Origin of the sequence: Chelativorans sp. AA-79, from assembly GCF_029457495.1 — a bacterium.
Lineage (GTDB): Bacteria > Pseudomonadota > Alphaproteobacteria > Rhizobiales > Rhizobiaceae > Chelativorans.
Genome location: NZ_CP120361.1, coordinates 4850001 through 4907417, shown reverse-complemented (window position 1 = coordinate 4907417; position 57417 = coordinate 4850001). Strand labels below are relative to the sequence as shown.

At 64.0% G+C, this 57417-nt stretch carries 51 protein-coding genes and 1 pseudogene (2 of these 52 running past the window's edge); 29 read left to right on the top strand and 23 right to left on the bottom strand.

The genetic code is table 11. The annotated features are described in order from the left end of the window. The 6 genes from PVE73_RS23880 to PVE73_RS23855 form a co-directional block, all read right to left on the bottom strand. Positions 1-1045 carry the 5' portion of a class I SAM-dependent methyltransferase gene (locus PVE73_RS23880; protein WP_277364631.1) on the bottom strand. Its footprint begins 38 nt before the window's first position, so only the first 1045 of its 1083 coding nucleotides appear in the window; its start codon is at positions 1043-1045; the stop codon falls past the left edge of the window. A gap of 484 nt (positions 1046-1529) precedes the next feature. Then, positions 1530-2507, bottom strand: a complete 978-nt coding sequence (locus PVE73_RS23875; RefSeq protein ID WP_277364630.1) for a D-2-hydroxyacid dehydrogenase family protein — start codon at positions 2505-2507, stop codon at positions 1530-1532. A gap of 12 nt (positions 2508-2519) precedes the next feature. Beyond that, on the bottom strand, positions 2520-3734 hold the full coding sequence (locus PVE73_RS23870; RefSeq protein ID WP_277364629.1) for a CoA transferase: 1215 nt from the start codon (positions 3732-3734) through the stop codon (positions 2520-2522). 157 nt (positions 3735-3891) lie between these two features. Continuing rightward, positions 3892-4851, bottom strand: coding sequence for a LysR family transcriptional regulator (locus PVE73_RS23865; RefSeq protein ID WP_277364628.1), 960 nt, complete (start codon positions 4849-4851; stop codon positions 3892-3894). Positions 4852-4874: 23 nt separating this feature from the next. Further along, positions 4875-6386, bottom strand: a complete 1512-nt coding sequence (locus tag PVE73_RS23860; protein WP_277364627.1) for a tripartite tricarboxylate transporter permease — start codon at positions 6384-6386, stop codon at positions 4875-4877. Positions 6387-6404: 18 nt separating this feature from the next. Further along, complete coding sequence (locus tag PVE73_RS23855) at positions 6405-6851, bottom strand: tripartite tricarboxylate transporter TctB family protein (protein ID WP_277364626.1); 447 nt, start codon at positions 6849-6851, stop codon at positions 6405-6407. Positions 6852-7119: 268 nt separating this feature from the next. Here PVE73_RS23855 and PVE73_RS23850 point away from each other — a divergent pair, with 268 nt between their 5' ends. After that, positions 7120-9186, top strand: a complete 2067-nt coding sequence (locus PVE73_RS23850) for a 3-hydroxyacyl-CoA dehydrogenase NAD-binding domain-containing protein (protein ID WP_277364625.1) — start codon at positions 7120-7122, stop codon at positions 9184-9186. Between the two features lie 57 nt (positions 9187-9243). Here the strand turns inward: PVE73_RS23850 and PVE73_RS23845 are convergent, their stop codons facing one another. From PVE73_RS23845 to PVE73_RS23810, 8 genes are all read right to left on the bottom strand, one after another. After that, positions 9244-9711 (bottom strand): MaoC family dehydratase, encoded by a 468-nt coding sequence (locus tag PVE73_RS23845; RefSeq protein WP_277364624.1) that lies wholly within the window; start codon positions 9709-9711, stop codon positions 9244-9246. Between the two features lie 10 nt (positions 9712-9721). Continuing rightward, the gene (locus PVE73_RS23840) at positions 9722-10165 is read right to left on the bottom strand and encodes a hypothetical protein (RefSeq protein ID WP_277364623.1); all 444 of its coding nucleotides are present in this window, start codon (positions 10163-10165) and stop codon (positions 9722-9724) included. Between the two features lie 106 nt (positions 10166-10271). Then, entirely contained in the window at positions 10272-11213 is a 942-nt protein-coding gene (locus PVE73_RS23835) for an SDR family NAD(P)-dependent oxidoreductase (RefSeq protein ID WP_277364622.1), read from the bottom strand. Next, a complete protein-coding gene (locus tag PVE73_RS23830; RefSeq protein WP_277364621.1) occupies positions 11210-11914 on the bottom strand; it encodes a hypothetical protein in 705 nt (234 codons plus the stop codon). Before PVE73_RS23830 ends, PVE73_RS23835 begins: the two co-directional genes overlap by 4 nt. Positions 11915-11992: 78 nt before the next feature. Then, complete coding sequence (locus PVE73_RS23825) at positions 11993-12973, bottom strand: tripartite tricarboxylate transporter substrate binding protein (protein WP_277364620.1); 981 nt, start codon at positions 12971-12973, stop codon at positions 11993-11995. Positions 12974-13053: 80 nt separating this feature from the next. After that, the gene (locus PVE73_RS23820) at positions 13054-14700 is read right to left on the bottom strand and encodes a GMC family oxidoreductase N-terminal domain-containing protein (RefSeq protein ID WP_277364619.1); all 1647 of its coding nucleotides are present in this window, start codon (positions 14698-14700) and stop codon (positions 13054-13056) included. A 37-nt stretch (positions 14701-14737) separates the two neighbouring features. Beyond that, on the bottom strand, positions 14738-15520 hold the full coding sequence (locus PVE73_RS23815) for an enoyl-CoA hydratase/isomerase family protein (protein ID WP_277364618.1): 783 nt from the start codon (positions 15518-15520) through the stop codon (positions 14738-14740). 108 nt (positions 15521-15628) lie between these two features. Continuing rightward, positions 15629-16390 (bottom strand): carboxymuconolactone decarboxylase family protein, encoded by a 762-nt coding sequence (locus PVE73_RS23810; RefSeq protein ID WP_277364617.1) that lies wholly within the window; start codon positions 16388-16390, stop codon positions 15629-15631. 228 nt (positions 16391-16618) lie between these two features. Between PVE73_RS23810 and PVE73_RS23805 the strand changes: the two genes are divergently transcribed. The 3 genes from PVE73_RS23805 to PVE73_RS23795 are packed head-to-tail and all read left to right on the top strand — an operon-like array spanning position 16619 to position 19602. Further along, positions 16619-17068, top strand: a complete 450-nt coding sequence (locus PVE73_RS23805; protein ID WP_277364616.1) for a tripartite tricarboxylate transporter TctB family protein — start codon at positions 16619-16621, stop codon at positions 17066-17068. A gap of 18 nt (positions 17069-17086) precedes the next feature. Continuing rightward, complete coding sequence (locus PVE73_RS23800; protein WP_277364615.1) at positions 17087-18610, top strand: tripartite tricarboxylate transporter permease; 1524 nt, start codon at positions 17087-17089, stop codon at positions 18608-18610. A 26-nt stretch (positions 18611-18636) separates the two neighbouring features. Next, positions 18637-19602 (top strand): tripartite tricarboxylate transporter substrate-binding protein, encoded by a 966-nt coding sequence (locus PVE73_RS23795; protein ID WP_277364614.1) that lies wholly within the window; start codon positions 18637-18639, stop codon positions 19600-19602. A gap of 333 nt (positions 19603-19935) precedes the next feature. On the opposite strand, the gene PVE73_RS23790 is transcribed toward PVE73_RS23795, so the two are convergent. Beyond that, positions 19936-20655 (bottom strand): IclR family transcriptional regulator, encoded by a 720-nt coding sequence (locus PVE73_RS23790; protein ID WP_277364613.1) that lies wholly within the window; start codon positions 20653-20655, stop codon positions 19936-19938. A 272-nt stretch (positions 20656-20927) separates the two neighbouring features. Between PVE73_RS23790 and PVE73_RS23785 the strand changes: the two genes are divergently transcribed. From PVE73_RS23785 to PVE73_RS23755, 7 genes are all read left to right on the top strand, one after another. Beyond that, positions 20928-22514, top strand: a complete 1587-nt coding sequence (locus PVE73_RS23785; RefSeq protein WP_277364612.1) for an ABC transporter substrate-binding protein — start codon at positions 20928-20930, stop codon at positions 22512-22514. Between the two features lie 72 nt (positions 22515-22586). Further along, positions 22587-23438: an alpha/beta hydrolase gene (locus PVE73_RS23780; RefSeq protein WP_277364611.1), complete on the top strand. Its 852-nt coding sequence runs from the start codon at positions 22587-22589 to the stop codon at positions 23436-23438. Then, positions 23435-25045 carry a gamma-glutamyltransferase gene (ggt, locus tag PVE73_RS23775; protein ID WP_277364610.1) on the top strand — a complete coding sequence of 537 codons (1611 nt, stop codon included), beginning with the start codon at positions 23435-23437 and terminating at the stop codon, positions 25043-25045. The genes PVE73_RS23780 and ggt overlap by 4 nt, the downstream gene beginning before the upstream one ends. Positions 25046-25067: 22 nt before the next feature. Then, complete coding sequence (locus PVE73_RS23770; RefSeq protein ID WP_277364609.1) at positions 25068-26042, top strand: ABC transporter permease; 975 nt, start codon at positions 25068-25070, stop codon at positions 26040-26042. A gap of 4 nt (positions 26043-26046) precedes the next feature. Then, positions 26047-26970, top strand: coding sequence for an ABC transporter permease (locus PVE73_RS23765; RefSeq protein WP_277364608.1), 924 nt, complete (start codon positions 26047-26049; stop codon positions 26968-26970). A 1-nt stretch (position 26971) separates the two neighbouring features. Beyond that, positions 26972-27955: an ABC transporter ATP-binding protein gene (locus PVE73_RS23760; RefSeq protein WP_277364607.1), complete on the top strand. Its 984-nt coding sequence runs from the start codon at positions 26972-26974 to the stop codon at positions 27953-27955. After that, positions 27952-28959, top strand: a complete 1008-nt coding sequence (locus PVE73_RS23755) for an oligopeptide/dipeptide ABC transporter ATP-binding protein (protein ID WP_277364606.1) — start codon at positions 27952-27954, stop codon at positions 28957-28959. The genes PVE73_RS23760 and PVE73_RS23755 overlap by 4 nt, the downstream gene beginning before the upstream one ends. A 14-nt stretch (positions 28960-28973) precedes the next feature. Here the strand turns inward: PVE73_RS23755 and PVE73_RS23750 are convergent, their stop codons facing one another. The 5 genes from PVE73_RS23750 to secA form a co-directional block, all read right to left on the bottom strand. Next, positions 28974-29474 carry a DUF2165 domain-containing protein gene (locus PVE73_RS23750; protein WP_277364605.1) on the bottom strand — a complete coding sequence of 167 codons (501 nt, stop codon included), beginning with the start codon at positions 29472-29474 and terminating at the stop codon, positions 28974-28976. A 288-nt stretch (positions 29475-29762) separates the two neighbouring features. Then, positions 29763-29984, bottom strand: coding sequence for a hypothetical protein (locus tag PVE73_RS23745; protein WP_277364604.1), 222 nt, complete (start codon positions 29982-29984; stop codon positions 29763-29765). Between the two features lie 78 nt (positions 29985-30062). Next, a complete protein-coding gene (locus PVE73_RS23740; protein WP_277364603.1) occupies positions 30063-31343 on the bottom strand; it encodes a GNAT family N-acetyltransferase in 1281 nt (426 codons plus the stop codon). Next, positions 31343-32749, bottom strand: coding sequence for a lipopolysaccharide biosynthesis protein (locus PVE73_RS23735; protein WP_277364602.1), 1407 nt, complete (start codon positions 32747-32749; stop codon positions 31343-31345). Before PVE73_RS23735 ends, PVE73_RS23740 begins: the two co-directional genes overlap by 1 nt. Before the next feature lie 1100 nt (positions 32750-33849). Further along, entirely contained in the window at positions 33850-36582 is a 2733-nt protein-coding gene (secA, locus tag PVE73_RS23730) for a preprotein translocase subunit SecA (RefSeq protein ID WP_277364601.1), read from the bottom strand. A 264-nt stretch (positions 36583-36846) separates the two neighbouring features. On the opposite strand from secA, the gene PVE73_RS23725 reads away from it, so the two are divergent. From PVE73_RS23725 to PVE73_RS23700, 6 genes are all read left to right on the top strand, one after another. Continuing rightward, entirely contained in the window at positions 36847-37782 is a 936-nt protein-coding gene (locus PVE73_RS23725) for a peptidylprolyl isomerase (protein WP_277364600.1), read from the top strand. Between the two features lie 163 nt (positions 37783-37945). After that, positions 37946-39187 carry a bifunctional glutamate N-acetyltransferase/amino-acid acetyltransferase ArgJ gene (gene argJ / locus PVE73_RS23720; protein ID WP_277364599.1) on the top strand — a complete coding sequence of 414 codons (1242 nt, stop codon included), beginning with the start codon at positions 37946-37948 and terminating at the stop codon, positions 39185-39187. Further along, positions 39168-39968 (top strand): GNAT family N-acetyltransferase, encoded by an 801-nt coding sequence (locus PVE73_RS23715; RefSeq protein WP_277364598.1) that lies wholly within the window; start codon positions 39168-39170, stop codon positions 39966-39968. Before argJ ends, PVE73_RS23715 begins: the two co-directional genes overlap by 20 nt. Positions 39969-39971: 3 nt before the next feature. Then, on the top strand, positions 39972-40385 hold the full coding sequence (gene mutT / locus PVE73_RS23710) for an 8-oxo-dGTP diphosphatase MutT (protein WP_277364597.1): 414 nt from the start codon (positions 39972-39974) through the stop codon (positions 40383-40385). A gap of 72 nt (positions 40386-40457) precedes the next feature. Further along, entirely contained in the window at positions 40458-40748 is a 291-nt protein-coding gene (locus PVE73_RS23705; RefSeq protein WP_277364596.1) for a hypothetical protein, read from the top strand. Positions 40749-40816: 68 nt separating this feature from the next. After that, positions 40817-40984 (top strand): Flp family type IVb pilin, encoded by a 168-nt coding sequence (locus PVE73_RS23700; protein WP_277364595.1) that lies wholly within the window; start codon positions 40817-40819, stop codon positions 40982-40984. 48 nt (positions 40985-41032) lie between these two features. Here the strand turns inward: PVE73_RS23700 and PVE73_RS23695 are convergent, their stop codons facing one another. Continuing rightward, a complete protein-coding gene (locus PVE73_RS23695; protein WP_277364594.1) occupies positions 41033-41911 on the bottom strand; it encodes a methyltransferase domain-containing protein in 879 nt (292 codons plus the stop codon). An 82-nt stretch (positions 41912-41993) separates the two neighbouring features. Between PVE73_RS23695 and PVE73_RS23690 the strand changes: the two are divergent. The 4 genes and pseudogenes from PVE73_RS23690 (at position 41994) to PVE73_RS23675 (ending at position 44351) form a co-directional block, all read left to right on the top strand. Then, positions 41994-42768 (top strand): annotated as a pseudogene (locus PVE73_RS23690) (ComF family protein). Between the two features lie 25 nt (positions 42769-42793). Then, complete coding sequence (gene grxC, locus PVE73_RS23685) at positions 42794-43078, top strand: glutaredoxin 3 (RefSeq protein ID WP_277364593.1); 285 nt, start codon at positions 42794-42796, stop codon at positions 43076-43078. Continuing rightward, positions 43075-43929, top strand: a complete 855-nt coding sequence (locus PVE73_RS23680; protein ID WP_277364592.1) for a carbon-nitrogen hydrolase family protein — start codon at positions 43075-43077, stop codon at positions 43927-43929. Before grxC ends, PVE73_RS23680 begins: the two co-directional genes overlap by 4 nt. Then, positions 43926-44351, top strand: coding sequence for a DUF1178 family protein (locus PVE73_RS23675; RefSeq protein ID WP_277364591.1), 426 nt, complete (start codon positions 43926-43928; stop codon positions 44349-44351). Before PVE73_RS23680 ends, PVE73_RS23675 begins: the two co-directional genes overlap by 4 nt. Positions 44352-44387: 36 nt before the next feature. On the opposite strand, the gene ubiG is transcribed toward PVE73_RS23675, so the two are convergent. Beyond that, positions 44388-45149, bottom strand: a complete 762-nt coding sequence (gene ubiG, locus PVE73_RS23670) for a bifunctional 2-polyprenyl-6-hydroxyphenol methylase/3-demethylubiquinol 3-O-methyltransferase UbiG (RefSeq protein ID WP_277364590.1) — start codon at positions 45147-45149, stop codon at positions 44388-44390. 182 nt (positions 45150-45331) lie between these two features. On the opposite strand from ubiG, the gene PVE73_RS23665 reads away from it, so the two are divergent. The 8 genes from PVE73_RS23665 (at position 45332) to PVE73_RS23630 (ending at position 56817) form a co-directional block, all read left to right on the top strand. Then, entirely contained in the window at positions 45332-46606 is a 1275-nt protein-coding gene (locus PVE73_RS23665) for an aspartate kinase (protein ID WP_277364589.1), read from the top strand. 72 nt (positions 46607-46678) lie between these two features. After that, the gene (gene ptsP / locus PVE73_RS23660; protein ID WP_277364588.1) at positions 46679-48949 is read left to right on the top strand and encodes a phosphoenolpyruvate--protein phosphotransferase; all 2271 of its coding nucleotides are present in this window, start codon (positions 46679-46681) and stop codon (positions 48947-48949) included. Between the two features lie 15 nt (positions 48950-48964). Then, entirely contained in the window at positions 48965-50044 is a 1080-nt protein-coding gene (gene prfA / locus PVE73_RS23655; protein WP_277364587.1) for a peptide chain release factor 1, read from the top strand. A gap of 1 nt (position 50045) precedes the next feature. Then, on the top strand, positions 50046-50960 hold the full coding sequence (prmC, locus tag PVE73_RS23650) for a peptide chain release factor N(5)-glutamine methyltransferase (RefSeq protein ID WP_277364586.1): 915 nt from the start codon (positions 50046-50048) through the stop codon (positions 50958-50960). Between the two features lie 265 nt (positions 50961-51225). Next, positions 51226-51957, top strand: coding sequence for a DUF4167 domain-containing protein (locus PVE73_RS23645; protein ID WP_277364585.1), 732 nt, complete (start codon positions 51226-51228; stop codon positions 51955-51957). Between the two features lie 219 nt (positions 51958-52176). Next, positions 52177-54783 carry an ATP-dependent chaperone ClpB gene (gene clpB / locus PVE73_RS23640; RefSeq protein WP_277364584.1) on the top strand — a complete coding sequence of 869 codons (2607 nt, stop codon included), beginning with the start codon at positions 52177-52179 and terminating at the stop codon, positions 54781-54783. Positions 54784-54837: 54 nt separating this feature from the next. Then, positions 54838-55197 (top strand): MmcQ/YjbR family DNA-binding protein, encoded by a 360-nt coding sequence (locus tag PVE73_RS23635; RefSeq protein ID WP_277364583.1) that lies wholly within the window; start codon positions 54838-54840, stop codon positions 55195-55197. 144 nt (positions 55198-55341) lie between these two features. After that, positions 55342-56817: a L,D-transpeptidase gene (locus PVE73_RS23630; RefSeq protein ID WP_277364582.1), complete on the top strand. Its 1476-nt coding sequence runs from the start codon at positions 55342-55344 to the stop codon at positions 56815-56817. Between the two features lie 74 nt (positions 56818-56891). On the opposite strand, the gene PVE73_RS23625 is transcribed toward PVE73_RS23630, so the two are convergent. Beyond that, a protein-coding gene (locus PVE73_RS23625) for a M23 family metallopeptidase (RefSeq protein ID WP_277364581.1) crosses the window boundary here: on the bottom strand, positions 56892-57417 show its 3' portion. It continues 1406 nt past the right edge of the window; the window shows 526 of its 1932 coding nt (coding positions 1407-1932); its start codon lies off the right edge, out of view; its stop codon occupies positions 56892-56894.

Sequence of the window (57417 nt, the reverse complement as noted above, 5' to 3'; positions counted from 1 at the left end):
GCGGCAGCACAGTGCGTTCGACGGAACGGAAGCCCGCGCCCTCGAGCATCGCTTGCGCGGTCTCCCATCCCCACATGGTGCCGAGCCCTAGCCCGCCCTGGCCGAGCGACACCGGCGTGCAGTGGGCGCATGAAATGGCGTAGAGCAGGGGCGCAAAGGGGAAGTCCAGATTGTTTTCCAGCTTCGCCGAGCCGCCGATATCCTGCACCAGATAGACACCGCCGGGCTTGAGAGCGTCCTTCATGCTGCGGATCAGCGCTTGTGGATCCTTCTGGTCGTGAATGGCGTCGAACGAGGTGATGAGGTCGAACCGCGCTTTTTCGTCGTAGCCGGTGAGGTCCCGCACCTCGAAACTCACATTTGTAAGCCCCGCTTTCCGCGCGGCGTCCGTGGCGAATTCGATGGCGTCCGCGCCCAGGTCGAAGCCGGTGAAGCGGCTCTCGGGGAAGTGCCTGGCCATCTCCATCAGCGCCAGCCCACGTCCGCAACCCGCATCCAGAACCTCGATGCCGTCCGCAAGCCGCTGCTTGAGACCCTCGCCGAGCGGCAGGATCGTCTCGACAAGCTGGGCCACGACAGTCTGCTCACTGTCTTCCGCCATCACCTGGTGAAAGCAGGGATAGTCGCCATAGGCGAGCCCTTCGCCGGTCTCGAAGCAGGAAAGCAGCCGCCCCTGCATCTGACCGAGAAGCGCGACATGTTGCGCATAGACGGCGAGATTGCCGAGTTCGGCACCCCGAGTGAGGCAGGCCGCATGCTCCGCCGGCAGGCGGTAGGTTCTCGGGCCGGGATCGTAGGTGACGATGCCGCCCGTCACCATCACCGCCAGCCATTCGCGCACATAGCGCTCCGAAAGCTCGGCGCGCGCGGCGATCCCCTCGCTCGTTGAGGCCGGCAGACCGGCCATGACATCGAACAGGCCGAGGCGATGGCCGATCGACATCATTGCCGCCACCGCACCTGAATCCAGTATGCCTGCCACCTTCTCTGAAAAGGCTTCCGCCGCCGCCTTGTCGGTCGATTGACTTTCGATTGCCAGTGACATCGTTTGTCTCCTCATGTTGAACGGCGGTCGAGTAGACGTTTGGACGGACGGCAAGAAGTGCGAGAATGGACAAAAACAAGGCTTTTGCGCCAATTTGCCCGCATGAGAGGTAAAATCGGAGCAGACAGGGCGGCGCGCATCCAGTTGCTAAGGCCGGAGACGACGCCGGGCACCCTCTAGGGGCTCCACGAGCTTTTCGATGCGATCGACGTGGCGTGGAACGACATCACGGGCGAGGTGGCCAACACGCCCCGCCTCGACATCGCATCGTATCAGCCGGAGGCCCTACCTTTGCCTCGCTGGTCGGCATTGGAGCTTCCGAGCCGAGGCGCTTTCCCTGGGCGCCCATTTGGAAGCACGATGATCGGCTGATGACGGAAGGCAGAAGCTGAGGGCGGCTACGGTATAGTTCCGTCGAGCGTAGTCGCGATTATCTGTCCCGCGAGCAACGTGGCGCATCCATCACGCGAAAACCTCTTCGATCTTAGTCGCTAGCGACGATACGGCGGACGGATTTGCCGTTTATCCAAGCGGCGATATCGTCGATGGCATCGGCTGCGTGCCGGGCATAGTTTTCCCGGGTGACATATCCCAGGTGCGGGGTGGCGACCAGATTGTCGAGCCCGCGCAGAGCGTGGTTTTTGGGAAGCGGTTCGGTGTTGAACACGTCGAGGGCCGCGCCGGCGATCCTGCGCGCCTTCAGGGCCTCGATCAAGGCTTGCTCGTCCACGATCGGCCCGCGCGAAGAGTTGATCAGATAGGCCGTTGATTTCATGCGGGCGATTTCGGCCTTTCCGATCAGGCCGCGCGTGTCGTCATTGAGCGGCAGGTGGAGGGAGACGATATCCGCCTCCTGCAGGAGCATGTCGAGATGTGGTGCCGCGGTGACGCCCACCTCCTCGGCCCGTGCCGTCGTAAGCGTCGGTGTGTAAGCAAGCACGTTCATTCCGAATGCATGTCCCACACGGGCAACGCCCCGCCCCACGCGGCCCAGTCCCACCAGACCAAGCGTCTTTCCGAAGAGACCGGTTCCGACCGTTTGCTGCCATGGGCCGCCCCTGGCAAAGGCGGTGGCCTCCGCGGGAACGTTGCGGAGCAGCGAAAGAATGAGCGCCCACGTCATCTCCACCGTCGGCTCGCCGGCACCGGTGGTCCCGCACACGGTAATCCCGAGTTCTTCCGCCGCTTGCAGGTCGATGGCCGCATTCGACATGCCGAAGGTGACGAGCAGTTTCAGATCAGGCAGGCGCTCCAGAAGGTCGCGGCTCAGTGCCGTGCGTTCCCTGATGGCGATGAGGATGGCTGCGCCTTGCAGCCGCTCGGCGAGCCGCGCCGGCTCGGCGATATGCTCGCATATCGCCTCGACCTCGACGGCCGGCTCGAGTGACGACCAGTCGCCCGCCGCCAGCACTCCGCCCTGATAGTCGTCGAGGATCACACAGCGATAGACCTGACGCGCCATTGCAACAGCCTTCTACTCCGCTGGTTGGCTTATCCCGAATGCCCCGGCCGCGGTCAAGGATTCCAGCGCCTCAGCATCATACCCGAGTTCGCCCAGGATCTCGCGCGTGTGCTGCCCGAGTTGCGGTGGAGCCTTCGCTTTGTTGATATCGACTTCGCTGAACTGAAACGGGGAGGCGACGCTCGGAAACTGCCGGTGGCCCGCATCGAGCATGATCTTACCGCCGACAGCCTCGAGCTGCAGGCTATCCGCGGCCTCTCCGACCGAGTTCACCTTGGCCACCACCACCTTGGCTGCGCCCAATCGCTGGACGATCTCCGCGCAGGTGAGCTCGCGGGTGAGCGAGGAGAGCGTGTCGATAAGGTCGACCCGGTTTTGCCGGCGGTCGAAGACGCGGGCGAAACGCGGCACATCGAGCTTTTCCGGATCGATCGCATGGGCAAGGCGCGTCCACATCTCGTCCGTGCTCGCGATGATGACGACCTCCCCGTCCTTCGCGGGAAACGCCTGGTTCGGCACGCTGAGGTGGTTGGCGGTTCCCATCGGTTTGCGAACCGTGCCGTCCATCCAGTACTCGGTATAGAAATAGCTCATCAGGTGCGCCGAGCTTAACAGGAGGGAGGATTCGACGCGCTGGCCGCGGCCCGACTTGTGACGGTGCAACAGCGCGCCGAGAATGCCGGCCGCGATGGCGAGGCTGCCGTGCAGGTCGACGATGGCCGTTCCACAGCGCACCGGCGGGCGATCCGGCTCGCCCGTGATGCTGATCAGGCCGCTATGGGCCTGCAGCGCAAGATCGTTCGCGCCGATATGCGCCAGAGGACCCTTGCCGCCGTAAGCCGTGAACTCGGCGTAGATGAGACCTTTGTTGGTCTGAGCCAGGGTCTCGTAGCCGAGACCGAGACGCTCCATGACGCCTGGGCGGAAATTGTGGACGACGACATCGGCCCGGTCTGCCAGCTCCCGGGCGATACGATTGCCCTCCTCGTTGCGAAGGTCGAGCGTGATCGAGCGTTTGTTGCGGTTGAGCGCCAGAAAGGATGGGCTTACGCCGCCAAGCTCCGCCAGCTTCTCCTTGGTCACGCCATAGTAGCGAGCCTCATCTCCGGCAGGTGGTTCCACCTTGATGACGTCGGCACCCATGTCGCCCAGCACCTGCGTCGCCGCCGGGCCGGCGAACACCCGTGAGAAATCGAGCACCACAATGTCGTCGAGAATATTGTTCATGAGCGTTCGTCGAGACCGGTTCGCGTTTCACCTGAGCCAACGGGGTCATCCGTTGGCGTCATGTGCTAGCACCCGACTTCCTGCCCGATAACACGCATACGCCGAGCACGTTTTTTTCAGAAACTGAAAAGCCGGCCGTGGCGGATGCGCGGCGCCCTCATATGTTTTCCTGAAAGATCCTGGCCAGATAATCGATGAAGACACGGGCCTTGACCGGAAGATGCCGGGTCGGCGGATAGACTGCATAAACCGCATTCTCGAAGGCGGTGAAACTTATCCTGCAGTCCGGCAGAAGGCGCACCAGCGCGCCAGATTTCAATTCCTGGTTCACCGACCAGTCCGGCATCAGCGAAATGCCGAGACCGGCGAGCGTCGCGATCTTGAGGGCCGGTCCGCTGTTGGTCAGCATGTTGCCGGCAATCGCCACTTCGCTGAGGTTGCCGTTCTGATCGAGAAACCGCCAGGTGATGTCGCCCATATTGACCCGGTAGGCGAGACAGTTGTGGGCGAGCAGATCGTCCGGCTTTTCGATCGGAGGCCGGTTTTCCAGGTAGGCCGGCGCGGCACAAAGCACCCTTTCGCTGGTGACGAGGCGGCGGGCGATCAGGGAGGAGTCGGCCAGTTGACCGATGCGTATGTCGACGTCGATGTTCTGCTCGATCAGATCCACCACCTCGTTGGACAGGGTGAGGTCGACACGGATATCGGGATAGCGGCTCATGAAGCCGGGCAGGGCGGGGACGATATGCTGCTCGCCGACAAGGATGCGCGAATGGACACGCAGCGTGCCGCGTGGTGACAGGTGTTCCTGGCTGATCTCGACGCTCATTTCCCGCACGTCGCCGAGGATCCGTTCCGCACGCTGATGGAACAGGATGCCCGTTTCGGAAAGCGACAGCTTGCGGCTCGTGCGATTGAGAAGGCGCACGCCGAGCTTGTCTTCAAGTGCGTTGATATAGCGGGACACCGAGGCGGGCGACAGGCCGATCATACGGCCGGCAGCCGAGAAGCTGCCGTTCTGAACCACGGTGACGAACAGCTCCATGTCGCGCAGGCTCGGGTGGTGCTGGATCGAGCGTCCTTGGCTCTTTTGACGTTCGGTTTCCTCGGCGTCCATGGTCCCTCCCTCTCGATGCCGGCTTAGAGCGGCCGCGTTCGCAGCCGTCTGATCGCGCCCAGTGTAGGTCGCCCAAGCGCGAAAGCCAGCACCGCGACGGACAGGACCATGAAGGCCGCCGATACCGGACCATGGACGAAGATCGAAAAATCGCCGCGCGAGACGAGCAGCGCCCGTCGCATGTTATCCTCCAGCATCGGCCCGAGCAGAAAGCCGAGGAGCAAGGGAGCCGCCGGGTAGCGTCCCAGGATCATCGCCAGCCCGACGATCCCGAAGAAGACGGTGACGAGGACGTCGAACACATTGTTGCGGATGCTGTAGACGCCGAGGCAGATGAACACGAGCATTGCGATGTAGAGCGCGTCGTAGGGGATTTTCAGGATCCGCACGAAGAGACCGATCAGCGGCAGGTTGAGCAGAAGCAGCAGGGCGTTGCCGATCCAGAAGCTCATGATGAGCCCCCAGAAGAGCTCGGGATGTTGGGAAACCAGTGCCGGGCCCGGCGCAATGCCATGGATCATCAGTGCGCCGAGCATTACCGCCATGACAGCATCGCCCGGGATGCCGAGGCTGAGCGTCGGGATGAAGGCCGACTGCACGGAGGCGTTGTTGGCCGCTTCAGGGCCGGCTATACCCTCGACGATGCCGGTGCCGAACTTTTCCGGATGCTTCGATACGCGGCGCTCCGCGGCATAGGACAAGAAGGAGGCGATCGTTGCGCCGGTGCCCGGCAGAATGCCGCAAGCCGCTCCGATCAGCGTTCCGCGCACCGTGGGTGCCGTCGCATCCCTGATATCCTGGCGGGTTGGCAGCAGCGAACGAAGACGCACGCTCTGGACCTTGAAAGGCACACCATCCGTGTTGATCAGGTTGGAGAGGATTTCAGCCACGCCGAACAGGCCCATGGCGAGCGCGACGATGTTGAGCCCGTCGGATAGTTCCACCAGGCCTAGCTGAAAGCGCGGAACGCCGGTGTTGAGGTCCAATCCCACGAGGCCGAGCACGACGCCGACCGCCACCATGGCGAGGCCTTTGACCACCGATCCTGACGCCATGGTGGATGCCGCAATCAAGCCGAAAAGGATCACGGCAAAATATTCGGGCGCGCCGAAGGAGATGGCGACGTCGGCGATCATGGGCGCAAGGAACATCAGGAGAATGATGGAGAACGAACCACCGATGAAGGAAACGATGGTGGTGATGCCGAGCGCCACCCCGGCTCGGCCTTTCTTGGCCATCGGATGCCCATCGAGGCAGGTAACCGCGTTGGTCGCGGTACCGGGGATGTTCATCAGGATGGAGGCCGTCGATCCGCCATACTGGGCACCGTAGAAAATCCCCGCGAGCATGATGATCGCGCCCGTCGGTTCTATGTAGAAGGTGATCGGCAGCAGCATCGAGATCGTCGAAAGGGCACCGATGCCGGGCAGCAGGCCGATGACCGTGCCGAGCGCCACGCCCGCGAAGCAGTACATCAGATTGTCGAATTGCAGGGCCACAGCGAGGCCCGCTTGAAAGTTGCTGAGAAAATCCATGCGCGAAGGCTCCCGCCCTTAGAAGAAGATCACGGGTTTAATGGGCAAGCGCAGCCCGTAGATAAACAGGGCGGTGGAGGCGAGAGGCAGAACGACGAGCGTGATGAGGACGCGGCGTGGATTCGGTTTGGGATGTGCGAAGGCGGCCAGGCCGATCAGCACCATTGTCGCGATGATAAGCCCCACGCGCTCCAGGAGCAGCCCCCAGGCGATCAGGCCGGCAAAAACGAACGCCGGCGCGCGCATGTTCTTCGGTGCCTGCGCCGCGCCGCCGTCGCCGGCGAAGATGATCGCAACGCCCAGCATCGCAAGGACCACACCCATGACGATCGGCAGAAAGCCCGGCCCCATCCGGTTCAGCGTACCGATGGGATAGCGGGCACCTTCGACGATAACGCCAAGGGCAAAAAGCATGATCAGCCCGCCGCCGATCGTGTCGGCCGGACTCCTGCTGAACGACGGCATGTTTTTCCTCCCTGTCTTGTTCTCCAGGCCGGGCGAGTACCCTCAGCCGCGAAACTGCGTTTCCAATCACACTGAAACGATGACTTTCACCCAAAAAGTGCAAAAACCTAACAACATTCTTTTCAAAAACTGCAAAGCTGCCTGAGCGGAAGATTATCGCAGATCGCGATGAGCGGTTTAGGAACGGTCGAAAGCACCTGTGCAGGATGCGAAAATTCAAAGCGCTTTCCTCCCCTTATTGTAGCCGCACCAACAAAGGAGGCTTCTAATGACAGACTTCCCGGCAGCCGCCAGCGAGACCGTGTTTCTGACGCGGCAAGGGGACGTTGCGGTGATCACGATCGACAATCCGCCGGTCAACGCGGGCTCCCGTTCGGTCAGGGCGGGTGTTCTTTCCGCAGTCCAGGCGATCGGCCGTGACAAAGATGTGCGTGCGGCGGTGTTGGCCGCAGCCGGCCGAACCTTCGTCGCCGGCTCCGATTTGAAGGAGTTCGGCCGCCCGCTGGAGGATCCTCAGTGGCCCGTCGTCCTCACCGCCATCGAGAGCTGTCCGGTCCCGGTGGTGGCGGCAATCCATGGCGCGGCTCTTGGCGGCGGATATGAACTGGCGCTTGCCTGCGATTGGCGGGTGGCGGACCGCGCAGCCGTTGTCGGCCTGCCGGAAATCGGGCTCGGCATGATCCCCGGAGCGGGCGGTACGCAACGGCTTCCCAGGCTGGCCGGCATTGCCAGCGCTATCGAGGTCATCACCTCCGGACGTCGCGTTCCCGCCGTCGAGGCTCTTGAAGCCGGGATGATCGATGCCACCGCCGAGGGCGATCTCCTGGAATTTGCCATAGCCTTCGCCCGTTCGAAAACCGGCTCAAAGCGGCTTGCCTCGCGCCAACCCCTTCCGCCCGAGCCCGAAGATGCCATCGAAAAGGCGATCGTGAAGGCCGAGAAAGGCGGCCGGGCGCGCCCGAATGTCCGCAGCGCGATAGAGACCGTCCTGCTGGCCCGGACGGTGCCGATCGAAACCGCTCTCGAACGCGAACGCGAGACGTTCCAGACCCTGCGCCAAAGCGAGGAAGCAGCCGCGCTGCGCTACAATTTCTTCGCGGAGCGCAAGGCTGCCAAAGTCGATGAAATCGGTGGGTCGCCGGCGAAGATCGGTCGTCTCGCGGTGATCGGTGCCGGAACGATGGGCGCCGGCATCGCCAGTGTATTTGCGGCGGCAGGACATGCGGTCACGGTCGTCGACACGAATTCCGATGCGCTCGCGCGCGCCGGAGGACAGATCGAGTCCGCGCTCGCGGAGCTGGAAAGGTTCGGGAAGCTGAAAATCCCGCTTGCTTCTGCGCAGGCCAGCCTGTCTTTCATGAACGATCTGGCTGCGGCGGCCAATGCGGATCTCATCATCGAGGCTGTGTTCGAGGACATGGCAATCAAGATGGACGTGATGCAGGCCCTCGGCGGCATCGCCCGGGCGGATGCCATTATCGCCACCAACACGTCCTATCTCGACGTCGAGCAGCTTGCAGACGCATCCGGGCGGCCGGAGCGCTTCTTCGGGCTGCATTTCTTCGCGCCGGTTCCACGCATGCGGCTTGTCGAGGTCGTGCGCTGCCGCCGCACTTCGCCCGACACCCTGTGCACGGGCATTGCTCTCAGCAAGGAGATCGGAAAGCTGCCGATCCTGTCGGGGCCGTGCGAAGGGTTCATCGGCAATCGCATCTACGCCAAATACCGCGCACAATGCGAATACATGCTGGAGGAGGGCGGACTGCCCGAAACCATAGATGCAGCCATGCAGGCGCTCGGCTTTGCCATGGGCCCCTTTGCCGTGAGCGATCTTTCGGGACTCGACATCGCCTGGCGCAATCGCCGGCGCAAGGCGACGGATCGGGATCCGCGAGAGCGCTACGTCGTCATCCCCGACAAGATTTGCGAGATGGGGCGGCTCGGCCGCAAGACGGGCGCCGGCTGGTATCTCTATCCGGAAGGCGCGAAGGCCGGTGTGCCGGACCCGATCGTCGCAGAGATGGTGAGAGCAGAATCTCAAAGACGCGGAATTGTCACCCCTCCAAGCGAAAAGGATATGCAGCACCGCGTGCTGGGAGCCATCGTCAACGAGGCTGCACTGATTTTGGAAGAAGGCATCGCCCGTTCTGCGGCGGAGATCGACCTGGTGCTGGTCAATGGTTACGGCTTTTCCAAATATAGAGGCGGGCCGATTTACCTGGCGGCCCGAATGCCGCGCCAGGATGTCTGGCAGATGGTCGAGAAGGCGGAAGCCGCGACCGGGTTCGGCTTCCGGCGCGGCGATGTCGACGCGCTCCTCGACAGTCTCCGTTGAGACGGTGACCGCTTTGCCGGGCGGAAACGGTTCCGCTCGGCAAAGATATGTCCTGTCTCAGGCAGGAAGCTGAACCATCGCAGAACCGACAGTCAGCTTCTTCTCTGAGTCGTCCTCGCACCAGACCTCTAGCGTATAGACGGTATCACCATTCTCGTTTTGCGTTACCGTCTGCACCCGGGCACAGGCGGTCACCACCTGGTTCTCGTAAATCGGCGCTATGTACTTGGTCTTGAGCCGGCTGCGGCAGGCGAATTGCGGGCCGAAAACATCGACGAGCAGACCCTGTATCCAGTTCGTCGAGATCATGCCGTCGGCGATGATGCCCGGCAGGCCCTGCGCGCGCGCGTAGTCGTCGTCATCGTGGATCGTCGGCGGCTGCGTGTGGATACGCCCATCGTCCGCCGCAATCGTAGGCTGTGCGTCCACATACCAGCGCATGCGTTCACGGGTCATGGCGCGCGGGCGGGTGCGCAGTTCGGTTCCCGGCTGCAGCGTGATCGGTGTCATCGGTTCTTTCGCCATCGGTTTGTCCTCACGCGGCCTTTTCTTCCTTCGCCTTGTAGGCAAGGATCACTTGATCGAGATAGCGGACCAGCAGCTCGCCGGTCTCGATGCGCTTGAGCTGCATCTCCATAAGCACGTATTCGCGCCCCTTCTTGGTGTAGCGCTCCTTTACCTCGCCGGAGACGGAGAGCCGGTCTCCGACACGCACCGGTGCGAACACTTCCGCGTCGTATTCGTAGTGGATTCGCGCGGTCGGGCCGGTGCCGCCGGGGCAGGCATGGTTGTAGAGGCGCAGCTTGTCGAGATGAATGAGCGTCGGTGGCATGATGAGATCGTCGGCGCTTTGGAAGCAGTCCTGATGCATCTCCACGGCATGGCAATATTCGCGCACCACGAACGGGCTCAGCGTGTATTCCACCGGGCCGAGGATGTCTCCGACATCCAGATCCGTTACCACTCCTCCGATAGCCATCGCAGTTCCTTTCTGCCTTCGTTGGACTTTCAGGTGCTCCTAGCACCGGGGAGGCGGTGGCTTAACGGCAGGAAACGGCAGACGATCTTTGCAGTTTTGACAAAGCTCAGGCCGGTGGCCAGGTGAACACGTCGGTGATCACCTCCTCCGGTGTCAGGAACGGCGAAAGAGCTTCGGCCAGGCGCTCCTGCATCAATTCCGGCGTCCAGCCTCCGGCGGCGTGCACCATCCGCACGGGACGATGCTGACTGTAAAGATAGACCTCGTTGCCCCGCGCGCCGAACACCTGGCCGTTGACAGCGGTAGCCGCATCGCTGACGAGGAAGGCGACCAGGGGCACGATGCGCTCCGGCGCGGACGCCGCGCGCATGCGCTTCAGCGCGGCATATTTCTCCGGGCTCATCATGTGCTTGCGCGCGCTGTCGGTAAGCTCGGTCATCCGGCTGGTGCTTGAAGGTGCAAGACAGTTGGACCGCACGCCGAAGGGGCCGAGATCAAGCGCGATCGCTCTCGATAAGCCAACCAGCGCCAGCTTGGAGGCTGCATAATTGGCTTGGCTGGTGCTGCCGATCAGGCCGCTTGCCGAGGTCAGATGCAAGTAGGCACCGCTGCGTTGCGCCTTGAAATGACGCGCTGCGGCCCGGCTGAGATAGAAGCTTCCGTATAGATTGACGCGCAGCACCGATTGCCAGTCGGCTTCGCTCATTTCAGCGAACGCGCCCATGCGGATGATGCCGGCATTGTTGATGACGATATCGACCGATCCGAAGCGGTCGATCGCCTGTTTGACCATAGCCTGCGCGGCATCGCGATCGGCGACGCTGTTGTGATTGGCGGCCGCTTCTCCGCCCTCGGCAAGGATCTCCTCGACGACCGTGTCGGCCGGGTTCTTCTCTTCTCGATCACCGGATACCGACACGCCCAGATCATTGACGAGAATGCGGGCGCCGGCTCGCGAAAGCCCGAGCGCGATGGCCCGGCCTATGCCTCCGCCTCCGCCGGTGACGATTGCCGTCTTGCCCGCAAGGAACCTGGACTCGCTGCTCATAGGGAAAAGACCTTGGCGGCTGTTTCCTTGGTCGATACGAGGGCGCTTTCCCATGCCTGGTCCATAAGCGCGGAGAGGTCGGCTTGCGACCAGCCCCCGTCGCGGTGCGCGACGCGCAACGGCCGTGGTTGCCCGCAAATGTAAACCGTGGCGTCGCCGAGCGCGAAGACCTGGCCGGTGAAAGTGCAGCCCCCTTCGAACATCAGGAAGCGAAGGAAGGCGGCAAGTTCCGCGGGCCGCTCCGCGCCGGTCAACGCGACGACGTTCGAACGCATCGGCTTGCCGCGATTGTCAAGCGCGATGGAGCGTGAAAGCCCGACCGCGGCCATGGTCCCGATCCCGCAGAGGCCTTTTTCCTGTCCGCCGATCAGGCCATCCGCCTCGACCAGATGGACAATCGAGCAACCATCCTGCCCGCTGGCGCGAACACATGCCTGTGCGGTCGCAAACCGCCCGTGAAGATCGGCATGCAATCCTGCCTCGAAGTCCGCCGGCTCCAGTGAATCGAAAGGAGTGCCGGCGGTAGATGCAGGCAGTGTGATCAGCCCGGCCGCCACTTTGGCGCCCTCGAAGAGAGCAGGGGCCTCGTCATAGGAAGCGAAGTGGCATTTCATTCCGACTTCGCGCATGGCGAACTCATATGCATGCTGCCTCGCATCCGCGATCGGACCGGCCACGACGATGGTTCTGCTATCCGCCATTCTTGGGCTCGTTGCATGAGAAAGCCAAAGGCGTGGGGCGCGCGCGCTGCCGCCCCACCACCCGTGCGTACGAGACGCTTATTCGAGCGTGACGCCGGAGTCCGCCAGTGCCTGCCAGCGGTCGATGTCCTGATCGAGACGTTCCTTTGCTTCCGCCGGCGTGCTGCCGACCGGCACAAGCCCGACATTGAACAATTGCTCGATCACGGTCTCCGACTTGACCGCTTCCGCAATGGCATCGGAGACCTTCTGCACGATCTCGTCCGGGGTGCCCGCCGGGGCGAACGCCCCAATCCAGATCGCCGCCGCGGCATCTCCATAACCCTGCTCCTCCATCGTCGGCACGTCGGGCAGGCCCGCCCAGCGCTCATCGGACGTCACCGCAAGTGCCTTGAGGCGGCCTTCCTCGATGAAGGGGACGGATGTGAGGGTATCGAAGACGATCTGCACCTCGTTGCCCATCAGGCCGACCTGCGAGGGACCCCCGCCGGCGTAGGGAATATGGACCATCTCGGTGCCGGTCGATTCCATGAACAACTCGGTGATGAGATGACCGGACGACCCCGCGCCCGCGGAACCGAAATTGAGCTCGCCGGGATGCTCCTTGGCATAGGCGACCAGTTCATCGACATTGTCGACCGGCAGTTGGGGATTGGCATTCAGCACGAACGGTCCCGTCGCCACGATGCTTACCGGTGCAAGGTCGGCCTTGGTGTCATAAGTCAGATTCGATTTGAACGCCGGATGGATGCCGATGACGGATGTGTGCACCAGAAGCGTGTAGCCGTCGGGATCGGCCTTGGCCACGAGGTCCGTGCCGATCGTTCCGGCGGCGCCCGGCTTGTTTTCCACCGTGAAGGGTTGGCCAAGCTTTTCAGACAGGATCGGCACGATGAAACGCGCCACCGCGTCGGTCGATCCGCCGGGGCTGTAGGGCACGACGATGGTGACCGGCCGTTCAGGATAGGATTGCGCATCCTGCGCTAGCGCACCGCCGGGGCCCATCGGCGCCGCCGCCATGGCAGCAAGCGCGACGGAAATGAGTGTTCGCCTGTTCATTGGTTTCCTCCGCTTTTGGTGAGGCGAACTTAGATCAGGCGTGAAATCCAACTCAATTTGAAAAAACCGCCAATCATCTTTTACATTTCTGCAAACTCGCGTGCGGGGACAAGTCGGCGGGCGTCCTCCAGTATCATTGCCGCCCCCTTCTCCGCGATCATCAGCGTTGGCGAATTGGTATTGCCGGAGGTAATCATGGGCATTGCCGAGGCATCGACCACCCGTAGTCCTTCGACGCCACGCACGCGAAGCCGCCCATCGAGCACCGCCATCGCGTCGCCGTCGCGTCCCATCTTCGCCGTGCCGACGGGATGAAAGATCGTGGTGCCGAGATCGCCCGCTGCCTTGGCCAGATCGGCATCGCTCTCGACCTGCGGGCCGGGGCGGAACTCGACCGGGCGAAAGGGCGCAAGCGCCGGTTGGGCGACGATCCTGCGGGCATATCTCAACGCTTCGACCGTCACCTGCCGGTCCATCTCGGTCGAGAGATAGCGGGGGCGAATATCCGGCATGACGCTGCCGTCCGGTTTGCGGGCGAGATGGATGCTGCCACGGCTCGTCGGGCGCAGATTGCACACGCTGGCCGTAAACGCGTCGAACGGGTGCAGCCCCTTGCCCCAGTCATCGAGGGAGAGCGGCTGGAAATGGAACTCGAGATTTGCCGTTTCGAAGGCGCTCGACGAGCGGGCGAAGGCACCGAGTTGCGAGGGCGCCATCGTCAATGGACCGGAACGGCGGATGATATACTCAAGGCCCATCATCGCTCGCCGGAACAGGTTGGCGTAAAGGGTGTTGAGGGTCGGCACACCGGTCACCTTGTAGATCGGCCGGATCTGCAGGTGATCCTGCAGATTTTCGCCGACGCCGGGTAGATGCTTCACCACGGCGATGCCCTCGTTCTTCAATCTTTCAGCATTGCCGATGCCAGAAGCTTCCAGGACCATCGGAGAGCCGACTGCACCCGTGGAGAGGATGATTTCTGCGCGCGCCTGCGCACGCATTGCCTTGCCGCCGCGATTGAAGACGATGGCCGCCGCGCGCTTTCCGTCGAATTCGACGCGCTCGACATGCACATCCGTCAGAACCTGAAGATTGGGGCGGCCGAGCACCGGCTTGAGAAATCCCCTTGCCGCGCTCCAGCGGCGTCCCGCCTTCTGGTTGACCTGGAAGTAGGACGAACCCTCGTTGTCGCCGCAATTGAAATCGTCGATCTTGGAAATGCCCGCGGTCTCGGCGGCGTCGCGGATCGCATCGAGGATCTTCCACCGCACGCGGGGATGTTCCACGCGCCATTCCCCGCCTTCGGCGTGGAACGCGCCGGCACCGTCCACATGGTCTTCGTGCTTGAGAAAGTAGGGAAGCACGTCGTCCCAGCCCCAGCCGGGCAGGCCCTGCTGGCGCCATGCGTCATAGTCGGCGGCCTGCCCGCGCATATAGATCATCGCGTTGATGGCCGAGGAGCCGCCGAGCACCTTGCCGCGCGGATAGGCAAGCGTGCGTCCGTTCAGCCCGTCCTCGGGCTGGGTCTTGAACATCCAGTCCGCCCGAGGATTGCCGATGGCAAAAAGGTAGCCGACGGGAATATGGAACCAGATCCAGTTGTCCTTGCCCCCGCGCTCAAGCAGGAGAACACGGTTCCTGGGGTCGGCCGACAGCCGATTGGCGAGCACACAGCCCGCCGAACCGCCGCCAGCGACGATATAGTCGAACTCGCCGTAAACCTGCATGAAATCTCCCGTCGCGCTTCTTGGTCCGCCTGGCGCCTTATCGGCCCTTGAATTGCGGCTGGCGCTTCTCCACGAAGGCCCTTTGTGCCTCCCGCGCGTCCTCGGTATGCGAGAGGTCGACCGTCACCGTCTGCTCGTACCGATAGGCCTCGCGCGTCGGCATCTCCTCGATCACCTGCATTGCGCGCTTGATCTTCCGGACGGCGACGGGGCTCTTCGAGGCGATCTCACGCGCCATCTTCATCACCTCCCGCCACATCTCTTCGGCCGGAAGCGCCGCTTCGATGATGCCAAGCCGGTAGAGCTCGGCAGCAGGATAGCGGCGGCCCGTCAGATACATGGCGTTGGTTCGCGACTTGCCGAAATGATCGGCAACGAACTTGAGCCCTCCTGCGAGCCCGACATCGATTTCAGGCATGACGAAATAGGCATCCTCCACCGCGAACATGATGTCACAGGCGAGCATCAGCGCGAAGCCGGCGCCGAAGGCGGGCCCGTTGACCGCCGCAATGACCGGCTTGGAGCAGTCGGAGACCGCATAGAAGAATTCACGGGTAAGGCGATTGTGGCCGATATAGTATCCAGGTGTTTCCTCGAAATCGGCCCGTTCCTTGATGTCCGCCCCGGCGGAGAAATATTTTCCGGCAGCAGTCAGGACGACCACCCGGACCTCGTCGAGATCGCTCAGCGCGTCGAACAGCGCAATGAACTCCTCACGCATCCGTCGGTTCTGCGCGTTGACCGGAGGCCGGTCGCAGGTCACCACGGCGATGCCGTCCTCGATCGTGGCTTTGACGGTTTCCAGCCGTGGCAACGTCATCTCTTTTCCTCCCGATATATCCGCATGCCCGGCAGACCGTTTACCGCCGGGGCCTCGTGTTTGTGGAGCGGCGGTCGCGACAAGCAGCTTTTCATCGAACGTAAAAACTCAGGCGCCGGCGCGGATCGCATCCATCAGCGCCGGCACCGCGGCTGTGCACGTGTGGATGGAAATCGCGCTCGTCAGTTGCAGGATCTCGGCGATTTCCTCGCCGGTCGCCCCATTACCGAGTGCCGCGCGGATATGACGGCGCGTGGCCGTGGCATCGAGCATGGTCGGCGCGGCGCTGACGGCGATCAGGATCATGTCCTTGACCTTGGGCGCCAGCGTGCCCTTGGCATAGGGGATGGCTTCATAGGCCAGAAACGCGTCGACGAAGTCCGGCGCGAGGCGGAACAAGATGTCCCCGCAGGCTGGCCAGCGCCCGGTCGCCTCGATGTGGCGCTTCTTGCGGCGTTCCTCGTCCGCGCTGAGCGGGCGGGTCATCTCGTCCTGCTGGCTGCCCGCCGCCGCCATTTCCTCCGCCAGAATGCGCAGGCCCATCTCGTGTGGAGCGTGCGCGGTCAGCATGGTGAGTTCGATGACTTCCAGCACTTCCCGCGGTGTCGCGCCCTTTTCCAGTGCCATGCCGATGTGGCGCTGCAGACCGGACGAATAGAGATGGCTCACCGCGCCGTCGGCAGCGATGTAGATGAACTCGCGTATCTTGGGCTCCAGACGGCCGGAGCGCGCCGGCGCATCTTGGAAGGCGAGATAGGCGGCGAGATAGTCCGGCGCCAACTCCAGAAGCCCTTCATGGAATGGATGCCAGTACCCTCGCGCCTCGATCACCTGCGCCTTCAATTTTGCCGGATCCGGACTGTCCTGCATGAGCGTCTCCTCCGCCCCTGTCTAGCAGAGCCGCAAGTTGTCCGAAGAGAGGGCCAAAACGGAAAGCGGCGTTTCACGCCATGCAAAGATCGTTGTCGGGTTTTGTCCGTTTATCGCATCGGATCAAGCTGCGAATAATCCCCCACGCGCAGCGCGGAGGGGTGGCTTTTTAGGCATCAGGCGGCTTTCGGCCTAACGGAAGGCGCAGCGCCGGGGTGAGGAGATTTCATGGCGATTTTCAGATCGAGAAGTCCTTACGACATCGTCGGCGGGCTTTTGCTGGCCGGCGTCGGCCTGCTGGTGGTGGTCCAATCCATGGCGTATCCGATCGGCGGGATTACACGGATGGGGCCGGGCTACTTTCCGCTGATCGCCGGACTGCTGCTCACTGTCCTCGGCATCCTCATCTTCCTGTTTACCGATGACGTGGAAGGCGAAGCGACGCGGCTTCGGCTTCGTGTGTTCGGCTCCGTCTTCGGCAGCATCCTGGCCTGGGGCGCACTCGTCGAGCCGTTCGGGCTCGTGCCGGCCACGGTCGCACTCGTCGCCATCGCGGCATTCGCCCATCCCAGCCCCAATCTTCAGCGGGTGGCGATCACCGCGCTCGCCCTGCCGATCCTGGGCTGGGCGTTGTTCATCGAAGGCCTCGGCCTGCCCGTCGAAGCGTTTGCCTGGTAGCAGCGAGGCCGCCCCGCGATGGATATTCTCCTCAACATGCAGTCCGGCTTCGCGGTGGCCTTTGCGCCGGAGAATCTTCTGTTCTGCTTCATCGGCGTCACGCTGGGCACCGTCATCGGGCTGCTGCCCGGCATCGGGGCGCTCTCCACCATCTCGATGCTGCTGCCGATCACCTTCTATATGGATCCCACGACCGCGATCATCATGCTGGCGGGCGTCTTCTACGGGGCGCAGTATGGCGGATCGACGGCGTCCATCCTGCTCAACATCCCCGGTACCTCCACGAATGCAGTGACCTGTCTCGACGGCCATCCCATGGCCAAGAACGGCCGCGCGGGCGTGGCGCTGGCCGTCACCACGTTGACCTCCTTCATTGGCGGTTCGTTCTCCATCCTGGTGCTGATCTTCCTGGCGCCCTTCATAGCCCGCTTCGCCCTGCAATTCGGCGCGGCGGAATATTTCACCATCGCCGTCTTTGGCCTCATCGCTGCTTCCACCCTCTCGCGTGGCTCCGCCCTCAAGGGTCTTGCGATGGTGGTGCTGGGCGTGCTGCTCGGGCTGGTGGGAATGGACGTCAATTCCGGCGTCCAACGGCTCAATTTCCATATTCTGGAACTGTCGGACGGACTCGGCATCGTAGCGCTGGCGATGGGCCTGTTCGGCGTCGCGGAAATCCTCAGCAATCTGCTGCGCCACTCCGGCGAGCCGTTCACCATCGACAAGGTGACCTATCGCAGTCTCATGCCGACGCGGCAAGACGTCAAGGACGCCACGCCGTCCACGATCCGCGGGATGCTGATCGGCTGTCTCTGCGGAATCCTGCCGGGCGCAGGGCCCACGATCGCATCCTTCATGGCCTATGCTGCCGAAAAACGCGCCTCGCGGCATCCGGAGCGTTTCGGAACGGGTGTGGTGCAGGGCATCGCCGCGCCGGAGGCGGCGAACAACGCTTCCGTCCAATCGGCCTTCATTCCGACGCTCAGTCTCGGCATTCCCGGCGATTCGGTCATGGCGGTTCTGCTTGGGGCCCTGATCCTTCACGGCATCGTGCCGGGGCCGACGCTGGTGCTCGAACAGCCACAGCTTTTCTGGGGCCTGATCGCCAGCTTCTGGGTTGGGAACCTGATCCTGTTGGCGCTCAACCTGCCGCTGATCGGACTCTTCGTTCAGATCCTGCGCATTCCTTACGATGCGCTCTACATCGCCATGCTGTTCTTCATCTGCATCGGCGTCTTCACCATCCGCAACAGCGTCTTCGACATCTTCATCATGCTGATCTTCGGGGTGATCGGCACCTTCATGCTGCTGGCGCGCTTTCCCGCAGCACCGCTGCTCCTGGGTTTCATCCTGGGCCCGATGATCGAGGAAAACATGCGCCGTGCCCTGCTCCTGTCGCGGGGCGATCCGACGACCTTTATCGACAGTCCCATCACCGCCGCCTGCATGATCCTGTCTCTGGCTTCGCTCGCCTGGTCGTGCTGGCCGACTGTGTCCGGCGCGCTTCGGCGCGAGAGAGAGAAGCGTCCGAAGGCGGCGCGCTGATGCCATCCATCAAGGGAGGAAAACTCATGAATAGACGCGATTTCATCACAACGGCCGTGACCGCCGGGGTCTTGGCGATGTTCGCCGGGGCAGGGTCTGCCCAGGACTTTCCCTCGCGACCGGTGACCGTGGTCGTGCCCTATACGGCGGGCGGGGCGACGGACACGCTGGCACGCGTGATCGCCGCGCCGCTGAGCGAGGCGTTGGGTCAGCCGGTGGTCATCGAGAACCGACCGGGCGCCGGCGGCGCGGTCGGTGCGGAGTTTGTCGCGCGGTCGGGCCCTGACGGCTACACGCTGCTGTTTCACACCGCCACCGTCTCTGTCTATCCAACCACGCAGCCAGACCTTGATTTCGACTATCGCACGGATTTTGCTCCGATCACCCTTGCCGCCCGTGCGCCCTATGTGATCGCCATCAGCAACAATCTTCCCGCCAACGATCTCAAAGGTTTTATCGAATACGCCAAGGCGCATCCCGGTGAGCTCAACCATGGCTCTCCCGGCACCGGCACCTCGACCCATCTCGCGGCCGAACTCTTCAAGCAGCAAGTCGGTATCGATCTCCTGCATGTACCCTATGGCGGCAGTTCGGCGGTTCTTACCGCCACCCGCGCCGGCGAGATCGACTTCATGATGGACACCTATCTCGGGCTGAAGGGTGCGGTTGATGGCGGCGACGTCAAACCGCTCGCCGTGGGCACGGCCAACAGGCAGGCCTTCAACAAGGACATTCCCACCTTCAAGGAACAGGACGTCGAGGATCTGGAACTGGCGGCCTGGTTCGCGTTCGCCGCACCCGCAGGCACGCCGGAGGACATCATCGGCACGCTCAACGCGGCGATCCTGGAGGCACTGAAGAATCCACGCGTCGTCGCGACGGTCGAGGCTCAGGGCGAGATCGTCGGCAGTACGCCGCAGGAACTCGGTGCGCAGGTTGCCAAGGAAGTCGACATGTGGGCCCAGGTGGCTGCAAAGGCGGGGGTTGAATAGTCCCCGCCTGCAGACCATCGAGCGTCCGCCGAACGTATGGTGTCCACATTACTTAAGCGAGACGGTCACCGCAATCTGATCTCCCGGTTCGCCACGCCAAGGGGGAAGGTTGAGTTCATCTCCAGGAGCCAGAGCAGTTCCCGCACAGCTTGGCGGCCGTTGCCATCGGCCGGGGCACGGTCGGCGGCGACGGGTTTTGCCCTGCTCGCCCTGGCGGCCGGCAACCGCTGCCGAGCCGGCCTGGTGCAAGCTGCGCATCTCGCGGAACTGCCCGAAGCCGTGCGCTGACATCGCGTATCCAGGTGCCGCCGGTCCGCTCATCCGGAATTTTCCCTAGCGGATCCGCGTCCTGGGCTCCCAGCCGAGGCGCTCGGAGATGCGGCCTGCAGCGGCGGCCAGAAGCTTGGTGAACCGTACGATCTCCGTGTCCTGCGTGCGGAAGGCGGGAGCCGCGATGTTGATGGCGGCGACCACCGAGCCGTCGACCGCGAAGACCGGGACGGACACGGAAACGAGCTGCTCGCTCACCTCGCCGCGGCTGATGCAATAACCCTGTTCCTTGATTCTTTGCAGCATCAGGCGCAGCCGTCCGGCGTCCGTGATCGTTCTGGGCGTGAGGGCAGGGCGCTTGCTGGCGATGATCTCGTCCTGGTCCTCTGCCGGCATATAGGCCAGAAGCACCTTGCTGGAGCCGGCATAGAGCGGCCGCCGGCGGCCGACCACCGCGTGCACGCGGAGATCCCGCGAGGGTTCGAATTTGGCAATGCACAAGGCTTCCATCTTGTCGCGCACGCGCATCTGAACGGTTTCGTTCACCTTGAGCGTCAACTCCTCGAGAATGGGGCTGGCGAACTTCACCAGGTCGATCTGCGAGGAAGCGGCCGTGCTGAGCACCAGCATGGCGTTTCCCAGCCAATAAGTGCCGTCCTTGGCCTGCCGCACCATCTGATGATGTTCCAGTGTGCGTAACATTCGGAAGATCGTTGTCTTGCTGCTGGCCGTGTTACGTGCCAGTTCAGAGACCCCGGTGCCGGGATATTTCGCAACCAGCATCAGAACTTGGAATGCCTTGTCAACAGATTCTATTATATACCTTTTTTGGCTTTTTGGCATCGCCGCTCCCTCGTTCGAGAGGTCCTTTGCCGCACTCCTCCGGCAGTGTTGCCGGCGCGCGGAGAATCTCGTTTCTCTGAAAGAAACACTAGCTTAAATCCGTTGACAAGCTTTGTCCGCATGTGACGTCATTATGACGCGCTGGACACGCAGTCTGACATAAGGACAAGGATAGCCAGGGGGTTGGTCCGGCCCAAATAGGAGGTATTCAGATGACGTTTTCCCTGAGCCGGCGGCAGGCTTTCTCCGCCCTTTTTGCCTTTGCGGCATTCTCGCTGGCGCCCGCGGCGGTCGCAGCCCAGGAGAAGAGCCTGGCGGTGGGCATGGCGTCGGTCTTCACCACGCTGGACCCTCACGAAGACTCCAACTCGCCAAACAACGCTGCCAGCCGGCACATCTTCGACAGTCTGATCAATCGCGGCCCCAACGCGGAGAACCTGCCGCAGCTCGCCACCGAATGGCGCGCGATCGACGACACCCATTGGGAATTCAAGCTGCGCGAGGACGTCAAGTTCCACGACGGGACCGATTTCGACGCCGAGGACGTCATCGCGTCGCTCCTGCGCGCCCGTGACAAGCCGACCCAGTCCTTCGCTGCCTACACCCGCAACATCGCCGATGTGACCACCCCCGACCCGCACACGGTCGTGGTTGAGACAACCGTGCCCGATCCGTTGATCCTCAATTCGCTGAGCCGGATCCGCATCATCAGCGCCGATCACGCCGAAGACGATGTCGCGGCATTCGACAGCGGGGCGGCGGCGGTCGGCACCGGCCCCTTCAAATTCGTCTCCTACACGCCGGGCGACCGCCTGGTGCTCGCCCGCAACGACGATTATTTCGCCGGCCCCGCCGCCTGGAGCGAGGTGACGCTGCGCATGATCCCGGATGCCGGGGCGCGGCTCGCTTCCCTGCTTTCGGGCGAGCTCGACGTGATCGAGAAGCTGCCGGCGGAAGGGCGCGAGCGCGTCGAGAGCTCAGACAGTCTGCAGGTCATTCGCGGCCAGTCCACGCGCATCGTCTATCTCGGCATGGATCTCTCGCGGGACAATTCGCCTTTCATTTCCGGCAAGGACGGGGCGCCCCTCGACGGGAACCCGTTGAAGGACGCGCGCGTGCGCAAGGCCATCCTGATGTCCATCAACCGCCCGGCCATCGTCGAGCGGATCATGCAGGGCAGCGGAACGGTCGCCCACCAGTTCGTCGCGGAAGACTATTTCGGGCATTCCGAGAACGTCGAGAAGGTGGAGTACGATCCCGAAGGCGCCAGGAAGCTTCTGGAGGAAGCCGGCTATCCGGACGGTTTTCGCATGACCATCCATGGGCCGTCCGGGCGCTACACCAATGACAGCGACGTTCTGCAGGCCGTCGGCCAGATGCTCTCCCGCATCGGCATCGAGACTGCGGTCGAGGTCATGCCCTGGTCCATGTATTCCGGCCGCTATTCGGAAGGCGAGTTCAGCCTGTTCCTCGGGTCCTGGGGCGTGAACACGGGCGAGGTCTCCAACCCGGCGATCGCCCTCGTGGCGGCCCGCGAAGAGGAGAAGGGCACCGGCCGCTACAATGGCGGCGGGATCGACGATCCCGAGATCAACAGCCTTCTCGACAAGGCTTCCGCCACCCTTGATGAGGGGACCCGCGAGGAGCTGCTGCGCAAGGTCTCCGAGCTCACTTTCAACCAGACCCTGCTCATTCCGATGCACTATGAGAGCGTGGTGCTCGGTGCGAGCAAGGAGATCCAGATGAAGCCGCGCGGCGATCAGTATACGCTTGTCTACGAGATAAAGCCGGCCGACTGACCGGTCTTTTCCCGGGAGTGCGGCCGGTCTGTGATCGGCCGCACCCTTTCATTGCCTCTCCAGGAGAACAAAATGCACGAACTTGGTTCGGGCGCCATCGCCCGTGCGCAGGCGGTCTATGACTATGGCGAGACGGCGATCTTCGCCGCCACTGCCGATCCTCGTTTCCATATGCTGCTCTATGTGCCGCCGGCGGTGATGGAAGGCAGGAAGGTGGACCTCCTCGTCGCCGTGCACGGCACCAGCCGCACCTCCGCGATCGAGTTCCGTGACGGTTTCGCCGAGTTCGGGCTCTACAATGATTGCGCGGTCCTGTGCCCCATCTTCCCGGTCAATGTGCGCGGGGACGGGCAGCGCTCGGGCTACAAATACATGGTCGAAGGCGACATCCGCTACGATCATGTCGTGCTCTCGATGGTCGAGGAGATGGCGCGGAAATACGGGCAGGACTGGTCGAAATTCGCCATTTTCGGCTTTTCCGGCGGCGGGCACTTCGCCCATCGCTTCGCCATCCTCCACCCGGAGCGGCTGTGGGCCGCGAGCATCGGCGCACCGGGCTCGGTCACCCTGCTCGATCCCGCCCGCGACTGGTGGGTGGGCATTCGAGACGTGGCGGAGAAGTTCGGCCGGCCCTTCGATCCCGCCGCCCTTGCCCGTGTGCCCGTGCACATGGTCGTCGGCGCACTCGACCTGGAGACCTGGGAGATCACGCACGAGCCGGGCTCGCGATACTGGATGGAGGGGGCCAACGATGCCGGTCGCACGCGGCCCGAAAGGCTCGCCAGCCTCGCAGGCTCCTTCGAGCAAGCGGGCGTGAACGTCACCTTTGACGAGGTGCCCGGCGTGTCGCACGACCGCATGAAGGTCCTGCACAAGGTCAAAGCCTTCCTGACGAAAACCCTTGCCGAGATGCGCGCCCGATGAAGAACGCCACCATTGTCGCTCCCCAGCCCGAAGCCGTCGAAGCGGGCGCCCAGGTTCTCGAACGCGGCGGCAACGCCGTCGATGCGGCGATCACCTGCGCCTTCGTGCAGGGCGTCGTCGATCCTCAGATGGCCGGCATCGGAGGCTTCGGCTCCATGCAGGTCTACATGCCGAAACGCGGCAATCATGAGATCCTCGAATTCTACGCGCTTGCGCCGCTTGCGGCCACGCCGGACATGTGGGTGGACAAGCTTCTCGGCCAGAGCCGGGACGGTTTCGGCTACATCCTCAAGGACAATATATCGGAGATCGGCTATCTCGCCTGCTGCACGCCAGGTTCTCTGAAGGGCTACGAGGCGGCGCTGAAGAGCTTCGGCACGTTCGACTGGGCGGATGTCATCGCTCCGGCAATCGCCTATGCCAGGAACGGTTTCATGGTCCGCTCCCACATGCACTGGTACTGGACGAAGGACCAGAGCGGGGATGGACAGGTCAACACGGTCGACAAGCTGCGTTACTCGCGCACGGGCCGGAGCGTCTACTTCCATCCGGACGGGCAGGTGAAGGGGGTGGGCGATATCCTGCGCAATCCCGAACTTGGCGATACGCTGGAGCGGATCGCCCGCAGCGGCGGTTCTGACATCTTCTACAAGGGCGAGATCGGCAGTCGGATCGCCGCCGACTTCCAGGCGAATGGCGGCCTTATCGGCGAAGAGGACCTTGCGGCCTACAGCATCACGCGGACCGAGCCGGTGTGGGGGGAATATCGCGGCCACCGCATCGCCGTCAGCCCGCCCCCGGCATCGGGCGTCTTCATGCTGGAGCTGCTGCAGATCCTCCAGCATTTCGATATCGGCCAAATGAAGCATGGCAGCGTGGAGCATGTCCGCACGCTTTTCGAGGCCATGAAGCGCATGACCGTGGACAAAGACCTCCATATGGGGGATCCCGCCTATGTCGAGGTGCCGGTCGAACGCCTGCTGTCGAAGGAGAACACGCTCGTCCATGCCGAAAGCATCCGCCGCGGCGAGCGCGCTCATGTGGAACGGCTCGATCTCTCCCAGCGCGACACCACGCATATCTCGGTGATCGACAAGGAAGGCAACGCCGTGGCGCTCACCCATACCCTCGGCAGTCCGTCCGGCGCCATCACGGACGGCCTCGGATTCATGTATAACGGCACCATGAGCCGTTTCGATCCCCGGCCTGGCCACGCCGGATCGATCGCGCCGGGCAAGCGGCGGGCGAGTTCGGCGGCGCCCACGGTCGTGTTCCGCGGCGATGATCCCTACATCGTCATCGGCGCGCCCGGCGGCAGCTATATCGCACCGACGGTGGCGCAGGGCATCATGAACATGATCGATTTCGACATGCCGGTTCTCGACGCGATCGCCGCACCGCGCATCGTGGGTGTCTCCGACACGATCGACATCTGCAACCGCGTCCGGCGTTCCGTCGAGGCGGACCTGCTTGCGGAAGGCTACGAGGTCGCACGATCGCCGCAGACCTATGCCTTCGCCGCGCTTCATGCCATTCGCATAGAGGATGGCGTGTCCAAGGGCGCGGCGGATCCGCAGCGCGACGGCATGGCCATCTCGGTGCCCTGATGATTTCGCGGAGGAACACGCGATGACAACTGCATTGATCCGCCGGACAATTCAGGCCCTTTTCGTCATCTTCGCGATGACGCTGATCGTGTTCCTGGGCGTGAACGTCATCGGCAACCCGGTGGATATCCTCATCAATCCGGATGCGAACCAGGCGGAGCGGGCCCGCGTCATAGCCCAGTTCGGTCTCGACCAGCCCCTGTGGAAGCAGTATCTCGACTTCCTCGGCGGGCTCCTGCACGGGGATCTGGGCAACAGCTTCGTCTACAATCGCCCCGCCTTGGACGTCATCTTCGAGCGGCTGCCGGCGACGCTGGAGCTCGCCGTCGCCGCGCTCGTGATCGCGATCGTCGTCGGGCTTCCGCTCGGCCTCTATGCCGGCCTTTACGCCAATTCCATCGCCGCGCGGGTCATCATGACCGGCTCCATCCTCGGCTTCTCCCTTCCTACCTTCTGGGTCGGCCTGATGCTGATTCTGGTCTTTTCGGTGCAGATGGGCTGGCTGCCGACCAATGGGCGGGGCGAAACGGTCGAGGTGCTGGGCATCCAGTGGTCGTTTCTCACGAGCGACGGCCTGAAGCACCTGTTCCTGCCTGCCCTCAACCTCGCCCTGTTCAAGACCTCGCTCGTCCTGCGGCTGACGCGGGCGGGCGTGCAGGAGGTGCTGCCGCAGGACTACGTCAAGTTCGCCCGCGCCAAGGGGCTGCCGGAGAGCCGCATCGTCCTCGTGCATGTGCTGAAGAACCTGATGATCCCCGTCGTCACGATCATCGGACTGGAGTTCGGCTCCCTCATCGCCTTCTCCGTCGTCACGGAGAGCATCTTCGCCTGGCCCGGTGTCGGCAAGCTCATCATCGACAGTATCAATCTGCTCGATCGGCCTGTCGTCGTCGCGTACCTGATGATGATGGTGCTCCTTTTCGTGACGCTGAACTTCATCATCGATGTCTGTTACACGCTGCTGGACCCGCGCGTCCGGCTGGATGCGAAGGGGTAGGCCCATGTCCGGCATGGTCGAAGCGGAAGAGGTGCCGGTCTCCGAAAACGAGGCGGCCAAGGGCGAGGCGGAACGGCACCGCCTCTTCAGGCTCCTGGAGAAGCCGGGAGCGATGATTGCGCTTGCCGCGCTCGTCATCATCATCCTGCTTGCGGTGTTCGCCCCCTGGATATCGCCGCAGAACCCTTATGATCTCAACCAGATCGACATCCTCGACAGCCGGCTGCCGCCGGGCTCGGAATCCTTCGACGGCGTGCCCTATCTCCTGGGAACCGATGCGCAGGGCCGGGACATCCTCTCCGGAATCCTTTACGGGCTGCGCACATCGCTCCTGGTGGGAGTCGTTTCCGCATTCGCCGCCGCCATCATCGGAACCATGCTCGGCCTATTCGCGGCCTATGCGGGCGGGCGGACCGAAAGCCTGATCATGCGGCTCGTCGACCTCCAGCTTTCCTTCCCGACCATCCTGATGGCCCTGATGATGCTGGCCGTGCTCGGCAAGGGCGTGGTCAATGTGGTGCTCGCGCTCATCGTCGCCGAGTGGGCCACCTATGCCCGCACGACGCGCGGCGCAGCGCTCGTGGAGCGGGAGAAGGAATATATCGAAGCCGCCCGCAGCCTGTGCCTTCCCGGCTGGCGCGTCCTGCTCCATCATCTTCTGCCGAACTGCCTTGCCCCGGTCATCGTCATCGCCACCATGCAGGTGGCCCGCGCGATCAGCCTGGAGGCGACGCTGTCCTTCCTCGGGCTCGGCGCCTCGGTGACGGAGCCTTCGCTGGGGATGCTCATCTCGAACGGATACCAGTACCTGCTTTCCGGCCTCTACTGGATCAGCTTCTTTCCCGGAATCGCTTTGTTCGTGACCATCGTGGCGATCAACCTCGTCGGCGACGGTCTTCGCGATGTCCTCAATCCCAGGAGCACCTGACATGGCACCGCTCCTCGATGTCCGCAATCTCGTGACCGAGTTCCCGCACGGGCGCGGCGGGCACCCCCTGCGCGCCGTCAACGACGTCTCGTTCTCGCTTTCCCGCGGCCGGGTGCTCGGCCTCGTCGGCGAGAGCGGCTCCGGCAAGTCCGTCACCGGCTTTACCATCATGGGCCTCGTCGAGCGCCCCGGCCGCGTGGCCTCGGGGCAGATCCTCTTCGACGGCACGGACCTTGCGCGGCTGTCACCGGAGGAGATGCGCCGCTGGCGCGGCTCGCGTATCGCCATGGTGTTCCAGGACCCGATGATGACGCTGAACCCGGTCCTGCGCATCGAGACGCAGATGGTCGAAACCGTGCTCGCGCATCGCAGCATGTCCCACGCGGAGGCGCGCGCGCATGCCCGTGATGCGCTCGGCAAGGTCGGCATACCCAGCCCGGAGGAGAGGCTCTCGGCTTATCCGCACCAGTTCTCCGGCGGCATGCGGCAGCGCGTCGTCATCGCCATCGCGCTCCTGAACAGCCCGGACCTCATCATTGCGGACGAGCCGACCACCGCCCTCGACGTCACCATCCAGGCGCAGATCATCTCCGAGTTCCAGCGCCTCGCCGAGGAGAACAACACGGCCGTCATCTGGATCACGCATGACCTCGCCATCGTTTCGCGGCTGGCCGACGATATCGCCGTGATGTATGCCGGACGCATCGTCGAGAAGGGGAGCGTGTCGGCGGTCCTCGGCACGCCGCGCCACCCCTATACGCGCGGGCTCATGAACTCGGTGCCGAGCCAGAACGAACGCCGCAAACGGCTGCTCCAGATCCCCGGCATGACGCCCAGCCTGGCAAACCTGCCCGAGGGCTGCAGCTTCCGCAGCCGCTGCACGCATGCGGACGGCATGTGCCTGCAGATGCCGAAGTTGGGGGAGGGCCCTGAGGGGCACGGCTTCCGCTGCTTTCACCCGCTGGAGGAAGGGTCTGTACGATGAACCCGGTGCAGAACGAAGAGACCCCGGTCCTGGAGGTGCGCGACGTCTCGCGCGTCTTCGGGCCGGAGCCGGACCTGGCGGCGCGGATCTCCATCCGCCTGGGCGCGGCAAAGCCGCCGCCCACCGTCCGCGCGCTCGATGGCGTCAGCCTCTCCGTACGCAAGGGAGAGGTGCTGGGCGTCGTGGGCGAAAGCGGGTGCGGCAAGTCCACGCTCGGGCGCATCATGGCCGCCATATCGCCGGCCTCGTCGGGCGACCTCGTCTGGAAAGGGCGCAGGAGCACGGAGATGAGCGGCCCGGAGCGGAAGCGGATGGGCCTCGCCGTGCAGATGATCTTCCAGAACCCCATGGCTGCGCTCAACCCGCGCACGACCGTCGACAGGATCATCTCGGAGGCGCCGCGCGTCCACCGTCTCATCTCCGGCAAGACCGGGGCCTATGTGGACGAATATCTACGGATGGTCGGCTTCGATCCTTCGATGAAGAAGCGCTTCCCGCACCAGTTCTCCGGCGGCCAGCGTCAGCGGATCAACATCGCGCGCGCCCTTGCGGTGCAGCCGGAATTCCTCGTCTGCGACGAAAGCGTTGCCGCCCTGGACGTCTCGATCCAGGCGCAGATCCTGAACCTCTTCATGGATCTGCGCGAAGAGCTCGACCTGACTTATGTCTTCATCAGCCACGATCTCGGCGTGGTCGAGCACATTTCCGACCGGGTGGCCATCATGTATCTCGGGCGGATCGTGGAGGAGGCGCCGGTCGAGGAGATCTTCCGCCGGCCGAACCATCCCTATACCCAGGCGCTTCTATCGGGCATTCCGAGGATCGAACCGAAGAAACAGCGTTTCGAGGCCATAAAGGGGGAACTGCCGAGCCCGCTCGCGCCGCCCGGCGGCTGCCATTTCCATCCCCGGTGTCCGCTCGCGCAGCCGAGATGCAGCCGGGAGGCGCCCGCCATGCGCGCCGTGGCCCCCGGCCATCGTTCCGCCTGCCATCTCAACGGCTGAGCCTCGGCTGTCCGTCAGTCGGTCAGTTCCTGGTCGGGCAGCACGACGAAGATCAGCACCGCGATGATGGTGATGAAGAACCGGAACGCGGATTCGATTCCGTTCCAGGTCTGCGACATCCACATGCCGAACCACTCGCCGCCGATCGACATGAAGCCGACCTGCCAGACGAGAAAGCCCAGCGCGAGGCCAGCGATCGCCCATTTCTTGGCGTGGTTGAAGGCCGATGCGCCGCTCCTCAGCCGGCCCAGCATGCTGAAGGCGCCGATCCAGCACAGGATTGCCGTCAGCGTCTCCATGGCGATGATGAAGTTGTAGGCCGCGTGATGCAGCGTCGGACTGGTGATCGCGCGATATTTGATCGTCGCGTCGGGGAAGATCGTGTCCATCATGAGCACATGCTGAACGAATGCGTAATTGGTGCCGTAATCCGTGATGTTTCCAAACGAGACCAGCGAGGCAAAGAAGGCGATGGCCGCTACAAAGGCCGTCTTCGTCAATCGTGTGATGAACATGAAAGTATTCCCCTGAAGAAATAGAGATGCCTGAACGCGGCAATTCTCCACGGAACGGGTTAATGAGGCCTTATTCCGGTGGCCGTTGCTTTGGCCGTTGTGGACCGTTCAGGCATGGATCCTCGGGGCAAGCCCGAGGATGCTTCCTCCGATCGAAATGTTTGGAGGTGCCGGAGTCCTCTGCTTCGTCATCCTCGGGCTTGCCCCGAGGATCCAAGCCTGAACATCACCATCACCAGCGGGTCGGACATTCGGCGTGAACCCTTCCACCCGCCGGGCGGTACGCTCTCAAGGATGATTGTGCCTGTAATGCGGATGGCCGGGGCTGCGGCCATAGACATCGGTGTAGCCGCTGGTGCCGGCGGATGCCTGGAGGCCGACGAAATAGCCCGAGGCGGCGCCGAAGACGAGGCCGGCGATCAGGGCCACCCACACCCAGTGAATGTGTATCCCGCCGCCGGCCTTCGCCTTTTCTGTCTGCGGCTTCCGTTCCGTCTTCTTGCGCGGCATTGTGGCCCCCTTGATTCCCGCTCGCGGGAAGATCGCCCCTGGCGGGCTTCCTGTAAAGAGCGCGCGTCCCGCCAAGGGTCAGCGGTGCCGCACCAGCCTGCGGATGCGGTTGCGCAGCAGGCGCAGCGCATTGCGCGTCTCGCGGTGGAAATGGATCTGGCCGGCCGCCTGGTGGGCGAGCCGCTCCGTGCCGGGGACGAGGCCGACCACGAAGGTGCCGATGGCGCGCCGCTCCGACCATAGCCGGCTCATCACCGGATGGTCCGGCACCGCGCAAGAATCGGTCGCTGTGATGTTGGGGTCCTCGAGATGGGCTTTCGTCACCTCGATCATCAGCAGCGTGCCGGGGGAGAAGGCGGCGTAGTTCTCGTCATAGGCCGTCTTCCACGTATAGGCCATGCCCGCTTCCACGAAGACCACGAGGCTCGCCAGCGCATGGTTGTTGAGCACCAGTGTATGGATGCGGCAGAGGTCCCGCTCGGCGAGCCTGTACACGGCCTCCCGCGCAAACGCCGCGCGGTAGCGGTCGATCACCATCGCCGTCCGCTCGCGCCCCTTCCAGCCGGAAGCTTCCAGCGTGAGGAAGGTCTCGATCGCCGCGCGGATCTCGTCGGGCTGGCGGGCGATGCGGTGTTCCAGCCGGCCGAGATCAGCAAGGCGCCGCTTGAGGCGCCGGAACTCGCGGTAATGGTGCGAACGCAGGCTCTGCTTCAGATAGGCCTCGCCGTCGAGGCTGCTGTCGAGGAAAGGGCGTTCCGCCTCGCCCGCCGCGATCAGCGGCAGGTTGCGCGCCTCCGCCACCGCGCGCAGCGCCGCAGCGAACGGGCCGTCAAATCTCGTTTCCGGGAAGACGAAGATCTTCGGCAGTTTCAGATGCGGCCGTGCCAGCATGGCGAAGAAATCCTCGATCACGCCGACGGGGTCGTCGCCGTCGACCAGCGGCGTGCCGAGCGGGCCGAAGGGGTGCGCCCAGGCCCGCAGCACAGTGGCGCCCAGGGGAAGCGGCGGCTTCTCGACCGAGAAGGGCACGAGCAGGCGCAGCCTGTTCTTCTCCTCCGTGCCGTCGCGTATGACGGCGAGGCGCACCTCGCGGTCCTCCAGCCGCGGCATGGCCGGCGCCAGGAAACGGGGATTGAAGAAGACGTTGGGCTCGATGGCGCGGGCGGCCAGATAGTCGAGCTCCTCGACCAGATCGAACCCGGCCGATGCGGCGTAGATCGCCATGCGTCGCAACGGGCGCCTGGCGGAAATGAGCTCCATGTCGGCGCGTTCGGGTCCCTCGGAGAGGCCGGCGATATCACTGATCAGTGCGCCGGCGGCGCTGCCGCCGGTCTCTTCCAGAAGAGGCGTGGCCACCATCAGACTGTCTCCTTGGGCGACGGAAGAAACGCCACCATGACGATGCCGAGCTTGCGCCGGACCGTGAAGGCGAGCAGCACAGCCTCGACGACGAGAGCCGTCGACATGCCGATCGCGACGCCCCAGAGCCCGAGCCTCGGGATGAGAAAGACGCTGAGCCCGATATTGACGGCCAGCGTGATGGCGTAGACCACGACACTGCTGTTCTCGTGGCCGCTCATGGTCAGCAGGCTTTCCGCCGGACCCACCGTGGCGCGGAAGATCACCGCCGCCACGAGCAGGAAGAGAAGCGGGTAACCTGCGTCGAAGCCGGGGCCGAACAGCATCAGGATCGGCTTGCCGAGCGCAAGGACGGCAAGCCCCATGATCGTGGCGGGAATGAAGGTCCAGTAGGTCGTCTCGCGCGCGAAGCGCGCAAGCGCTGCCCTGTCGCCGCTGTGCAGATAGGCGGAATAGCGCTGAATGACCCCGGTCCGCACCGCGTAGTAGACAAAATGGACGAGCGCCAGCGCCTTCGTCGTGGCGAAATAGACGGCCACGTCCGTCGGCTGCATGAAGCGGCCGACCAGCAGCACGTCGGCATTGGTGAGCAGGTAGTAGAAGCCGTTGGAAAGGAAGATGGGAAGCGACACGATGAGCCATTCGCGCAGACGGAAGGCCGGCTTGACCGGCCGATGGGGGCTTTCCGTGCCTCTGGCCACATAGGCGATTTGCAGGAGCGTGGTGAGGTAGGTGGCGAAGATGGCCGCCAGCACCGCGGCTGCCGCGTCAGGCTGGCTTCCAGCCATGTGCAGGGTCCAAAGGAAGACGAGGATGAGCATGGGCCGGATGAAGAAGCTCGGCGTCATGGACCAGAGCGGCCAGCCATGCGCGCGCGCCGTCCCCTGCAGCAGGTCGCCGAGCGCGATCATGGGCAGGCAGATGAGCCCGAGATAGAAGGGGAGGACGTAGTAGCTCTGGATCTCCTCCTCGAAGAGCCAGATGCCGAGGGCGCCGGCAAGGGCGAGAGCCGTCGCGGAAAGGAACACGATGCGCTGGCTCGCCACGAGGATGCCGCGCAGCTCGGCCGGTCGGTCCTTGGCCTCGTATTCGGGCACGAAGCGGATCACGCTCGTTTGGAAGCCCAGGCAGGCCGTGTTGCCCAGGATGATCATGGTCACCCAGACCAGCACGAAAATGCCGTATTCGAACCCGCCCATATAGCGGGCGAGCAGCACCTGGCTCACAAAGGCGATGACGGCGTTGACGATGCGCATGCCGAAGGCGATGAGCGACATGCGCCCCGCCTGCCCCCGCGCGTCCGGCGCGGAGACGAGCGCGTCGAACCGGCTGGCCCACGGGCGCGCAAGCGCGGCGAACCTGCCCGGCAGAAGACGTTCAGCTGCTTCCGCCGCCGAAAAGCGCACTCGGAATACCCCCGCTTCTTGAAAACTGGCCTTTTTGTTAGGCCAAAGTCTTTAAAAGCTCGTTGCAAAGGAAGAAAGGCACTTGTTGTGAGGCGTGGCCGTTGTGAAGAGGCAAACCTTGCCCCGCAATGGGGCTTGTCTTCAAGACTCGACTATTTAGCTGCGTCCGTCACCGGCTGTGTCTACATGACCGTCGCCCATCTCCCCACAAGCGGAGATCGACACCTTCACCGCAGCTTTTGCCAATCGCAACGATGGAGTTTTGCCGAGAACCTCTCCTCCCCGTCATCCTCGGACTTGACCCGGAGGATTCATGCCTGACCAATCTCCCACGTCGCAGGCATTGAGGATGAGGAGCACCGGCATTGAGCCTGCATCCCGCTCAAAACGGGGATAGAATCCGCACCTCCAGAATCTTTTTGCGACGCCAACCCTCTGTTCCCACTCGCTATTCGCTGTTTCATCACTCGCTCATTGCACTCTTTTTCTCTCCACCTCGCCGGCCTCCCTTATTCTTTCCCCATCGCTCTCGCGGGAACCGGATGCGCACCGGGTGTTCGGGAGGGCGGCGGAAACCTCCCTCCCCAGGATCGGAACCTGGGGATCCGAGGGCCCGCGACAGGCCGGCGGTGCCGGGGCGGTGGGTGACAGACGCCGTTTCCGGAAAAACGGATGCTGGGTGAGAGACGGCATCGCGGAAACCGCGGAGAAGCCGCCAGGGCTCTCCTTCGGCCCGGCAGAGACCACCCCCTTCATTGGGTGCAGCCGGGAAGGAGAAGGGTCCGAGTGATCGGCCGAGGTCGGGACAGACTCCGGCGGGGGTGAGGAGCGGTCCGCGCAGCGGACGAAAAGCCAACGATTTGGCTTTTCGAGCGAACGAACGCCCGGAGCGAAAGCGGAGGGCCAAAGGGAGCGCCTTTTTAATTTTGTGGCGTGAACGGTGCGCCCCGCTTCCCAAATTCTCTGCAATGGCCAGACGCGAAAGCGGGCGTGGCAATGGTGAGGCACGGCTTGAAACCCGGATCACGGAAACGACGACCCTTCGCACCCCCTCTGGGCTGCCGGGCATCTCCCCCCGCTTGGCGAGCCCGGGCCGGCGGCTACGCGAAAGCCCCGTGACAGTGCTTGTATTTCTTGCCGGAGCCGCAGGGGCAGGGCTCGTTGCGGCCGACCTTGCCCCAGGTCGCGGGGTCGTTCGGGTCGCGCTCCTCGGAAGGCACCGCGCGGGAGTCGGCGCGCGTGAGCGTCATCGTGTCGCCGTTCGCGAACTCGTCCTCGCCCGTGGTCGCATCGACGTGGTGGGTCTGCATGGCGGCAGGCGGGGGCGGCGGCGGGGCCTCGGCCGCTTCGCGCACCAGCTCCACGCGCATGAGCTGCGAGGTGACGACCTGGCGCAGATTGCCGAGCATGGCCTGGAAGAGCTCGAAGGCCTCGGTCTTGTACTCGTTGAGCGGATCGCGTTGGGCATAGCCGCGGAACCCGACGACGGAGCGCAGATGGTCGAGATTGACCAGATGTTCGCGCCACAGATGATCGAGCGTCTGGAGCAGGATCGACTTCTCCACATAGGTCATGATGTCCGGGCCGAACCGCTCGGCGCGGTCGGCCGCCGCCTTGTTCGCCGCCTCGGTGATGCGGGTGCGGATGTCGTCCTCGGCGATGCCCTCTTCCTTCACCCAGTCCTCGATGGGCAGGTCCAGGTTGAGATAGTTGCGCACGCCTTCCCTGAGGCCCGCCGCGTCCCACTGCTCCGCATAGACATTCTCGGGGATATGGCTGTCCACCAGCTCGTCGATGACGTCCTGGCGCATCTCGGCCACGGTTTCGGAGAGGTTTTCTCCGTCCATCAGCTCGATGCGCTGCTCGAAGACCACCTTGCGCTGGTCGTTCATGACGTCGTCATATTTGAGCAGGTTCTTGCGGATGTCGAAGTTGCGCGCCTCGACCTTCTTCTGCGCCTTCTCCAGCGCCTTGTTGATCCAGGGGTGGACGATCGCCTCGTCCTCCTTCAACCCCAGCTTCTGCAGCATGCCGTCCATGCGGTCGGAGCCGAAGATGCGCATCAGGTCGTCCTGGAGCGACAGGTAGAACTTCGAGCGGCCGGGATCGCCCTGGCGGCCGGAACGGCCGCGCAACTGGTTGTCGATGCGGCGGCTTTCATGGCGTTCCGTGGCGAGCACATAGAGGCCCCCGGCGGCGAGCGCCTTTTCCTTCAGCCGCTGCACATCCTCGCGGATGGCCTTCTCCTTCGTCTCGCGCTCCGGGCCTTCCGGCATGTCCTCGAGTTCCTGGGCGATGCGCATATCCGCGTTGCCGCCGAGCTGGATGTCCGTTCCGCGGCCGGCCATGTTGGTGGCGATGGTGATGGCGCCCGGCTTGCCGGCCTGGGAGACGATATAGGCCTCGCGCTCGTGATGGCGGGCGTTCAGGATCTCGAAATCCTTGACCCCTTCCTTGCGCAGCCGGTCCGCCAGATATTCGGATTTCTCGATCGAGGTGGTGCCGACAAGGATCGGCTGGCCCTTGTCGCGGGCCGCCTTGATCTCGCGAACGATGGCCCGGAACTTCTCCTCGACCGAGCGATAGACCTCGTCGTCCTCGTCGATGCGGCTCACCGGAAGGTTGGTGGGGATCTCGACCACGTCGAGGCCGTAGATATTGCCGAACTCCTCCGCCTCGGTCGAGGCCGTGCCCGTCATGCCGGCGAGCTTGTCATACATGCGGAAATAGTTCTGGAAGGTGATCGAGGCGAGCGTCTGGTTCTCCGGCTGGATCTTGACGTGCTCTTTGGCCTCGAGCGCCTGGTGCAGCCCGTCCGAGTAGCGCCGGCCCGGCATCATGCGGCCGGTGAACTCGTCGATGATGATCACCTCGTCGTTGCGGACGATGTAATCCTTGTCGCGCTGGAACAGCCTGTGCGCCTTCAGCGCATTGTTGAGGTGATGGACGATGGCGACGTTTTCCACGTCATAGAGCGAATCGCCCTTGAAGAGGTCCGCCTCGCGCAGAAGGTTCTCGACCTTCTCGGTGCCCTCCTCGGTGAAGGTCGCGGTCCGCTGCTTCTCGTCCACCTCGTAGTCCGCTTCCTCCAGCTTGGGGATGAAGGCGTCGATTGTGTTGTAGAGCTCGGACCGGTCGTCCAGCGGGCCGGAGATGATGAGCGGCGTGCGCGCCTCGTCGATCAGGATCGAGTCCACCTCGTCGACGATCGCGAAATTATGGCCGCGCTGCACCATCTGCGCGCGTTCATACTTCATGTTGTCGCGCAGATAGTCGAAGCCGAGCTCGTTGTTGGTGGCGTAGGTCACGTCGCAGGCATAGGCGGCACGGCGCTCCTCGTCGGACAGGCCGTGCACGATGACGCCGGTGGTGAGGCCCAGGAAACCGTAGACCCGGCCCATCCATTCGGCATCGCGCTTAGCGAGATAGTCGTTGACCGTGACGACATGCACGCCCTTGCCGGCGAGGGCGTTCAGATAGACGGGGAGGGTGGCCACGAGCGTCTTGCCTTCGCCGGTCTTCATCTCGGCGATGGAGCCCTCGTGCAGCACCATGCCGCCGATGAGCTGCACATCGAAGGGGCGCAGGCCCAGCACGCGGTGCGCGGCTTCGCGCACCACGGCGAAGGCGGGGACGAGCAGATCGTCGAGGCTCGCGCCTTCGGCGAGCTTCTGGCGGAACTCGTCGGTCTTCCCGCGCAGCGCTTCGTCGGAAAGCGCCTTCATCTCCTCTTCGAGCGCTCCGATCGCTTCGACGCGAGGCTTGAGCCCCTTCACGCGGCGCTCGTTAGACGATCCGAAAATCTTGCGGGCAAGGCCGCCGAGATTGACCATCCTCCGGTCCTTTCAATTCGCGATGCGCCGACTTCTCGCCGGCATTCCCGCCAGTCGGCCATTTCGGGCAGGCAGCAGTTCCGAGGCATCCGAAATGCTTCTGGACGCTGGATCGAAGGAGAGATAAGAGGGGCTACCTGCGATGTCAACTTCGCGTGGAGGCCATATCCGGCCGCACAAATCCGCCACATCTTGTGGTTACTGGATCATGTGAGGGCCAATGCTGTTGGCCAACCCAAAGAACATTCGACCGGAGAACAATCCATGCATCATTCCCTACGTCGCCATCTGATCGCGCGGGCAGGCGCGGCTGCGATCCTGGCCGCGCTGAGCTGTGCGCCGGCCCTGGCGCAGGAAAGCCCGGTCGTGGCAACGGTGAATGGCGAGCAGATCACCGAGGCGGACCTCGCGCTCGCGGAAACCGAGCTGGGACCGCAATTCGGCCAGATGCCCGAAGACCAGCGCCGCGCTGCCGCTCTTTCGGCCGTCATCGACGTGCGGCTGTTTGCCGCCGAGGCGGAAAAGGAAGGCATCGACCAAAGCGAGGATTTCCAGCGCCGGGCCGAGTTCCTGCGGCGGCGCGCGCTCCACAGCGCCTATATCGACGAGAACGTCGTGAAGCCGATTTCCGAGGAGGAGCTCCGCGCGCGCTACCAGGAAGAGATCGCCAAGATCCCGGCACAGGAGGAGGTGCACGCCCGCCACATCCTCGTGCCCACCGAGGACGAGGCCAAGGCGATCATCGAGCAGCTCGACGAGGGCGGCGACTTCGCCGCGATCGCCAAGGAGAAGTCGAAGGACGGCGCGGCCGCCAATGGCGGCGACCTCGGCTACTTCACGGCGGACGCCATGGTTCCGGAGTTCAGCCAGGCGGCCTTCGCCATGGAGCCGGGCTCCTATTCCAAGGAACCGGTGAAGACCCAGTTCGGCTGGCACGTCATCAAGGTGGAAGACAAGCGCATGCAGGAGCCGCCGGCCTTCGAGCAGGTGCAGGACCAGATCCGCTCCCTCGTCGTCCGCGATAAATATATGGACACGCTCGCCTCGCTCAGGGAAGGCGCCGAGGTCGAGATCCCCAACGCCGATCTCAAGAATGCCGTGGACGGCATGCTGCGCCAGCAGCTCGGCCAGGATGATCCGGCGGCGGCCGGTCAGCAGGCGCCGGCGGACGCGGAGCAACCCGAGACCCCCGCGCAGTAGTCTTGCCCTCGAGGGAAGAGCCGCGGAAGCCCGTCGCTTCCGCGGCTTCCTCACCCCGCCGGCGAAGGCATGCGCGGGCCGGCCGAACGGTTTCGGCTTGCGTCAGAGGGCGGCATGGGGCACACGGAGATGCACCGAGTCCCGCTTCTTTCCGGAATAGCCCATGTCGTCTGCCGTCTCGCCGCTTGCGCCGAAACGTTATCCTAAGATGCCCGAGGTCGAAGGTGTGCGCATCGCCGCCACCGAGGCGGGCATCAAGTACAGGAACCGCAAGGACCTGATGGTCATGGTCTTCGACGAGGGGACGACGGCGGCGGGCGTTTTCACGCGCTCCCAATGCCCCTCGGCCCCGGTCGAGTTCTGTCGCAGGAATCTGCCCCGCGGCAAGGCGCGCATCCTGGTCGTCAATTCGGGCAATGCCAATGCGTTCACCGGCCGGAAGGGACGGGAATCGACCGCCATGACGGCCGAGGCCGCCGCTGCGGCGGCCAGAGCCGGCGAGGACGAGGTCTTCCTGGCGTCCACCGGCGTGATCGGCGAGCCGCTCGATGCCGGCAAGTTCTCGCACCTGCTTGGCGATCTCGTGAAGCAGGCCGAGGCTGGCTCCTGGGAGGAGGCCGCGCGCGCCATCATGACGACGGACACCTATCCGAAATTCGTGACGGCGACGGCGAAGCTGGGCGAGGCGGATGTGGTGATCAACGGCATCGCAAAGGGCGCCGGCATGATCGCACCGGATATGGCGACGATGCTCTCCTTCGTCGCCACCGACGCGCCGATCGCCGCACCGGTGCTGCAGGACCTGCTTTCCAAGGCGACGGCGAAGACCTTCAACGCCGTGACGGTCGACAGCGACACCTCGACGAGCGACACGCTCATGCTCTTCGCCACCGGAAAGGCCGCCGGGCGCGGCGCACCCCTGATCACCGAACCCTCTGACCCTCGGCTTGCGGGCTTCCGCCGCGCGCTAGGCAAGCTCCTGAAGACACTTGCATTGCAGGTGGTGCGGGACGGAGAGGGCGCGCGCAAGCAGGTGGAGGTGACGGTGACCGGCGCGAAATCCGCGCGTTCGGCAAAACGCATCGCCCTTTCCATCGCCAATTCGCCTCTGGTGAAGACGGCGATCGCCGGCGAGGACGCAAATTGGGGCCGCGTCGTGATGGCCGTGGGCAAGGCGGGCGAGCCGGCTGAACGAGACCTCCTTTCCATCTGGTTCGGTGACGTCCGTGTCGCCCATGAGGGCGAGCGGGATCCCGATTATTCGGAGGACGAAGTCTCGACCTATATGAAGCGCGACGAGATCGACATCCGCGTCGATCTCGGGATGGGCCGGGGCAAGGCAACGGTCTGGACCTGCGACCTCACCAAGGAGTATGTCGCCATCAATGGCGACTACAGGAGCTGAGCGGGGCGTGGAGAACGAAGCGGTCGAGCGGCTGGCGATCATCCGGCGTTTCGAGGCGGCGGGATTCCGCGCCTGGCCGGCCACTTCGGTGCAATATGACGGCACCTGGGCGGTGCGGCTGACGGCAAGCCACCCCGCCAAACGGCTGAATTCCATCAACCCGCTCGATCCCAGTGACGACCGACGCCTTGGTGAGCGCATAGCGCTCGCGGCGCGGCGCTTCAAGGCTTATGGCCGGCCGCTCACCTTCCGCATATCGCCGCTCGCAGCGCCGGCGATTCCGGCCCATCTGGACGCCGAGGGCTGGACGGCATTCGGTCGTTCGAAGGTGATGCGGCTGGTGCTGAGCGAAGCGGCCCTCGCAAGCGCTGTCGACCAGATCCCGCTCAAGGACCTCAACCGCTTCGTGTCCGCGGCCTTCGAAGTGCACGGCTACGAGGCCGAACTGCGCCCCGGCTTCACCGAGGTGGTGAGTTCCATCAAGGCGGATACGGGACTCTTCGTCCTCGAGCAGAACGACGTCTCCGTCTCCACTGCGATCTGCGTGCACGACGGCGCGCTGGCCGGGCTTTTCGAGGTGGCGACGGCTCGGGAGCACCGTGGCAAGGGCTTCGGCAAGCGCATGCTTCTCTCGGCGCTGAAATGGGCCTTCACGCGCGGGGCGCGGATTGCATGGCTGCAAGTGGAGGAAAACAACGAGGCGGGGCTGGCGCTCTATCGTGCGCTCGGTTTCGAGGAAATCTACAGCTATCACTACAGACGGCCGGGGCAGGAAGGCTGAACGATGGAGGCGCGCGCAAAGCCTATTCTGCTGGTTGCCGCCTGCGCTCTCATCGATGCCGACGGGCGGATCCTGCTTGCGCAACGGCCGGAGGGCAAACCGATGGCCGGATTGTGGGAGTTCCCCGGCGGAAAGGTCGAGCCCGGCGAGACGCCGGAGGAGACGCTCATTCGTGAACTGCACGAGGAGCTTGGCATCGAGACGAAGGTTGCGTGTCTCGCGCCGTTGACCTTCGCAAGCCACTCCTATGAGCACTTCCACCTCTTGATGCCGCTCTATGTCTGCCGGCGGTACGAGGGCACACCGCATTCCCGCGAGGGGCAGGCGCTCAAATGGGTGCGCCCGCAGCGCCTGCGCGACTATCCCATGCCGCCTGCCGACGAGCCGCTCATCCCTTTCCTGATCGATCTCCTCTGATCGTTAAATCTTCCTTTAGCCAAAGCTGACAATTTGCGCCGGGGACATCGTACCAGCGAGGCCGGACGGAAGATGCGTATAGAGTTCGACGGAGGCTCAGTCGGGAAGAAGACCCTTGTGCGTCTCGGCATGGGCGCAGTGCGGGTCGCGCTGCTCTTCGGGTCGGCAGCCATCGCCTTCGCCTTGATTCTGACGCCTGTTCTCGATCGTCGCACGCGCGACATGGCAGCCCATGGGCTGGATCCGATCGCGACGGGTTCCGTGCCTGGCCGCGTTTTCGTCGAGCGGCGCAGCGTGCTCCAGGCGACGCCGGACGCCATCTGCATCATCCATGAGGACGGGAGGCGGAGCGGCACGTGCTGAGCGCTCATCCCGCCAAGAATTCTTAACGGTTCTCAGCCACCATGGCTAAAGCGGACACGAGGCCACCCATGGTGAAGCAATTCCTGCGCAGCAGAGACGGTGCGACGGCGATCGAATATGCCCTGATCGCCGGAATTCTCGTGCTGGCGATCGTGGCCGGTATGGCCGAGCTCAGCCGGGTGGTCGGCCAGACCTACGGGAATGTGGCCGAGGATCTCGCTGAAGCGGGAAATTGAGAGAAGCCTCAGCGGCAATCCGCGCTTCCGATTGCCGGTCCGGCCGGCTCAGCCATCCTTGTCCTCCGGCGATAGCACATTCGTAAGCGAGACCTTGGCACTGCCCGGCTTGAGCGGTTTTTGCTGGGATTCATGCGGGGCCCAGCCGGAGAGCCAGACGACATTGAAGGTCGCCCGGATGCGGCCGTCCGGATCGGAGAACTGCTCCTGATAGATTTTCGCAGCCCGCAGGAAGAGCCCGCGCGCTGCGGGCCGGCGGCTACGCTCCACGAGCGTGTTGGCGGCACCCATGGCGCGCAGGTCCCGCATGAGATCGAACATGGTATCATAGCGGACCGTCACCGTTTCGAGATCGGCCACGGGAAGGGCGAAGCCCGCGCGCTGCAAAAGCGCGCCGGCATCACGCACGTCGGCGAACGGGCTGACGCGGGGTGTTGCGCCGCCGCTCAACTCAGCCTCGGCCTGAAGCAGGCTTTGCCGCAGCTCCTGCAGTGTACCGGCGCCCGCCATGGCGGCGAGGAAAAGGCCGTCAGGTTTTAAAGCGCGGCGAATCTGCACCAGGACGCCGGGAAGATCGTTCATTTCGTGCAGGGTAAGAAGCGAAACCGCGAGGTCCAGGCTTTCGGGATCGAGCGGGATCGTCTCGGGCTCCGCGACCACACCCTCATATCGGCCCGAAAGCAGAGGCCGATCGGTTTCGACGCGCAGGATGTAATCCGCCTTGCCGCTCCCGGCGATCGCATCAGCAGCATTCTTCGTTAGGCAGAAGATCGCCGCGGCGCGGGGAAACCGGCGCTCGACCGTCGCCAGGCGGTCGGAAAGATCCTCCGCGGCGCGGCGCATCAGGAAGTCCGCGCCTTCGTCGCTGGCGGACAGGGCGCGCAGCTTGCGGGCGAGCGCAAGGTTCAGGTCGAAGATCGGTTCCATGGGCCTTCTTTCGTCGCAGGTGCGCAATCGCACAAAACTGCTATTCTGGCAAAGGTGGGTGGTTTCTTTGCGCGGGCAAGGGATGGGGTTTTTCCGGCGGGCGGGGGTGATGATGCGGGAGTGGCCGGCGCGGCTGCTTTTTCCGCCGGTCTGTCTCGGCTGCCGCAATCTCGTCACCGCGCCCGGCACGCTCTGTGCCGAGTGCTGGCCGAATATACGGTTCCTCGAACGGCCGTGGTGCCCGGTGATGGGCACACCTTTTCCGTACGAGATGGGCGAAGGCTTCCTCTCCGGTGAAGCGATCGCCAATCCTCCGCCTTTCGCGCGGGCGCGCTCGGCGGTGGCCTATCGCGGGGTGGCCGGCCGCATGGGCGCAGGCGCTGAAATTCTCCGACCGCACCGATCTCGCGCCTTGGATGGCGCGATGGATGCTGCGGGCGGCCAGCGAACTCGTCCCGGACGCGGATGTCGTCGTTCCCGTGCCGCTGCATCGACGGCGATTCTTCTCGCGGCGCTTCAACCAGTCGGCCGAACTTGCACGCGCGTTTTCGCGGCTCGCCGGGCTGGACTACCAGCCATCGGCCCTGGTGCGCCGGCGCCTCACCCGCCAGCAGGTGGGCCTGGGTGTGCGCGAGCGCGAGCAGAATGTGCGTGGCGCCTTTGTCGTTCCGCCGGATGGGGAAAGGGTCTTGAGAGGAAAGCGAGTCATCCTCGTCGATGACGTCTTCACGACAGGAGCCACGGCGGCAGCCGCCACGCGGGCGCTGAAACGCGCCGGCGCGCGGGAGGTGGATGTGCTCACTTTCGCCCGCGCGCTGAAGGAAGACTTTGCGTCCGATGATGCCATAACTATATAGGCGGCAAAGGCTTACGGATGAAACCATGGCAGACGTGACGATCTATACCCGCATGGCCTGCGGTTATTGCGCAGCCGCAAAGCGGCTCCTGGAGCGCAAGGGCATTCCCTATACGGAGCACGATGCAAGCTTCTCGACGGACCTGCGCCGCGAAATGGTGAGCCGCGCGAACGGGCGCTCCACCTTTCCGCAGATCTTCATCGGCGATGTCCATGTGGGCGGGTCGGATGAACTTCACGCGCTTGAGCGCGAGGGCAGGCTGGATCCTCTTCTGGAACAGCAGGGCGTTTCGGCGGGAGCGCGCCAATGAGCAGCGCCGTGCGCGTCGCCGCGCTTCAGATGCGCTCCGGTACAGACCCGGATGCAAACCTCGCGGCCTTTGAAGACCTGGTGCGCCAGGCGGCGGGGCAGGGCGCGAAATACGTGCAGAGCCCGGAGATGACCGGGGCGCTGGTGCGCAGCCGGGAGGCTCTCCTGGAGCGTGTCCGGCCGGCGGGAGAGAACCCGCTGGTACGCCGCGGGGCGGACCTGGCAAAGGAGCTCTCGATCTTCATCCATATCGGCTCGACCGCGATTTCCCTCGACGGTGGCAAGGTGGCGAACCGGGCTTTCCTGTTCGGCCCCGACGGCACGCTGATTGCGACCTATGACAAGATCCATATGTTCGACGTCGATCTCGACAAGGGAGAGAGCTGGCGGGAATCCGCCACCTATGCGCCCGGCGAGCAGACGGTCGTGGCTGCCCTGCCCTTTGCCCGCGTGGGTCTTGCCGTCTGCTACGACCTGCGCTTTCCGCAGCTCTTCCGGGCGCAGGCGCTGGCGGGCGCCGAAGTGCTGACCGTGCCTGCCGCATTCACCCGGCAGACGGGCGAGGCGCACTGGCATGTGCTCGCACGCGCACGCGCCATCGAAAACGGCGCCTGGTTGATCGCCGCGGCGCAAGGGGGCCTGCACGAGGACGGGCGCGAGACCTACGGGCATTCGCTGATCGTCGACCCGTGGGGCCGCGTGGCGGCCGAGGCCGACCATGACGAGCCGGCGGTGGTGGTGGCCGATATCGATCCGGTCGCTTCGGCCGCCGCAAGGCGCAAGATCCCCAATCTTGCAAACGCGCGCGACTTTGCCGTCCGGCAGGCTGCCTTCGGGGAGGCCACGGCATGATCCGCTTCGGCCTCATCTGCGACAACGAGCACGAGTTCGAGGCGTGGTTCCGCAGCGGCGAGGATTTCGAGACGCAGAAGAGCCGCAAGCTCGTTTCCTGTCCCGCCTGCGGCTCGCAGGAGGTGCAGAAGGCGCTGATGGCGCCGGCCGTCTCCACCAGCGGCAGACAAGCGCAGGTGGCGCTCGCCATGAGCGAGGAGCAGAAAAAGGCGCTCGCCCAACTCAAGGCGATCTCGGAGAAGATCCGCGAGAACGCCGATTATGTTGGCGAGAAGTTCGCGGATGAGGCGCGGAAGATCCATTTCGGCGAAGTGGAGCCGCGCGGCATCTATGGCGAAGCCTCGCCGGAGGACGTAAAGTCGCTCGCCGATGACGGCGTGGATTTCATGCCGCTGCCCGTATTCCCCGAAGACCGGAACTGAATACCCTTCGCCCCCGTCCCGGTAGGGGCAAGAGGCTCATATCATCGCGTCGGCCTTGGGCTTCTCGGCCAGGACCATGTAGTTGACGTCCATGTCGCGCGAACGGTTCCAGCGGTCCGTAAGCGGGTTGTAGGCGACGCCCGTGCGGTCCTTCGTCACCAGGCCGGCATTGAACAGCGCGCGGTCGAGCTCCTCCGGCCGAACCAGCTTGCCGTACTGGTGGGTACCGCGCGGCAGCCAGCGCAGCACGTATTCCGCGCCGATGATCGCAAGGCCCAGCGCTTTCAGCGTGCGGTTGATCGTCGCCACGAACATGATGCCGCCCGGTTTGAGCATCTCCGCGCACTTGCCGATGAAGAACTCCATGTCGGCCACGTGCTCGACCACTTCCATATTGAGGATGATGTCGAACATCTCCCCCTGGTCGGCCAGGGCTTCAGCCGTCTCGGCGCGATAATCGATCTTCACACCGCTTTCGGCGGCATGCAGCTTCGCCACCTCGATATTGGTTGCGGAGGCGTCGGCGCCCACCACCTCGGCGCCGAGACGCGCCATCGGCTCGCAGAGCAGGCCGCCACCGCAGCCGATGTCGAGGATGCGCAGACCTTCGAAAGGCTTCGCCGCCCGCGGATCGCGCCCGAACTGGGCGGCGACATTGTCGCGGATATAGGCAAGCCGGACCGGGTTGAACTTGTGCAGCGGGCGGAATTTGCCATTCGGGTTCCACCACTCCTGGGCGAGGGCGGAAAAGCGCTCCACTTCGCCGGCGTCAATGGTCGTTCGTCGGGCTTCTGGCATCACATCATCTCCTCTCGCGACAGCATGAAGTCGGTTGAGAGGCGCTTCATGTCAAGCCTTCGCTTGCTTGCAGAACGCTGCTCCTTTGGATATTGAGACCCCGCCGCCGTGGCGGCAGCTTGGAATTCCGACGGTTCAGGCAGGGTCAACCCCTGCGGCAAAAAAAGGCATCTTTCACGACCATGGCGCGCATCGTGATGAAATTCGGCGGGACCTCGGTCGCCGATCTCGACCGCATCCACAATGTGGCGCGCCATGTGAAACGCGAGGTGGATGCCGGACACCAGGTCGCGGTCGTGGTTTCGGCCATGGCGGGAAAGACAAACGAACTCGTCGGCTGGGTGCAGGGCATGCCGAAAGTCGGCGGGCCCAATTCGCCCTTCTACGATGCACGCGAATACGATGCGATCGTCGCGTCCGGCGAACAGGTGACGAGCGGCCTGTTGGCGATCGCCCTGCAGTCGATCGGCGTCGACGCGCGTTCCTGGCAGGGCTGGCAGATCCCGATCCGCACGGACAACGCCCATGGCGCGGCGCGCATCCAGGAAATCGACGGCAGCGAGATCATCAACCGCATGGAGCGCGGGCAAGCCGCCGTCGTGGCCGGTTTCCAAGGCCTTGCGCCCGACAACCGCATCGCGACGCTGGGGCGCGGCGGGTCCGACACCAGCGCGGTGGCGATCGCGGCCGCGCTTCATGCCGACCGCTGCGACATCTACACGGACGTGGACGGTGTCTACACGACCGACCCGCGCATCGAGCCCAAAGCGCGGCGGCTCTCGAAGATCTCCTTCGAAGAGATGCTGGAGATGGCCTCGCTCGGCGCCAAGGTGCTGCAGGTGCGCTCGGTCGAGCTTGCCATGGTGCACAAGGTCAGAACCTTCGTAAGATCGTCATTCGAGGACCCCGACGCGCCGGGCATGAGCGATTTCGTCAACCCGCCCGGCACGCTCATTTGCGACGAGGAAGAAATCGTGGAACAGCAAGTCGTCACCGGCATCGCCTATGCCAAGGATGAAGCGCAGATCTCGCTGCGCCGGGTGGCCGACCGGCCGGGGGTCTCCGCCGGCATCTTCGGGCCGCTCGCCGAGGCCAACATCAATGTCGACATGATCGTTCAGAACATCTCCGAGGACGGCTCGAAAACCGACATCACCTTCACGGTGCCGACGGGCGACGTGGAAAAAGCCCTCAGCGTGCTCGAGAAGGTGCGCGGGAGCGTGGGCTTCGACGCCGTCCAGTCCGAATCGGGCCTGGTGAAGGTTTCGGTGATCGGCATCGGGATGCGCAGCCATGCGGGCGTGGCGGCGACTGCATTTAGGGCACTTGCTGAAAAAGGCATCAACATCCGTGCCATAACGACTTCAGAGATCAAAATTTCTATTCTGATCGATGGTCCTTATGCCGAATTGGCGGTGCGGACTTTGCATTCCGTCTACGGTCTCGATAAGCATTAAGGACAAATGTCTTTAACCTTGTCGTCGGCGCTGCCAGCCCGGCAGCGCCCGTGAGGCTTTGGAGAAGGTCCGATGCGCGATACAGCCGGCGGCCCGCGTGTTCTGCTGAGGCGACTGCGCGAACTGATGGCGGAGGTGGCCGAGCCCCAGGAGCGGCTCGACCGCATTGTGCGCGAGATCGCGCAGAATATGGTTGCGGAAGTCTGCTCGCTCTACGTCCTGCGCGCCGACTCCGTCCTCGAGCTCTATGCGACGGAGGGCCTCAATCCGACTGCCGTCCACCTGGCGCAACTGCGCCTCGGCCAGGGGCTCGTGGGCACGATCGCCGCCAGTGCGCGGCCCCTCAACCTTTCCGACGCGCAGAAACATCCCGCCTTTGCCTATCTGCCCGAGACGGGTGAGGAGATCTATCACTCCTTCCTCGGCGTGCCCGTGCTGAGGGCAGGGCGCACGCTCGGCGTGCTCGTGGTGCAGAACCGAACCATGCGGCACTATCGCGAGGATGAACTGGAGGCGCTGGAGACCGTCGCCATGGTGGTGGCGGAGATGATCGCCACGGGCGATCTCGCGCGGCTCACCCGGCCCGGCATCGAGCTCGACCTCAGGCGCTCCGTCAGCTTCAGGGGACTGCCGCTCAATGACGGCGTGGGGCTCGGCCATGTCGTGCTGCACGAGCCACGCGTGGTGGTCACGAATCTCTTCAACGAGGACAGCGAACGCGAGCTGGAGCGGCTCGAAGTGGCGCTCTCCTCGCTCAGGCTTTCCATCGACGACATGCTCTCACGGCGCGACGTCGCATTCGAGGGCGAGCACAGGGCGGTCCTCGAGGCCTACCGCATGTTCGCCAACGACCGCGGGTGGGTGCGACGGCTGGAAGAGGCGGTGGGCAACGGCCTCACCGCGGAAGCGGCGGTGGAAAAGGTGCAGAGCGACATGCGCGCGCGCATGTTGCATATGACCGATCCGTATCTGCGCGAGCGCATGAGCGATTTCGACGATCTGGCCAACCGGCTTTTGCGCCAGCTCATGGGGCGCGGGCCGGACGCTCTGTCGGAGATCGTGCCGAAGGATGCGATCCTCGTCGCCCGCTCCATGGGAGCGGCGGAACTGCTCGACTATCCGCGTGAGCGCCTGCGCGGCCTTGTGCTCGAGGACGGCGCGCCCACGAGCCACATCGTGATCGTCGCACGGGCGATCGGTCTGCCCACCGCGGGTCAGGTGAAGGGCGCCGTCGCCATGTCGGAGAATGGCGACGCGATTATCGTCGACGGTGAGGACGGGCAGGTGCATCTGCGTCCTCAGACCGACATCGAGACGGCCTATGCGGAAAAGGTGCGCTTCCGGGCGCGGCGACAACAGCTCTACCGCGAATTGCGCGACCGTCCGTCGGTGACGAAGGACGGCGTTCCGATCCAGCTCCTGATGAACGCGGGGCTCGCGGTGGACTTGCCGCAGCTTGCACAATCCGGTGCGGGCGGGATCGGCCTCTTCCGCACCGAGCTGCAGTTCATGGTGGCCTCGACCTTCCCGCGCGTGGAAGCTCAGGAACGGCTTTACCGGGAGGTGCTCGACGCGGCGGAGGGCAAGCCCGTCACCTTCCGCACCATCGATATTGGCGGCGACAAGGTTCTGCCTTATTTCAAGGGCGCCCAGCATGAGGAAAACCCCGCACTCGGCTGGCGCGCGATCAGGCTGACCCTCGACCGCCCGGGGCTCCTGCGCACGCAGATCCGCGCATTGCTGAAGGCAGCCGGCGGACGCGAGCTCAAGCTGATGCTGCCCATGGTGACGGAGATCGACGAGGTGCGGCGGGCGCGCGCCATCATCGACCGCGAGGTGCGGCATCTCTCTCGCTTCGCCTATCTCCTGCCCACCAGCCTGAAGCTCGGCGCGATGATCGAAGTGCCGGCCTTGCTGTGGCAACTCGAGGAGTTCATGCAGGCAGTGGATTTCGTCTCGGTCGGCTCCAACGATCTTTTCCAGTTCGTGACCGCCACGGACCGCGGCAACACGCTGATCTCCGACCGCTTCGACCCGCTCAGCGTGCCCTTCCTGCGTGTGCTGAGGCAGATCGCCCAGGCAGGACAGGCGACGCATACGCCGGTGACGCTGTGCGGAGAGCTCGCGGGCCGGCCGATCTCGGCCATGGCGCTCCTGGGCATCGGCTATCGGTCCATCTCGATGAACCCGGCTTCTATCGGCCCGGTCAAGGCCATGCTGTGTGAACTGCCCTTGCAGGATTTGAGTGAGCGGATGGAAGAGGCTCTTGCCAATCACGGTTCGAAGACCGATATCCGCGCCGAGCTGAAGCAGTTTGCCAGCGAAAACGAAATTCCCCTCTGAGATTTAAGGCGACTTATGGCCGAGCTGCCCCGCGAACGGATGGACCAGGTTCTAAAGCGTTTCGAGCTGATCGAGACGCAGATGGCGGCCGGCCCCACTCCGGAGGCCTATGTCAAGCTCGCTTCCGAATATGCCGAACTGCAGGAGATCGCGAGCAACATCCGGGCGCTCAGGAAGGCCGAAGGCGAGCGTGGTGATCTCGAGGCCATGCTTGCCGACAAAGCGATCGACCGCGAGATGCGTGAGCTTGCGGAAGCCGACCGCGAGGCGGTGGAAGGCCGGATAGAGGATCTCGGCGAAAAGTTGCGGCTTCTGCTTCTGCCCAAGGACGAGGCGGACCAGAAGAACGCGATCCTGGAGATCCGTGCCGGAACCGGCGGCGACGAGGCGGCCCTCTTCGCAGGAGATCTTTTCCGCATGTATGAACGCTATGCCGGTGAGCGCGGCTGGCGCGTCGAGGTGGTTTCCGCCAGCGAGGGCGAGGCGGGCGGCTACAAGGAGATCATCGCGACGGTGGCCGGGCGAGGGGTGTTTTCGCGGCTCAAATTCGAATCGGGCGTGCACCGGGTCCAGCGCGTGCCCGCTACGGAAGCGCAGGGACGCATCCATACCTCGGCCGCCACGGTGGCCGTGCTGCCCGAAGCGGAGGAGATCGATGTGGATATCCGCCCCGAGGACATCCGCATCGACACGATGCGTGCATCCGGTGCCGGCGGCCAGCACGTCAACACGACTGATTCGGCGGTCCGCATCACGCATGTTCCGACCGGGATCGTCGTGGTTCAGGCGGAGAAGTCGCAGCATCAGAACCGAGCCCGGGCCATGCAGATCCTGCGTGCGAGGCTTTTCGACGCCGAACGCACAAAAGCGGCCAGCGAGCGATCGGAGACGCGGCGCCTGCAGGTCGGCACCGGAGATCGCTCCGAGCGCATCCGCACATACAATTTTCCACAGGGCCGCGTCACCGATCACCGGATCAACCTCACGCTCTACAAGCTCGACCGGGTGATGGAGGGTGAGCTGGACGAGGTCATCGACGCGCTGGTCGCCGACCACCAGTCGAAACTGCTCGCCGAAGAAGGCGCGGAGACCTGAGATGCCCCCGGTCACGCTGGCCTGGCTGTTGCGGGAGGCGAAGCAGCGGCTGGCGAATGCGGGCGTGGACGATCCGGCGCTCGAGGCGCGACTGATCGTCGAGCATTTTTCGGATACGACCCAGACGCAGGCGATCACGCATCCCGGTTGCGAGGTGGAAAGCGCGACGGCGGAGCAGGTGATGGCTGCGGTGGATCGCCGGATCACCGGCATGCCGGTCCATCGGATTCTGGGCCATCGCGGATTTTACGGGTTGAAGCTTACGCTTTCCCCCGGGACGCTGGAGCCCAGGCCGGATACGGAGACGCTGGTGGACCTCGCACTGCCGGAAGCACGGCGGATCGCGGCGGCGAAGGGGACATGCCGCATCCTCGATCTGGGTACCGGAAGCGGGGCCATCGCGCTCGCGCTTCTGAGCGCCGTGCCTCAGGCAAAAGCCGTCGGCACCGATATTTCAGCCGACGCCCTTGAAACCGCAAACCGCAATGCCGACATGAATGGTGTGGCGGAGCGCTTTGTCGCTCTGCGATCCGACTGGTTCGAAAGTGTTGACGGCCAGTTCGATTTGATCGTCTCCAATCCGCCCTATATCCCCACGGCCGAGTTGGAGACCTTGCCGCGCGAGGTGCGCGAGCACGATCCGAAGGTGGCGCTCGATGGAGGCCCGGACGGGCTTTCACCCTATCGGGTGATCGCCGCTGAAGCATATGACCGCCTGACGAGGGAAGGCTTTGTAGCCGTGGAAACGGGTTACGACCAGAAAGCAGCCGTAGCCGGGATTTTCACCGCCGAGGACTACGCGGTTCTCAAGACTGCGCGCGACTTGGGCAGGCGAGACCGGGCCCTTCTGTTCGCACCTGTGCGCGAAAGAACACATGCCGAAAAAACACTTGGCAAAGTGGCGGAATGCCGCTAGGTTCGCGCCTGCCGATGAGACGAAGCAGGCAGCGCCGTTTTCGATTCGGTTCCCGCGGACAGACTGCTTAAACGCGTTTTCGACGCATATGCTTCGTGCGGGGATCATCGGGCAAGTGGATACGAAGCGGATAGAGTGGCTTTGCGGCCGCCTTTAGGATGCGGCAGACCGCGAGGGGGTAATTTAACGGAAACGACCTCTGCGCTCGTTTTCTCAGCCGATCAACACGCGAAAAATCTATAGTCGTCTCGAAAAAGAGAATGGAATGAGGCCACAACAGCAGAACAGGCGCATGCGCGGACGCGGGAATAACCGAAAGGGCCCGAATCCGCTCACTCGCAGCTACGAAAGCAATGGCCCGGATGTGAAGATCCGCGGTACAGCGCAGCAGATCGCCGAGAAATATACCACGCTTGCTCGCGATGCGCAGAGCTCCGGCGATCGGGTGATCGCGGAAAACTATCTGCAGCACGCGGAACATTACAACCGGCTCATCGCCGCCGCCCAGGCGCAGGTGCAGCCGCAGCAGAACATGCGCGAGAGCCGAGACGATGATTCGGACGATCTCGATGAGCGCGAGGAGCAGGAAGCGTTCGGTTTTCCGAACTTCAACAACAAGCCAGCCGCGCCCGCCGTCAATGACGGCTCGGGACCGCAGCCCGTGATCGACGGGATGCCCGCCGAGGTGGCGCTCAATCGCGAGGCGGGTGGTTCGAACGGCAATGGCCGCTCGAACGGCCGCAACCGTGGTGGAAACGGTGCGCATCCGGGGGCCAACGGACAGGCGGCCGCCGGCGAGCGGGCCGCAGCCGATAAACCGGAGAAGGCACAGGAGGCTGAGCCGGCTGCCGCGAAAGCCGCTCCCGAGAGCGTCGCGGAAGAGGCGCCGACGCCTAAGCCAAAGCGCATCCGCAAGCCACGCGCCAAGAAAGCCGACGAGGCAGCGCAGCAGGCCGAGGCCGCCGGTCCTACCGAGGAAGCAGCAGCACAAAACTGACGGTTGCCACGGCAACCAGTAAACTGAAAACGGCGGGCATTTGCTCGCCGTTTTGTGTTTGTGCAGTGATCTTGTGTCTCTTTCCGAAAGCTCCCATATCTCGATTGGTTGGACCTGCCGTTGCCGGGCGTTGACCCTGATCAACGCCCTTGGGGGTCCGTCACATTAGCCTGTTGGACGCCGCGTTGCGGGTCCGGCGTGGAGATGGAGACGCGAGAAATGAACATTGAGAAATACTCCGAGCGCGTGCGCGGCTTTATTCAGTCCGCTCAAACGCTTGCCCTGTCCAGAAATAACCAGCAGTTCACGCCCGAGCACATTCTGAAGGTGCTGGTCGACGATGAGGAGGGCCTTGCGGCGAGCCTCATCGAGCGCGCCGGCGGACGCGTGCGCGACGTGAAGCTCGGCGTCGAGGCGGCGCTGGATGCCCTGCCGCGCGTCGAGGGTGGAAACGGGCAGCTCTATATGGCGCAACCGCTCGCCAAGGTCTTTTCCACGGCGGAGGAACTCGCCAAGAAAGCCGGCGATAGTTTCGTCACCGTGGAGCGCCTGCTCACGGCGCTCGCCATGGAGAAATCCGCCAAGAGCGCGACGATCCTCGCCAATGCCGGCGTGACACCCACGGCGCTGAACCAGGTCATCAACGACATCCGCAAGGGCCGCACCGCCGATTCGGCGAGCGCCGAGCAGGGCTATGACGCGCTCAAGAAGTATGCACGGGATTTGACCGCGGAGGCGCGGGCGGGCAAGCTCGACCCGGTGATCGGCCGTGACGACGAGATCCGCCGCACGATACAGGTGCTTTCGCGCCGTACCAAGAACAACCCGGTTCTGATCGGTGAGCCCGGCGTGGGCAAGACCGCTATCGCCGAGGGCCTCGCGCTTCGCATCGTCAATGGCGATGTGCCCGAATCGCTCAAGGACAAGCAACTGATGGCGCTCGACATGGGCGCGCTGATTGCGGGCGCCAAATATCGCGGCGAATTCGAGGAGCGGCTGAAAGCCGTGCTTTCGGAAATCCAGGTCGCGGCCGGCGGCGTCATCCTCTTCATCGACGAGATGCACACGCTCGTGGGCGCCGGCAAGGCCGATGGCGCGATGGACGCTTCCAACCTCCTGAAGCCGGCGCTGGCGCGCGGAGAGCTGCACTGCGTGGGCGCCACGACGCTCGACGAGTACCGCAAGCACGTGGAGAAGGACGCTGCGCTCGCCCGCCGGTTCCAGCCGGTGTTCGTGGATGAGCCGACCGTGGAGGACACCGTCTCCATCCTGCGCGGCCTGAAGGAAAAATACGAGCAGCACCACAAGGTGCGCGTCTCCGACTCGGCGCTGGTGGCGGCGGCCAATCTGTCGAACCGCTACATCACCGACCGCTTTCTGCCCGACAAGGCGATCGACCTCGTGGACGAGGCCGCCTCCCGGCTTCGCATGCAGGTGGATTCCAAGCCGGAAGAGTTGGACGAGGTGGACCGTCGCATCATGCAGCTCAAAATCGAGCGTGAAGCGCTGCGGGCGGAGAAGGACGAGGCTTCCAAGGATCGGCTCGAGAAGCTGGAGAAGGAACTCGCTGGGCTCGAAGAGGAATCAAGCCGCCTGACGAACACCTGGAAGGCGGAGAAGGACAAGCTCGGCCTTGCCGCCGATCTGAAGCGCCAACTCGACGAGGCCCGCAATGAACTCGCGATCGCCCAGCGCAAGGGCGAGTTCCAGCGCGCGGGCGAACTCGCCTATGGCCGCATCCCCGAGTTGGAGAAGAAACTCGCGGACGCCGAGGCCACGACGGAGGGCGCGCGGAGCATGGTCGAGGAGACCGTCACGCCGGACCACGTCGCGCATATCGTTTCGCGCTGGACGGGCATCCCGGTCGACAAGATGCTGCAGGGCGAGCGCGAGAAGCTGCTGCGCATGGAAGACGAGCTGGCGAAGCGCGTGGTCGGCCAGGGCGAGGCGGTGCAGGCCGTCTCCAAGGCCGTACGGCGCGCCCGCGCGGGACTGCAGGACCCCAACCGGCCGATCGGCTCCTTCATGTTCCTCGGCCCCACGGGCGTGGGCAAGACGGAGCTCACCAAGGCGCTCGCGGCCTTCCTGTTCGATGACGAGCAGGCGATGGTGCGGATCGACATGTCGGAATTCATGGAAAAGCATTCCGTGGCCCGGCTGATCGGCGCGCCTCCCGGCTATGTCGGCTATGAGGAAGGCGGTGTCCTGACCGAGGCGGTTCGGCGCAGGCCGTATCAGGTGATCCTCTTCGACGAGATCGAAAAGGCGCACCCGGATGTGTTCAACGTTCTGCTCCAGGTGCTCGACGACGGGCGGCTGACCGACGGCCAGGGGCGCACGGTCGACTTCCGCAACACGCTCATCATCATGACCTCCAACCTGGGGGCGGAGTATCTGGTCAATCTCGCCGAGGGCGAGGATGTGGACAAGGTGCGGAGCGAGGTGATGGCCGTGGTGCAGGCCTCCTTCCGCCCCGAGTTCCTGAACCGGGTGGACGAAGTCATCCTGTTCCACCGGCTGCGCCGGGAGGACATGGGCGACATCGTGCGCATCCAGCTCAAGCGGATCGAACGCCTGCTCGAAGACCGCAAGATCACCCTCGACCTGGACGAGGAGGCGATCGACTGGCTCGCGGAGAAGGGCTACGACCCCGCCTACGGCGCGCGGCCCCTGAAGCGGGTAATGCAGAAGGAGCTGCAGGATCCGCTCGCCGAAAAGATCCTGATGGGCGAGATTTTCGACGGCTCTACCGTGAAGGTCACCGCCGGTTCCGACCGGCTGATCTTTCGCCCCCGCAAGAACGCCGAGGAAGCCCAGGCGGCATGATAGTTCCGAAAGCCCGGTGCGGAGATCCGTACCGGGCTATTGCGGGAGGGCGAGATGCTGCTCGACGAGTATAACGGTTTCTGTGCGTCTCTGCCCCACGCCACTCATGTGGTGCAGTGGGGCGGCGCCCATGTCTGGAAAGTGGGCGGCAAGGTTTTCGCCATCGGCGGTTGGAGCCATGGCGAGAGACTGGCCGTCACCTTCAAATGCTCCGAACCGGCATACGATATCCTCAAGGAGCAGCCGTGCCTGAGGCCAGCGCCATACCTCGCATCCCGCGGCATGACGTGGATCCAGCGGCAGACCGGCGAAGCCATGGATGATGCGGCTTTGAAAGACTACCTCCTGTCGAGCTACCGGCTCGTCGCCGCCGGTCTGCCCAAAAAGCTTCGCGTCGAGCTGGGATTGACCTAGGCTCAGTGAGGGCTCCCGGATCAGAGTATCGGACGTCGCGGTCAGGCTTTGTTAGCCATTTTCATGTCGGGTTCATCTTGTATCGCGCAAGGTGGAATTGGCGCGAATCGCGCCTTCGCGGACGGGTAAGTCGGGGAGCAGCACTTGAAGAGATATCCGCTGGCATTTCTTTCCGGCCTTCTTGCCGCGCCGGCGTTGGCCGCGGCACCGGCCCTGGATGTCGAGGCGCGCGCAGAAAGGCAGGACGACCCGGTCGTGCAACTCGCTCAGGCCTATGATTTCGATGTCTATATCGACCAATACGGACGTGAGATCGTCGTTGATCCGCGCACCGGGAGAGTCGTGGAGATCCGGCCTCCGCTGGCGCAGCCGCAGCCGATCGCGCCGAGACCCGAGTTCCGGGACTATCGGGCCGGGCGACGTGACTATGATTTCACTGATCCGAGAGATGTGGAGCGTTTCCACCGCGACCGCGAGGCGGCGATCGCGCGAGGCTGGACTCCCGAACCGGGCTACGGGGATCCTGCCTATCCGCCTGCGGAAGAGTATCCTTACGAGGACCGGGAGTTGCCGCCCGACCAGCCGGACTATGATTACGGCGCTCCGCCGGGCGCCGACGGCATCAAGCGTGCGCCTCTCGCTCCACCACCGGGCACCGGGGATTTCGCATCGGCTCCGCCATCGGACGGGGGAACGTTGCCCGATGCACCAGGCGTCCGGCAGCCGCAGCCCACGCTGCCCGGCTCGCCCGACATCAACGTCCCCGGCTCGCGCCGCGCGAGCGAGGATGTGGCGTCCTATCAGGTGCTTCTCGACCGCGCGGGGGTTTCGCCCGGCGTGATCGACGGGCACATCGGCGACAATGTCAACAAGGCGATAGAGGCCTACTACGAGGTCACGCGAGAGCGCCTGAAGACCTACGACAAGGAATGGATCGAGGCGGAGCTCGAAAGGACGGGCGGACCGGCCTTCATCGATTATACCATCACCTCGGAAGATGCCGCCGGACCGTTCATCGCATCCGTGCCGGAGGACTACAGCGCGAAAGCGCAGCTGGAACGCCTGAGTTATACGCGGGTGAGCGAGATGCTCGCGGAACGTTTCCACATGGACGAGAAATTCCTGATCGACCTCAACCCGGGCGCCAATTTCAACCGGCCCGGCACCATCATCAAGGTTGCCAATCCCGGTAAGCCGGAGACGAGCGCCGTGGCGCGCATCGTTGCCGACAAGAACCGGAAGCAGGTGCGTCTCTATGACGAGAGCGGCAGGCTGATCGGCGCCTATCCGGCGACGATCGGTTCATCCGACACGCCGTCGCCTTCGGGCATCCATCAGGTGGAACGGGTGGCCCTCAATCCCAATTACACGTACAATCCGAAAAAGAACTTCAAGCAGGGCAACAACGAGAAGGTCCTGACGATACCGCCCGGGCCGAACGGCCCTGTCGGCTCGGTCTGGATCGCGCTCTCCAAGCCGACCTACGGCATCCACGGGACGCCCGATCCGTCGAAGATCGGAAAGACCTATTCCCACGGCTGCGTGCGCCTGACCAACTGGGACGCGGAGGAACTGGCCAAGCGGGTCAAGCCGGGCGTCACGGTGGAGTTCGCCGACTAACGCGAATGCTTCACTTCAGCCGCGGTATCCGGACCGATATTCGCGGTCCGTAAACCCGTTTTCAGTTGCAGGGATCACTCGGAGATGCCGGCCACGGGAACGGGGCTGGTGAAATTATCCTGCAGAAGGTCTTCGATGCGGTCGCGCTCGCGGGTGAAGGCCTCGAGCGTCTCGCCTTCGAGTGTGCGGCTGTCGGGCAGGCGCACGCGCATCGGGTCGACCTTGCGGTTGTTGACGATCACCTCGTAGTGAAGGTGATTGCCGGTCGCCTGGCCGGTAGCGCCCACATAGCCGATCACCTGGCCCTGGCGCACGATGGCGCCGGACACGACGCCTTTGGCGATCGCGCTTTGGTGGTTGTAGGAGGTCTCGTACCCGTTGGCATGACGGATGATGGTCTGGCGGCCATACCCGGCGGACCAACCGGCCTTTTCCACGACACCATCGCCGGACGCGATGATGGGAGTACCGCGTGGCGCCGCCCAGTCCACACCAGTGTGCAGGCGGGAATAGCCGAGGATGGGATGCCGGCGCATGCCGAAGCCGGATGTGAAGCGGCCGTTCGGCACCGGGTTGCGCAGCAGGAAGGGACGCGCGCTG

Bases quoted from the DNA above. Each gene is read 5' to 3' on its own strand.
- ubiG (WP_277364590.1), bottom strand. From the start codon at position 45,149: ATGCCAGAAGCCCGACGAACGACCATTGACGCCGGCGAAGTGGAGCGC.
- secA (WP_277364601.1), bottom strand. From the start codon at position 36,582: ATGGTCAATCTCGGCGGCCTTGCCCGCAAGATTTTCGGATCGTCTAAC.
- prfA (WP_277364587.1), top strand. From the start codon at position 48,965: ATGGCCGAGCTGCCCCGCGAACGGATGGACCAGGTTCTAAAGCGTTTC.
- PVE73_RS23835 (WP_277364622.1), bottom strand. From the start codon at position 11,213: ATGAGCAGCGAGTCCAGGTTCCTTGCGGGCAAGACGGCAATCGTCACC.
- PVE73_RS23795 (WP_277364614.1), top strand. From the start codon at position 18,637: ATGAATAGACGCGATTTCATCACAACGGCCGTGACCGCCGGGGTCTTG.
- PVE73_RS23635 (WP_277364583.1), top strand. From the start codon at position 54,838: ATGCTGCTCGACGAGTATAACGGTTTCTGTGCGTCTCTGCCCCACGCC.
- PVE73_RS23695 (WP_277364594.1), bottom strand. From the start codon at position 41,911: ATGGAACCGATCTTCGACCTGAACCTTGCGCTCGCCCGCAAGCTGCGC.
- PVE73_RS23805 (WP_277364616.1), top strand. From the start codon at position 16,619: ATGGCGATTTTCAGATCGAGAAGTCCTTACGACATCGTCGGCGGGCTT.
- PVE73_RS23790 (WP_277364613.1), bottom strand. From the start codon at position 20,655: ATGCTGGTTGCGAAATATCCCGGCACCGGGGTCTCTGAACTGGCACGT.
- PVE73_RS23815 (WP_277364618.1), bottom strand. From the start codon at position 15,520: ATGACGTTGCCACGGCTGGAAACCGTCAAAGCCACGATCGAGGACGGC.
- PVE73_RS23725 (WP_277364600.1), top strand. From the start codon at position 36,847: ATGCATCATTCCCTACGTCGCCATCTGATCGCGCGGGCAGGCGCGGCT.
- PVE73_RS23680 (WP_277364592.1), top strand. From the start codon at position 43,075: ATGAGCAGCGCCGTGCGCGTCGCCGCGCTTCAGATGCGCTCCGGTACA.
- PVE73_RS23800 (WP_277364615.1), top strand. From the start codon at position 17,087: ATGGATATTCTCCTCAACATGCAGTCCGGCTTCGCGGTGGCCTTTGCG.
- grxC (WP_277364593.1), top strand. From the start codon at position 42,794: ATGGCAGACGTGACGATCTATACCCGCATGGCCTGCGGTTATTGCGCA.
- PVE73_RS23665 (WP_277364589.1), top strand. From the start codon at position 45,332: ATGGCGCGCATCGTGATGAAATTCGGCGGGACCTCGGTCGCCGATCTC.
- PVE73_RS23700 (WP_277364595.1), top strand. From the start codon at position 40,817: ATGGTGAAGCAATTCCTGCGCAGCAGAGACGGTGCGACGGCGATCGAA.
- PVE73_RS23770 (WP_277364609.1), top strand. From the start codon at position 25,068: ATGACAACTGCATTGATCCGCCGGACAATTCAGGCCCTTTTCGTCATC.
- PVE73_RS23820 (WP_277364619.1), bottom strand. From the start codon at position 14,700: ATGCAGGTTTACGGCGAGTTCGACTATATCGTCGCTGGCGGCGGTTCG.
- ptsP (WP_277364588.1), top strand. From the start codon at position 46,679: ATGCGCGATACAGCCGGCGGCCCGCGTGTTCTGCTGAGGCGACTGCGC.
- PVE73_RS23865 (WP_277364628.1), bottom strand. From the start codon at position 4,851: ATGGACGCCGAGGAAACCGAACGTCAAAAGAGCCAAGGACGCTCGATC.
- PVE73_RS23715 (WP_277364598.1), top strand. From the start codon at position 39,168: ATGGCGACTACAGGAGCTGAGCGGGGCGTGGAGAACGAAGCGGTCGAG.
- PVE73_RS23840 (WP_277364623.1), bottom strand. From the start codon at position 10,165: ATGGCTATCGGAGGAGTGGTAACGGATCTGGATGTCGGAGACATCCTC.
- mutT (WP_277364597.1), top strand. From the start codon at position 39,972: ATGGAGGCGCGCGCAAAGCCTATTCTGCTGGTTGCCGCCTGCGCTCTC.
- PVE73_RS23675 (WP_277364591.1), top strand. From the start codon at position 43,926: ATGATCCGCTTCGGCCTCATCTGCGACAACGAGCACGAGTTCGAGGCG.
- PVE73_RS23830 (WP_277364621.1), bottom strand. From the start codon at position 11,914: ATGGCGGATAGCAGAACCATCGTCGTGGCCGGTCCGATCGCGGATGCG.
- PVE73_RS23860 (WP_277364627.1), bottom strand. From the start codon at position 6,386: ATGGATTTTCTCAGCAACTTTCAAGCGGGCCTCGCTGTGGCCCTGCAA.
- prmC (WP_277364586.1), top strand. From the start codon at position 50,046: ATGCCCCCGGTCACGCTGGCCTGGCTGTTGCGGGAGGCGAAGCAGCGG.
- argJ (WP_277364599.1), top strand. From the start codon at position 37,946: ATGTCGTCTGCCGTCTCGCCGCTTGCGCCGAAACGTTATCCTAAGATG.
- PVE73_RS23765 (WP_277364608.1), top strand. From the start codon at position 26,047: ATGTCCGGCATGGTCGAAGCGGAAGAGGTGCCGGTCTCCGAAAACGAG.
- PVE73_RS23845 (WP_277364624.1), bottom strand. From the start codon at position 9,711: ATGGCGAAAGAACCGATGACACCGATCACGCTGCAGCCGGGAACCGAA.
- PVE73_RS23855 (WP_277364626.1), bottom strand. From the start codon at position 6,851: ATGCCGTCGTTCAGCAGGAGTCCGGCCGACACGATCGGCGGCGGGCTG.
- PVE73_RS23785 (WP_277364612.1), top strand. From the start codon at position 20,928: ATGACGTTTTCCCTGAGCCGGCGGCAGGCTTTCTCCGCCCTTTTTGCC.
- PVE73_RS23740 (WP_277364603.1), bottom strand. From the start codon at position 31,343: ATGGTGGCCACGCCTCTTCTGGAAGAGACCGGCGGCAGCGCCGCCGGC.
- PVE73_RS23870 (WP_277364629.1), bottom strand. From the start codon at position 3,734: ATGAACAATATTCTCGACGACATTGTGGTGCTCGATTTCTCACGGGTG.
- PVE73_RS23760 (WP_277364607.1), top strand. From the start codon at position 26,972: ATGGCACCGCTCCTCGATGTCCGCAATCTCGTGACCGAGTTCCCGCAC.
- PVE73_RS23875 (WP_277364630.1), bottom strand. From the start codon at position 2,507: ATGGCGCGTCAGGTCTATCGCTGTGTGATCCTCGACGACTATCAGGGC.
- PVE73_RS23745 (WP_277364604.1), bottom strand. From the start codon at position 29,984: ATGCCGCGCAAGAAGACGGAACGGAAGCCGCAGACAGAAAAGGCGAAG.
- PVE73_RS23750 (WP_277364605.1), bottom strand. From the start codon at position 29,474: ATGTTCATCACACGATTGACGAAGACGGCCTTTGTAGCGGCCATCGCC.
- PVE73_RS23705 (WP_277364596.1), top strand. From the start codon at position 40,458: ATGCGTATAGAGTTCGACGGAGGCTCAGTCGGGAAGAAGACCCTTGTG.
- PVE73_RS23780 (WP_277364611.1), top strand. From the start codon at position 22,587: ATGCACGAACTTGGTTCGGGCGCCATCGCCCGTGCGCAGGCGGTCTAT.
- clpB (WP_277364584.1), top strand. From the start codon at position 52,177: ATGAACATTGAGAAATACTCCGAGCGCGTGCGCGGCTTTATTCAGTCC.
- PVE73_RS23850 (WP_277364625.1), top strand. From the start codon at position 7,120: ATGACAGACTTCCCGGCAGCCGCCAGCGAGACCGTGTTTCTGACGCGG.
- ggt (WP_277364610.1), top strand. From the start codon at position 23,435: ATGAAGAACGCCACCATTGTCGCTCCCCAGCCCGAAGCCGTCGAAGCG.
- PVE73_RS23755 (WP_277364606.1), top strand. From the start codon at position 27,952: ATGAACCCGGTGCAGAACGAAGAGACCCCGGTCCTGGAGGTGCGCGAC.
- PVE73_RS23825 (WP_277364620.1), bottom strand. From the start codon at position 12,973: ATGAACAGGCGAACACTCATTTCCGTCGCGCTTGCTGCCATGGCGGCG.
- PVE73_RS23810 (WP_277364617.1), bottom strand. From the start codon at position 16,390: ATGCAGGACAGTCCGGATCCGGCAAAATTGAAGGCGCAGGTGATCGAG.
- PVE73_RS23645 (WP_277364585.1), top strand. From the start codon at position 51,226: ATGAGGCCACAACAGCAGAACAGGCGCATGCGCGGACGCGGGAATAAC.